Genomic DNA, 57,671 nt, shown 5'->3' on the forward strand with positions numbered 1-57,671 from the left:
GCCGAACCAACCGATGTAAATCCGGTTGTTGGTGCTGGTGATCCACTCACAGAATCGATCCCATACGTTGGCGCTTGAGCGCTGTTGTAAGGTTGTTGTCATTGTTTTATAAATGCGATTATTTGTGAATAAATTAGGTAGGTTTCACTACCTGTTACATATCTTAAATAGTTTATTGCGTTTTGTAAAGTACTTTCAGAAAAAAATTTTCTCTTGGGATTTACGCACCCAAAGTGGAAAATCCCCAACTCACTGAAAAAAGGGAGGATCTGCGTAATCAACAGTAGCGATGAGAGCGATATCTACGACTACCCACTTTTATCATCTAGGTGCTTTGTTGCGAAAACTCCCATACTTGCTCTAGTAGAACATTTTTCTACTTGCAAACTTTCTTAGGTAAGATACTAGTACACAACTTTTTTATCTACACTGATTGTTTATATAATTTGCTCCAAAAATAATTGCATAGCAATGACTCCAATAACTAAACACCAATCAAGACTCGGAGTTGAAGTCCTACGGGGTTGCAATCTTAGCTACCTCACAGATATAGAGTCGCGTCAATTAAAGGAATCACTTTGGAAACACGGCGTTGTGGTAGTTAGACAGCAACACCTCACTGCAAAGCAGTTGGAAGAATTTTCCAGGAAGACCTTTGGTGATTTCATGTTTGGCTATTCCAAAACCAAAACATTAGATCCCGATATTAGTCCAGACTTGCAAAGCCAAGGTGTGTATGTCTTGGGTAATCCCAAGGGACTGAATCAAACACCAGTAGAGAAGTTTGCTTGGGAATGGCATCATGATAAGGATGGCGTCCCTCGCACAGAGGGACTGGATATGAATGCATTATATGTTGTCATGCTTTATGGTGTGGAAGTGCCTCCCGAAGGTGTAAATGGGCAGCCCCATACTACAGAGTTTCTGGACATGATAGAGGCTTATAATAACCTAGATCATCAACATCAGCAGCAGTTGGAGCAGATGTCGATGTATCACTCACCACCAATGTTTTCTAAGAGTACCGATGATGTACCAAAGAAAGTGCATCCGATTGTGTCTACTCACAAAGTCACTGGTAAAAAGGGATTATATCTAGGTTCGGACACTGCGATCGCAGTTGGTATGGAAGATAGACCAGAGGAAGCAAAACGTTTCTGGCAGGATTTGTTTGCGACTGTTCTAGACTGTACACCAGTCTATTCACATGTTTGGCAGCCAGGAGATATTATTTTTTGGGACAACTCCCAGGTGATGCACAGGGGTACACCCTATGATGCAACGAAATACAAGCGAATTGCGTTGCGTTTAGGGGTCGTGGACAAGGGATAATTTGAGGCAGGGGGAGAATTTTGGAAGTTGCTAAATCATCCTGCAACTATGCAACGCCCTTTACTGAGGTGCTGTCTGTGGCGTTGGTGTCGATGTAGGAGTAGGGGTTTCTGTGGGAGTTGGTGTTGGTGTTGGCGTTGGTGTTGGCGTTGGCGTGGGCGCTGGTGTTTCCGTGGGCGCTAGTTTTACTGTGGGCGTTGGTGTTGGCGATGGGGGAGGGGTGGGATTTTCTGCTGTAATGCTGAGTTGATAATCTACTGGTTTCGATGCTTTGGAAACGACGACAAACTCGTAAAATCCGTTTTCTGGTAATTTAGTTGACAAACTTCGCTCTTTAGAATCTTCTAAAAATTTAATTTTGCCAGAGGGTGAATAGACTGATAACAAAACTTGGGAATTTGCTTGTAGCTTCAATTCCAAAGATTGCTCTTTGGCAAGTCCAGCAATAAATACTTTACCACCACCAGGTTGAAGACTACCGTTGACTGTTTTGCTGATAGCGCCCGGATCAAAAACAAGTTTCTGGAAAGCGCTACCGTCGAGGATAGCACTGAGTCGATCGCTAACAAATCCGTACCAAACTTGTCCAATGGGCTGATCTCGAAAATCTTTACCGCGCTGTTCAGGGAATACACTTAAGAAAGCTGCATCTCCCAAATCATACAAAGAACGACTACCAACGTTTATTTTGTTGACTTCTACTTTCCAACGATCGCGTTCAGCACTTGTATAAGTTCCCAGTTGTTGGCGGGCATTGGAACTCAGTAGCGCTAATTTTTCCAGCAATTCTGAGGCTGTTTTATCCCATTCTGCCCGTAAACTCTCATCTTCTTGTCCATCGCTGAGAGTGCGTCCTCGTAAACTGGGATTTCTGTCCCAAAAAACTTGATTCACTAATTTCACGTAAAAATTAGAGTTAATGCCCAACTGTTGACGGCGATCGCTTAATCTTTCTTTACGTTCCCGTTCGGCTGGTGAATATTGCGCTAAAGGATCGGTTGGGGTCGGGCTGGCTGTAGGATTAGGTTTGTCCCCTATATTGTGGTTGCTATTGAGTCCCCACCAAAGTAATCCAACAGTAGCGGCTACTACCACCGCCACTAGGAAGGTTTTTGTTGGTGTCCACCAGGAGGGAGGAGGCGATGAGGGGAATGAGGGGGATGGGGGAGGGGGGGAGACCGCGACGGTGGCGGCTGTGGGTTGGGGTGGGGTGGGGTATTGAGTTGGGGGATTAGCTCTTGGCGGGTTGAGGGCTTGGAGTACTTGACGGACTGATTGATAGCGATCGCTTGGTCTGGCAGATAACATTTTATCTAATACCTGTGCCAAAGTTTGACTCACGCTTACTTCCCGTCGCCACTCCCAGGTAAGGTTGTAGGTATCAATTAATTCTTGGGGTTGTTTGCCTGTCAGTAAAACCAACATTGTTGCGGCCATTGCATACAAGTCGCTGTGGGGAGATACTAACCCAGTTTGCATTTGTTCTGGGGGCGCAAATCCTATTTTACCTAATAGGGTTGGTGATGGAGAAGATGCAACTACGCCGGGTTGATAATATTGGGAAGCTACAGTTGCTACTACTTGTTTGACACCGCCAAAATCAATTAACATTGGCAGTTTGTCAACAGTCCGAAGCATTAAGTTATCTGGAGATATATCTCGATGAATAACGCCTATGGAGTGGATATATTCCAATACTGGCAAAATTGAAAGCAACAATTGGCGCACTTCTACTTCTGTAAAGCGTAAACCTTGCTGTAGTCGGGTATTTAACAACGAGTTATAAGTTTCCCCTTCCACATAATCTTGCACCAAAAACAAATATTCTTTCCCCCCTAAGTTCATGCGAAGCAGTTCCCGGAAGCGGGGAATTTGGGGATGTTGCAGTTTATAAAGAACACTAGCTTCTCTCTCAAACAGTTCTTCAGCTTTTTGAACTACGTAAGCAGTTTGAACTTGGGGGGAAAATTCTTTTAAGACACAAAGTTCGCGGAAACGGTTGACATCTTCAGCTAAATAAGTCCGTCCAAAGCCACCCTGGCCAATTTGACGCACAATCACATAGCGATCGCCTAAAGTGAGTCCCGGTTGGATACTATAACTTATGGGCGTATCCAACAACTTTTCACCACACTGGAGACAAAAGCGACTACCTGGGGAATTTTCATGTCCTTGAGAACAATATATTTTAGTCATTTGTTATTTGTCATTTGTCATTTGTTATTAGTGACTCTTCCCCAGTCCCCAGTCCCTTTACTTGTCAGATTGTACTTTACTGACTTGATCGGCTGCGATCGCATACCAAATTTGACCGAAAGTCTGTTGATTGAGTTTCCCACGATCCTGATCGGGAAACAACCGATCAAATTTTTCATTTGTGTCTTTGGTCAGTTGATCAATTGTATAGTTCCCAAACTGCCCTGATCGCGCAAGTCGTCTCCATGTTGTATAATCTTTTTGACTATATTTACCCAATTTCCGACGAACTGCTGTACTGAGGTCAGCCTGTTCTATTTTATTCAATAAATCGTCAGCGATACCAGACCATTCATCTCGTAAACCAGCGTCTTCAGATTTAGATGTTAGGCTACGTCCCTTTAATTCTGGTTTTTTTGTATAAAATAAATCATCTACAAAGGGAGTAAAAAATCCTTCAGTAATTTCTAGCTGTTGACGACGATTGATAATTTCCTGAAGATTGCGATTTTTTCCTTTGTCGCTGGCTGGTTTACCGATTGGATTTGGGAATTGTGGAATTTGCGGTAATGAGATTGAGGGAATAGTAATTGAAGATACGCTGCGAATGACTGCATTTCCCACCGCCACAGTTAATCCAACTAAAGCTGTTCCCCCTAAACTCATCACAAAAGGGCGAATCCAAACAGGCCAAGATATCGGTTTCGCTATCGCTTGCGTCTTATTCTGGAATCTACTCACAACAGCAGCAGCGTGTTGTCTTCCCGGAGCAACTACCATCGTCTTAATCTTGGTGGTAATATAATTACCTGTGGATTTAGTCGCAGTTGGTGATGGTAAATCTTTGAGGATTTGCTCGGCTCGTTGATAGCGATCGCTCGGTTTATAAGCCAGCATCTTTTTTAACACCGCTTCTAGTTGCTGACTCACTCTAATTTCCTTTCCCCATGCCCAAATTCCCTGATAGCTATCGTATAATTTCTGCGGCTCTTTCCCGGTGAGCAACACCAGTAATGTCACCGCTAAAGAATATAAATCACTACTAAAAAATGCTTTTCCCTGCCGTAACTGTTCTTCTGGTGCGTAGCCCTTTTTACCCAGCAAAGTGTTATTTCCAACCAACTTAGTCCGCCAAAAACCTTGAGAAGCTGGCAATTGCTTGACACCACCAAAATCAATCAGCACTGGGAGATTATCAGAACGCCGCCAAATTAAATTATCAGGAGAGATATCACGGTGAACTACATCTCGTGAGTGGATGTAGGATAACACGGGTAAAATATGTTGCAGTAAGGTGATTACTTCCTCTTCACTAAAGGTTTTTCCTTGACTCTGGCGCTGTTCTAATAATTGGTAATAATTATCACCATCCACATAATCTTGCACTAGAAAGAAAAAATCTTTAGTGCCTATTTTCACTTGTAGGGAGGCGTGAAAACGCGGTATCTGTGGATGCTGGAGTGTTTTCAGGACATTTGCTTCTCGTTCAAATAACTCTTTAGCTTTTTGTAAATCTTGTTTTTCTTCTACTTGGGGTGCAAATTCCTTCAGCACACAACTTTGATGGGATTTAGTTATATCCTCCGCTAAATAGGTGCGTCCAAAGCCACCCTGTCCTAAATGACGGATAATTTGATAGCGATTATCCACCATCTGTCCCACAGCAAGAGGTAATGGTTCACCACAATGGGTGCAAAAGCGGTTCCCACCATTATTTGTGTGTTGTTTACTGCAATAGAGCTGCATGGTGCCCAAGGATAAATTAAGGTTTTATTGAATGACTACAACGCGCATACCCTCATTTTCGGATATCCTACGAATTACGAATTACGAATTACGAATTACGAATTACGAATTACGAATTACGAATTACGAATTACGAATTACGAATTACGAATTATTTTAACGGTGTTGGTTCTACTTTAGGATAAATAACAAGTGTCATGAACTGCAAATCAAGACAGCAGCAAGTAATTAAAGCATTTGAAGATTTTTTATCTACCCCCCTAGAAACGGTATTGCAACGGCATCTCAACACTCAAACTTCGGCAGCTTTGAGTTTATTTCACGATGTGGCGGCGAATGTACCAGCCTATAAGGCGTTTTTAGCAGAAAGGGAAATTAATCCCGCGACTATTCAAACATTAGAGGAGTTTCAAAAATTACCAGCGATCGCTAAACAAAATTATATACTGCGTTATCCTTTAGCTGACTTGTGCCGCAACGGACAACTCCAAGAGTGTGATATGATAGCTGCTTCTTCGGGTTCCAGTGGGAAACCGACATTTTGGCCTCGTTTTTTCACAGATGAACTCCAAATCGCCACACGTTTTGAACAGATTTTTCACGATAGTTTTTATTCAGATACCAGACGTACCCTAGCAGTGATTTGTTTCACTTTAGGCAGTTGGGTAGGTGGAATATTTACTACTAATTGCTGTCGTTATCTTGCTAGCAAAGGTTATCTCATCACTGTAATTACTCCTGGTAACAACAAAGAAGAAATCTTGCGAGTTGTCCAAGAACTAGGTTCAGCATTTGAACAAGTGGTGTTATTGGGATACCCGCCATTTTTAAAAGATGTGATTGATACTGGTATCGCTCGTGGTGTGGAGTGGCAGCAATATCAGATTAAGTTAGTTATGGCAGGAGAAGTATTTAGTGAAGAATGGCGGAGTTTAGTTGGCGAAAGAGTTGGTTCACAAAATCCTTGCTATGATTTTGCATCACTTTACGGAACTGCGGATGCAGGAGTTTTGGGCAATGAAACACCGCTAAGTATCTGTATTCGCCGTTTTTTGGCAAAAAATCCTGATGCCGCTAGAGCTTTATTTGGGGAATCGCGTTTACCCACATTAGTACAGTATGATCCTTGCAGTCGCTTTTTTGAAGTTCAAGATGGCGGATTGCTGTTTTCTGGAGATAACGGTATTCCCTTATTACGTTATGACATCTTGGATACTGGCGGAATAATTAGTTATGATGCCATGCTGCAATTTTTAGCAAAATGGGGATTTAACCCGCTTGAAAATCTCTGTTCTGAGACTCAACAATCACTTAGAGGTATTCATCAGCTACCTTTCGTTTATGTCTTCGGGCGTTCTAACTTTACAGTTTCTTACTTTGGCGCAAATATCTATCCAGAAAATGTGACGGTGGGATTAGAGCAACCAGTAATTCAAGAATGGGTGACAGGTAAATTCGTGTTGCAGGTGCAGGAAGATGCAGACAAAAACCGATTTTTATCTGTAGTTGTGGAATTAGCACCAGGGGTAGAGGGTAGTGAAGATCAAAGACTTGCGATCGCATCTTCTATTCTTTCACAATTGCTACGCCTCAATAGCGAGTTTTCTAATTATGTTCCCCCAGAATATCAAACATTACAAGTTACATTAGCCCCAATGGGTGATTTTGAATATTTCCCCATTGGGGTGAAACATCGTTATACCCGTCAACATAATTCGTAATTGATAATCACGCTCTCTATGAGACGCTGTACCTAGCTTGCTTCTCCGTAGGAGTATGCAAACTCGCTAACTTAATTCGTAGTTGTAATCAGTGTGGACTTGAAATAAAGAAGCTGATTGTTAACGACTGAATCAAATATCTCACTGGAGGCTTGTACCCATTTAATTACTAATTCGTAACCACGCTCCTGCATCGTTACGAATTAGTAATTATTTGGTTATACCAAGTTTGGCTGATTACTTAGGGACTTCCAAGAAATAAATTATCCAAATAAACGTAGACGCTGCATCGGCCGCACTCTAGCACTCCAGACACAGAGAACACACACACAGGAAAAACACAGAACACACACACAGGAGAAACAGAGAGTTCTTGCGTCAGTTTTGGAACATTTTTTTATTTGGAAGTCCCTTACAGCAGATTTGAAGTTGGGTGTTGTATACAAGCTAAGTCTCAAAGCCAGATATAAAGCCTGTTTTACTTTCCAATTCTGACCAGAGAAGACAGGAAACGTCTCCAGCTTTGTATAATAACTATCAATGTAGGTTGGGTTGAACGGCAGTCAAAGCCAACATGAACAGGGATAAAATGTTGGGTTTCGTTTCTCAAGCCAACCTACAGATGTTATAAGTGTTTAACCAAAGCTGATATTATACCACCAGTGATTTCTTAGAAGCATTGCGCTTTTTCAAAGTAACTAATCCTAGACCAGCTAACACGATTCCGGTAATTGCACTTGGTTCTGGAACAGCTGTTACCAACTTCACATCATCAATATAAGCACCGTAAGTATCTAATGGTCCATTATAGTTAAATTGCACGCGTGATAGTCCACTAGTAGCCTTGAAAGTCTTAGTAAAGATTGACCAAGCAGTATCTGATCCACCAGCACCATCAGAAATAGTCTGCTTGAAGATGTTACCAGGATTGCTGACATCACCAACTAAGATATCAAAAATATTCTGTTCTGCGGCTGTATTTGGACGAGCAGAATAGGCAAAAGATAAAGTATAATTTTGCCCTGCTACAGTTGTAACATCTTGGTAGAAACCCAAGGGGTTTTGTGCAGAAAATTTATTTGGATCGTAATTATGACTATCCAACTCAGCTAGGTTTGAACCAGCATAAGGAGTGCCAGCTATACCATGTTGAACTTCAATTTGACCGTTTGGTGTTGCACTCCAACCGTTGATTTTAGAGTAGGTTTGCCAACCACTAGTCAGTTGAGCTTGAGAAGTACCAGACAAAGTTGTATCTTCAAAACTACCATTAACGAGTAGGTTAACTGGGGAAGCTACTATTGAAGCGGCAGAAGCTGGTGCTTGGCTGATACCTACGCATGAAAAAATAACTAATGCTGCACGAATTGATAAAGATTGGAGAGATAATTTCATAATGAATTGTTAGATGGTTGAAAGATGATGTTAATACTTAGACCAAAAAGATTAAATTAAAAACGCTAGGTTTTTATTTTTTTCTGTCACTTCTAAACTTTAGTTTCTTCCGTATAAACAAGCAAGGATAAACCGAATGTGTTTACCAATTTTTATTGTAAAAACGGGTTTTATTAATTTGTTTATGAACTTCAATGTCAAATCCCAAAGACTCGTATAAATACTGAGGTCGGTAGGCTTACTTAAAGTGTAATTACTCACACGAGAATCAAACGCAAGAAACTTTCAAAGAATCAAGGCAACCATCATACTGAAGCTGAAGAGTTATTTAAAAGGATTTTCAAATTAAAAAACATCTAAAAATCTCATAGAACGGGAGCATCCCGTCAGGTGCAAAAACTTTGTGTTTGCCCTCATCCCCTAACCCCGAATCCCTTCATATGGGATTCGGGGAACTAGAATTATGTCTCCCCTCTGCCAAACATGGGATTCGGGGAACTAGAATTATGTCTCCCCTCTTCCAAACATGGGAGAGGGGCTGGGGGTGAGGGAAAAGATTTAAGCCAAAATTGGGATGCTCCCATAGAACAATCCTGTCTCTTCTTCATCTCTTTGTCTTCTCTGCGTCTGGAGTGGTTTGAATAAAATATTAAAAAGACGGTTGCAGACAATGTAACAATAGCGATCGCAAGCCAATACTTTTAGCCATACCCACCAGTGAACGCCCCTACCAACATCTCTGCACAAACTCAGAATCGCAAAGCCGATCACATTCGGATCTGTTTAGAGGAAGATGTTCAGTCTCATCAAATCACCAATGGACTGGAACGTTATCGCTTCATCCATTCTTGCTTACCCGAACTAAACTACAACGATATTGATATCAGTACAACTTTCCTGGGGAAACCCCTTGGCGCACCCTTGTTAATTTCTTCCATGACTGGCGGAACAGAACAAGCTGCCATCATTAATCAACGTTTAGCCCAAGTCGCGCAACACTACAAAATTGCAATGGGTGTCGGTTCCCAGCGCGTAGCAGTAGAAAAACCTCAAGTAGCTGATACTTTTGCTGTCCGCAAGTATGCGCCCGATGTTCTGCTATTTGCGAACTTGGGCGCTGTGCAACTTAACTATAAGTACGGCTTAGATGAATGTTTGCGGGTAGTTGATATCCTAGAAGCTGATGCCCTGATTTTACATATTAACCCTCTACAAGAGTGCATTCAACCCAAAGGTGATACTAATTTTAGAGGTTTGCTTGACAAAATATCTGATTTATGCAATAAACTGCCAGTACCAGTGATTGCGAAGGAAGTAGGTAACGGCATTTCAGCAGCGATCGCCAACAAACTAATCGCCGCCGGAGTAGCAGCAATTGATGTCGCTGGTGCGGGTGGTACTTCTTGGGCAAAAGTAGAAAGCGAACGGGCAGAAAACCCATTGCAACGTCGCTTAGGGAGGACTTTTGCCGATTGGGGTTTACCGACAGCAGAGTGTATTACAACTATTAGAGCGAACGCTCAAGATGTGCCTTTAATTGCTTCGGGAGGTTTGCGTCATGGATTGGATATTGCAGCTGCGATCGCCTTGGGAGCAGATATAGCTGGTTTAGCAATGCCTTTTTTGCAAGCAGCAGCAACATCAGAGACAGCAGTTGCAGAACTCGCTGAAGTATTAATTGCCGAAATCACCACTGTATTATTCTGCACTGGCAACGCCAACTTGTATCAGTTAAAGCATTCTGATAGTTTACAGCGCATAGAATAAGTAAATAGGTCATTTGTCATTTGTAAATGTCCAATTACCAATTCCCAATTCCCAATAACTAATAACTAATGCGTAATTTTATCAAACAAACTTTTGCTAGTTTAATTGGCACCTTACTAGGACTAATTATTTTCGGTGGTCTAGGAACCACTGGATTGTTCTTGTTGATATTGGCTGCTACCTCCTCTAAAGATATTGGGCCGAATGTGAAAGATAAGTCAATGCTGGTTTTTGACTTGTCAATGAAAATTACTGATAGCGAACCTAGTTCAGACGAACTGTTTCAAAACACAATATCAGGTGTGGATGACGATAGGATGGCACTCCGCAAAGTTGTGGAAACTTTGGAAAAGGCGCGGCGCGATCCGCGAATTGTCGGGATCTATTTAGATGCAACAAGCACAAGCGAAGCTGGTAATGTCGGTTATGCCTCCCTAAAAGAAATTCGGAAAGCGTTGGAGGAGTTTCGCGCTTCTGGGAAAAAGATTGTTGCTTATGGCAGCGATTGGAGTAAAAAAGAATATTACCTTAGTTCAGTGGCAGATTCCATTGTACTTAATCCTTTGGGAATGATGGAAATCAACGGCTTGAGTTCGCAACCGATGTTCTTAGCGGGTGCATTGCAGAAATATGGCATTGGTGTTCAAGTCGTGCGGGTGGGGAAATTTAAGGGGGCTGTAGAACCGTTTATCCTCAAAAAGTTGAGTCCCGAAAACCGCGAACAAACTCAGAAATTGTTGGATGATGTTTGGGGAGAGTGGCGCACTACTGTAGGTGCAAGTCGAAAAATTGAACCTAACCAGTTGCAAGCGATCGCAGATAGTCAGGCGCTACTAGAAGCTACAGAAGCCAAAACTAGCGGTTTAGTCGATCAAATACAATACCCCGATGAAGTGGTAGCTGACTTGAAAAAGTTGACAGATAGCGATAAAAACGACAAAACATTCCGACAAATTAGCCTGAATAGCTATGCAGAAGTTTCTGGCAAATCTTTGGGCGTAGAACGTAGTTCAAAAAATGAAATTGCCGTTGTTTATGCTGAGGGCGAGATTGTCGATGGTAAAGGAGAAGATGGGCAAGTAGGAGGCGATCGCTTTGCCAAAATCTTCAAGAAAATCCGACAAGATAAGGATGTAAAAGCTGTTGTATTACGAATTAATAGTCCTGGTGGTAGCGCTACCGCAGCCGAAGTCATGCAGCGAGAGGTGAAATTAACTCGTGAAGTAAAACCGGTTGTAGTGTCAATGGGTGATGTAGCCGCCTCTGGTGGTTATTGGATTGCTAGCGACTCTAACCGCATTTTTGCCGAACCAAATACTATTACAGGTTCAATAGGTGTATTTGGGCTGCTGTTCAATGGTGCAAAGCTAGCGAGTGATAACGGCATCACCTGGGATTCGGTAAAAACTGCAACTTATGCTGATAGTCAAACAGTTTCGCGTCCGAAATCGCCTCAAGAGTTGGCACTTTATCAACGTAGTGTGAACCGAATTTATGATATGTTTTTGAATAAAGTTTCTCAAGGTCGGAAACTCCCAGAACAAAAAGTTGCAGAAATTGCTCAAGGAAGGGTTTGGTCTGGTGTGGCCGCAAAAGAAATTGGTTTGGTGGATGAAATTGGTGGTTTGAATAGTGCGATCGCATACACTGCCAAACAGGCGAAACTAGGAGAAGACTGGGAAGTGCAAGAATATCCTCGCACTAACAGTTTCGGCGAACGCTTTTTTGGACGTGGAACACAAGAGGTGCGGACTGCTTTAGGAATTGAGGGGGCGCAACTCAAACAATCCAATCCCCTCACCAATGAATTCCAAAAGTTGCAACAGGAAATCGGACTTCTGCAAAAAATGAACGATCCACAGGGGGTTTACGCCCGTTTGCCTTTCAACTTGAAGATTGAGTAAATGCTTTTTTGAGCATCGAATTACCCAAAACAAAAACCTCACCCTGTGCCAATACGGTTCGGTTAAGGTTTAAGCAGTGTTGTATAGAGAGATATGGAGCGTCTCAATTTTTGCTCCAACTTTTTTGTGTATCGGTTTTTTGGAGGGAAATTTAGCTCTAGTTTTTTTAACAACTCGCGGGTTACTTCTTCCTTCGCGTGGTATCTGTTGGTCAATAATTTCTGTCACTAGCCAGGTTAAAAAAAAGGTATTTCTTTTGGCTCAATACGTTGAAACTTCGGGATAGCACGGCGCACCACATTCTTTCTTTCCTAGTAAAAGTTAATCGTAAAGGAGAAATTTGAGCGATGGCTTCGCCAAAGCCAAGGGCGAACGCACAGCCCAATGGCCTAGAAGCCAACGATGACTTATCACTTCAGACCCTATTTTTTGCCGTGCTTCGGTAATTGATGATTTGTATGGTACTGGCCAGTACTGCCCGACTCTCACCCAAACTTCGCTTAACCCATCCACTAGGTTTTTCAGCACGCGGATGAACATAATATCAGTTTTCTCAAAAATTTTCGCCTGCACTGCTATAGTGTGATGGCGTTTTTCTGGAAAATCATCCAGCCACAATTAAAAAATTTGTATGTGCGACGCCGAATAGCCCAACCCAGGCATCGCACCTTTAAAATAACTATATCCAGCTTGAGGCTGGACAATAGCTAGAGATATTTTTGAGATTCAATGTTTACTTGATTTTTAACTTACTAAATCAACCAAGGCATTGCTCTGAAAGCGGACTATAGATGAAACTGAGCAACCGCGATAATTCTCAGAGGTGAATACTGATAGTGTGATATTAGCTTGACCGGGATCTAATATGCGTTTTACCTTGCAGGTTTGCATTTTATTATTGCAGTAAGCAATAATGCGATCGCCAGCCTTTACTTCCAACGCTTGAATTTTCAATTAATACCAACCTTGCCAGGAATTTGCTTCGTTAAAGGAAAAATATATTGCTATATTTCAGTTTCTTCAACAATAGCAATGTTTATTTAAATATAACACAAAAATTAAAGTATTTCATCGTATCAATTTAATCTTGATAATGTCAAGTTTATTTATGCTCAAAACGCTATATAAATGCTGGATTTTCAGAAAATAAGCATAAAATCCCGACCTTCGCGCAGCCTCTAGGCCGGAAGCCTTATTTAAAAAATCCAGATAGTGGGAAACCTCCCATGCAATTTCTCTGGAGCTAAATTTTTTCGAGTCCAGATTTTTTACTTCTATGTTTTTGTTACAATTAATGAAATTTTTACCTAAAAATACCATTATGTCTTTATATGCTGAATTACATAGACATCTGGGCGGCTCGGTCGTACCAAGAGTTCTATGGCGATATTTCGAGCGACATTCTTCGGAGTTGATTTCTGGCTTTGCTGACTATTCACAATTTGAAGATTTTTACACCCGTCCACGCAATACCCTGGATGAGTATCTAGAATTACACACCTTGGTAGAAAGTGTGCAAACTGTTGAAACTTTACCTTACTTTATCTATCGCTTGGTGCGGGGTGCTTACATCTTTGAAAATTTGGCTTATCTGGAACTGCGCTATACTCCCTATTTGCGGACACCTGAGCATCTAAGTCAATCCGAAAGAATTGACAAGATGGCAGAAATTGTCCAAGTAGTAGGGCTTGCTAGCAACCAGCCAGAATATCCGATTGTTACTAGCCAAATTCTCTGTATGCACACGCGCCTACCTTATGAGGTGAACAAGGCGATTGTTGATTTAGCGGCGCAAAATAAGCAGTATGTCTGTGCAGTAGATGTAGCCGGGGGTGATAGCTATTATGCCGATCGCTTAGAAGAATGGATTAGCTTATATGATTATGCGCGATCGCAGGGCGTTAACACCACTGGACATCTATATGAAACCACTGCTGGCTGTTACCCCGAACTGTTACCCTATCTCATGCGAATCGGTCACGGCATCCAAATTCCCCTACTATATCCAGAGTTACTTAATGATGTAGCTAGACGCGGACAGTGTTTAGAAGTTTGCCCCACAACTTACCTGAAAACTGGTACTTTACAGGATATACGTCAACTCAAATTAGTTTTTGACCGTTGTTTTGATGCTGGGGTAGATATCGCTATCTGTACTGATAATGCTGGATTGCACAATGTGCGTCTGCCATTTGAATATGAAAATCTCTTGACTTACGACATTATTAATTTTGCACAATTACAAGCTTGTCAGGATGCAGCTTTCCGTCATGCTTTTGCTTGGCCTTACACTCAACGTCCTGCATCCCTGTTGAATGGGTTACTGAAACCGGAACCACCTAAAATTTTGGCGACAAGGGATAGTAATTAACCACCATCTAGAGGTAAGCAGAAAATCAGATGATTTAATGTTAATTAATGTTGCAATCAGTAAGTTTTTTTGATGCTCTAAAGTTGTACTAAATTGTCAAAATCCTCTAAACTTCACCAAAACAAGTAAGATTTTCTTGTAAAATCTAATTAATGTCGAAAACCAAGGCTTAAATATAAAACCTCACCCTGCCTCCGGCTTCCCTCTGCGAACTCACGGAGAGGGATTGAGTGTGAGGTTTTATCTTGTGTTTAATTACGCCTACTTACTTTATATTTTGTTAATATTGTTTGTAAATGCCATAATTCACCCACTAGCTAAAAGGTAACGTCTACGTAAGATAAAACCAATCCCAATTACACATATACCGAATAGTGTTGCGTTAGTTCTTGGTTCTGGAGTTTTTTGCCGTGTCTGGAAGGAACCACTCAAAAAAGCTTGACCAATCAATGGAGCAGTTGGAGCTTGATCGAGTGGCTCAATTTCACTAAAGTTTAATATGCCTGTAGCACCCGTAAACCTGCCTGCACCACCAGTAATTGTTATAGTACCAGAACCTACTAATTTGCGGTTGATAAAGTCGAATGAAGCAGTAGCGCTACTGCTGCCAAATAGTTTATCATCGCCACTGCCAAAAAACTCATCTCTGCCGATTGGCAAGCCTTGTAAACCAAATTTTGCTGGGTCTTGCAAGAATACCAGATTACCAGTATTGGGATCAGTTCGGCTGTAGTTATTTATGCTTGAAAAGTTACTCAGACCGTAAGGAGCATCAGAATTAAAGCCGGAGACAAATGCTTTTGATACGTCGGTCGATGCGATAGGTGTAAGAGTGACTTCCGTGTTGTATACTACATCAAATGGATAAATAGTCTGGGCGATCGCTTTTGTCGGACTCGCACCCACACTAATTAAAGACAAAACTAGCCCAACAAGACATATACCATACGATCGCAGTGTCATTTCAAGACCTCTACTATAATGACAACGAGCAGAATCTTTGTGCTATGAGCTAGAGAATCAATTTTCTAGCTAATAAGCCTAGAATACCAATTTGTAATTCTTAGTTCGCCATAAATGCTACCACGTCAGCGAGAAAAATTTCTTCTAAATTCGCTTCCTCATCTCGCTCAACTTCCCCACTTACCATGCACCCAGAAGCTATAAACTATAATTTATGGCATCTACTATTCAAGCTCTACCAACAGAAGTCGTATATCTCATTACAGCTGGTGAGGTAATCGACTCTTTAGCTTCTGTGGTGCGGGAATTGGTAGAAAATTCCTTAGACGCAGGTGCGACGCGAATTGTGGTTTCTTTATGGCCGCAACAATGGCGAATTCGTGTTGCAGACAATGGTTGTGGAATGAACCTAGATGATTTGCAACAAGCAGCCACAGCCCACAGCACCAGTAAAATTCGCTCTAGTGCCGATTTATGGAAAATTAACAGTTTGGGGTTTCGTGGTGAGGCGTTACATAGCTTAACGACTTTGGCAGATTTAGAAATTTTGAGTCGTCCTGTGGGTGGAAAATTAGGATGGCGGATTAGCTATGGCGATGGCGGGGAAGTTGGGCAAGTTGAAGTAACTGCGATCGCACCTGGTACAGTAGTGACAGTTTCTCATCTTTTCGGTAATTGCTCATCTCGTCGTCAGGGATTGCCCACAGCAGCACAGCAAATGAAAGCTGTGCAAGCGACAATTCACCAAATCGCCCTGTGTCATCCCCACATCACCTGGAAAGTTTGCCAAAATGACCGTCAATGGTTCACCATATCTCCAGCAGCCACAACTGGGCAACTACTATCGCAGATTTTACCCCAAGTCCGACAAGGTGACTTGCAAGAAATCAAACTCGAAATACCCAACCCTCTAAACTCCTCACCCCTAACTCCTAACTCCGCACTAAATTTAGTGGTAGGATTACCCGATCGCACTCATCGTCATCGTCCAGATTGGGTACGTGTAGCCATTAACGGACGCATGGTTAAAACACTAGAACTAGAGCAAACAATATTATCAGCATTTCACAGAACATTACCACGCGATCGCTATCCAATTTGTTTCTTACATCTTGCCATTTCCCCCGGTCAAATTAACTGGAATCGCAATCCAGCAAAAACAGAAATTTACCTCAACGAAATCATTTATTGGCAAGAGCAAATTACCCAAGCAATTAACCAAGCACTCAGCATTTCTTCTAACAATCTCAAAGAAGCTGTCCACACAACACGAGTGAGTAAATTACTCAAAGCCGCAGAAGCCAAAGGCGGCTACAATTTCAATCCTCAAAATCCTAACAAAAATCTCAAAACTCCTAACTCCTTAAAAGCTGTCGCTCAAGTTAGCAACACCTATATTGTGGCGGAACATCCAAATGGTATGTGGTTAGTCGAACAGCACATTGCCCATGAGCGAGTTTTGTATGAGCAATTGTTTGATAATTGGCAACTTGTCCCCATCGAACCGCCAATCATTCTTTATCAATTGTCGCCAGCGCAAGTATCGCAACTGCAACGCATCAGTTTAGAAATAGAACCCTTTGGCGAACAACTTTGGGCTGTGCGAAACATCCCCGCACCTTTGCAGCAGCGAGACGACTGTGCAGAAGCAATTTTAGAACTTAGTTGGGGAGGCGATTTACAAACAGCCCAAGTCGCTGTCGCCTGTCGCAGTGCCATTCGTAATGGTACACCCATGAATCAACAAGAAATGCAGACACTTTTAGATAATTGGCAACGCACTCGCAACCCTCGCACCTGTCCCCACGGACGCCCAATTTATCTATCTTTAGAAGAATCAGCTTTAGCGCGGTTTTTCCGGCGTAATTGGGTAATTGGTAAAAGTCACGGAATTTGATATTTTTATTTTAACTAGTTCCGTGGGTTTAAGTCCCCCGGTTCTAAAATCGGTAAGTAATGCGATTGGGGTTAAATCCCCATTACAAAACAAAATTGACGTACAGCCCAAAAGCCCATGAAAACCGCGCAGCGTGCCGGAGGCTCTATTACGAATTACGAATTACGAATTACGAATTATTTTAATTATCTTAACTGTTAATAATCTGTTCCACCGCAACAGAAATATCTGGAAATGCTAGCGGTTGAATTGTTCCCGCAGTCAATGTTAGTTTTGTCGCGTACTCTCCGTCTAAGATTTCTCGAAACACCACTAAGTGTAGCTTTTTGAGATTGACAACCCAATACTCTAAAATACCTGCTTCTGCGTAGATTTTGCTTTTTCTCTCTAAATCTTTTTCTAAACTGGAGTTAGCATACTCAATCAACCAGAAAATATTTTCTGGATAGGGATGATGCTCTCGATACTCGCGTCCTAAACGTTGGACAATGGCAATATCTGGTTCTGGTTCCGAGTCGTTGGGTAATGTGATAGGCTTGGCATGACGAATTTTGGCGCGTTCAGCCAATAACTCTGCTAGATACTCACCAGATTCATCACTACAATAAGCGTGGGGTTCCCCTTCCGGCGACATTTCGACAATTTCTCCCTTAAGTAATTCTACTTTGCGATCGCTCAAAATCCCAGCATCAATCATGCGGTGATATTCGTCAATCGTCCACTTTGCAACAATAACAGTCATGACGATTGATTCCTCCCAATGATTATTGATATTTTCTCATCTTAAACGTATTTCAAAAGAAGCCGACACAAAAACTCCACTTTCTCAAAGTAAGTGGAGTAATTAATGTTAGACTATGAGTAGTGAATCATCACTAGTCTAGTATTTCTATTTACACTGCAAAATCTAAATTAATCTAAAGCCTTCTTAAGTTCGTCTTTAATGTTTTCTACAGTGTGAGCAACTTGTGCTTCCGCTTGCTTTGTTTGTCCTTCAGTTTTATCTTGTGGATTCCCGGTTATTTCGCCCACAACCTCTTGAATTTTGCCTTCAATATTTTTTGCAGTAGCTTCTACTCTTTTTTCGACACTCATGGTTTTTATTTCCAGCTTGTAGTTGATTAAGCTATTACAAAAACTAACAGTAGTGTATTATTTTCGACTTCCATCAACAGATACAACAATTTAGTAGATTATGTATCTTAAGATAGATACGGGGTACGACAGAATACCCAACTTAAAAAATATGAAAATATTATAAATTCGCAGTGTCTAGATCCCCGATTTCTTTGAAAAATCGGGGATCTAACTTTTCACGAAGAATTTAAGGCCGCTATATGCAGCTTCATAGAGAATTAGTATAAGTGACAACAAAACGCCAAAAAAATGTATGGATAAGTGAGATTAATCACATCATTCGAGCTACTTGCAAAGGTATATTATCTTGTTTTTGTTAGGACTTACGCAAAATATTTCTCAAACTCTTATTTTTCCGTGTCGCGCCAGTTGCTTCTCCCAAGGGGAGACGCTGCGCGAACAAGTCTCTTAACCCGCAAGGGCGCACTGGCTTCTCTGCGCCTAATAAGGTTCGTTATTCCGTAACTTTTGCGTAAGTCCTATTTGTAATGAATATGGTAAATAGGTAGATGCAGACAGATTAATTTTTTCACACCAGTTAGAAGGAGAAATCAATCCTCCTTCTAACTGGTTTCATAGACAACTATCTCTACTCAGACGTTATGAGCTACACACCTACAGGAGTTTTAGCCCCTTCTGCTGGCTGTCTACCATCTGGGCCTAGTGCTTCGCCTTCAATGAATGAGCGTAGCATCCAAGCCATTTCTTCATGCTGTTCCATCAGCCCAGTCAGAAAGTCAGCAGTTCCCTGATCGTGGAACTGTTCACCAGACTGATCTACATGGTCTCTTAAGTTACGAATAACCTGCTCGTGATCGTTGACTAGATTAGATACCATCCCCGTTGCTGTGGGAACATTACCAGCATGTTCCTTGAGGCTAGCAATCTTGAGAAATCCTTCCATTGTGCCAACAGGATAACCACCCAAAGCACGCGTCCGCTCTGCCAAAGCATCAATATTTAGAGTCAGGGTTTGGTAGTGTTCTTCCCAAAGCTGGTGCAAAGAGCGGAACTGAGGCCCAACGACATCCCAGTGATACTTTTTGGTTTTCACCAACAGTAGATAAGCATCTGCCAAATCTTGGTTTAACAGATTAATTACACCTTGACGCTGTTCTTCAGTCAAACCAATGTTTATCGAACGCATTGTTTTCCATCCCTAAGCAAACTTATTTATTAACTTCTCAAATTTTAGACAGATTCCACATCAACCAAAGGTAACATTTTCGGTTGAAATTAATTACTATATTTATAATTATGCCTATGTCTTAATAGGTAGTAGTAAGCCAAGATTCTAGTAATTAGCGAACTTTATTGATTTTTTCGATTACAACAATAAAATATACTAAATATAATTATTAATTAAGATATCTTTAACCAAAACTATGCAACGCGTATTTTACCATAAATGCTTAGGGTGAACATATTTTTATAATTAAATTCTAGTCCTCTTAAGAGTACTAATTAGTAATGGGTGATTGCGTAAATGCAATCACCCATTACTAACGAAAAATTACCAGAACTATTAATTGAGTTACTTACCTGTAACTTTCTCTAACACCTTCTTTATATTTTCTTCGACAGATGTTGAAGCCTGTGAATTTTCTGGACGCTTCTGCTTGTCAATATCAGCAGCTCCCTGAACCTCATTAAGTCCTTCGTTAGTCTCTTTTTGAGTCTTTTTCAATCCTATTGGTGGCTCTTGACCAGCTTTGTCAGTTTTGGCCTGAATGTCAAGCAGTTGTGTAGTACCTTCAGTTGGTTCACTTTGGTAGCTATCGATCGCAAAAGCAGGAAAAGCACTAGATAACAATAGTAAGGCGCAAGTAAAAGCCACAACTAGGAAGCGTACTGGACTTAAGACAGAAGCAATAAATTTCATTTGAAATCCTCGATAACAGCTTTAACAATGCAGAACTTTGACTGAAATAGCGGCATATCGCACCTTACTTGGTAAAGAGCAATAATAAAAATAGCCAGCTAGGCTTCAATCAGAAAGTCCTTTATAAACGAACCTGACGAAGAAATTGTCAAAGAATTTCTGCATCGAACTAGTTAAGGGATAAAAAGCAAATACCACCTTAATTCTTTAGCAAAATCATTAGGTTTTTTATTGACAATCTTCTGTCAAGGTTCCCTGTTTTTACTTGTACTTTGAAAATACTAACCCCTGCATCAATCTCTAGTATGAAATTTACTATATCTTTAGTTGTAAATAAAATCAGTCTCTAGGTATATCGACTTAATATAGTTTTACCAAGTTAATGGCTCTACTATTATCTTAAGTTAGCTCGACTTTATCCAATCACTAGAAGGGAACATCTCACTATAACTGGAGTTGCCAGCGATGGAGCCTGCCAAATGTGCCATTTCGTAAAAAAGTGCGGTGAGGAAGTTGTACTGACCGTAGGTGTCTGAGTTTGTTGGGTACCGGGAAGCGGTGCTGCTGACGGTTTGGCTGAATTCGGTGGGGTTGATGAACCAAAAAAGAGAAAACCGCAATTTCTTCTAAACTTGATAAGTCTGCCTTATTACTTCTTCTATTGAACTTAGGCGATGGAACATTTCTATTAATTCATGGGTTCTTGTTTTTCGCTTCGCCAGCATTACTTTTAACGGCGTTAAATAATCAACATCTGGGTCATCTCCCAAAGCAACTTCGGCTGCTTGCAAGACTTTTGTCGCATTTCCAAAAATATCCTCGTTGTCAAACCCGGATTTTGCCGAAAGTTGGTGTAATGCTGCATCGGGTACAGTTTCTCTACCCAGCAAGGTTTCATCTAACACCAAACCTTTTAATAATGTCAGTAAAGCTGCATAGATTAAAAAGTTATCACAACTATCACAAGCCTTAAATTCAATGCGTCCCACTTCAGCTGGAATCCGAGCGATTTTTGTTAAGGAAGGTGTGCTATCAATTAGTTGTTCTTGTTTTTGAACAAAAACTAGGGCTGCTGGTCTTTTCCCTGTTCTCACAAATGTCCTTACTGATAGCCCATCCCACAAACCTCCTTTATAAAAAGGAGAACTATAACTAAAAGGGACGATATAAGGGCTATAATAAGTTAATTTTCTGCCAATATCAATCACATCTTCAGTAGACAAATTTGCCACTGAAATATTTAAATCAGGCCCATAAGACACCATGTGAATATTAGCAGTTTGTTCGTCAGGATAAGCCTGTAGCTCTTTAGTTTCGTAATCGTTTAATGGGGGATGAGGTTCAAAAACCGGATTATAGGGATTAAAACTGACTAAAACTGGTGAGAAACCAAAGTTAGCAGCAACCTCACGTAGTAAGTGAAAACTTTCTGATAATTCAGTAATAGCGCCTTGAATATCAGAATGTATAGTCGTTCTAATTTCAATACCTTTAACATGACAGTCTATCACCTTGTCGGAATCTGCAAATCTTTCAAATCCCTCAATGTACCATCTCTTCATCTTAATACCCGCATTCCCTATGCGTAGTTGGGGATAGTCGCTGGGGTATGTAGGTAGCTTTTCAATAATTTGATTTAAATCAGCAAAATGGGTGTGGGAAAAATCAGCAAATTTTCCTTCTTTGTTTAGAAAAGCGACTTCATGCTCAATGCCAAATAAAAACATTATGTATACCTTTATTGTGTAGGTGCGTAACCAGTTGTAGACGATAGTTCCTCATAAACAACAGTCTATCTAAGAAAAATTTGCAGTAATAATTTAATCAAATTGGTAAGCGATGTCTACGGTAGCCTGAAGCGGAAATGCTGTAATAATCTCAAATGATTTCGGGTCTAGTATGAATGATGCCGAGGTGAAATTTGGTTTTATTTATGAATACCTCCACACCACAGATTAAATCTCCCTTTTCAGTTTAAGTATAAAAAATTCTCAAGATTCCTCTCAGAGGGATTTTACCCCAAGACCGACTGTTGCGATTTGAAAATTTTTCTGGTTTATGTTTTGAGGTAGCGAAGCCTACGCGGTTTCTTGATTATTCTCTGCTGTCCCACTATCTTCATAATCACTGGGTAGTATAGCTTAGTAGTGACTCAGGAAAGCTTGAGACGTGATGTTTATGACAAGTACCGTTCAATCCCCCTACAGCAGCGAACAGATTGCCGCTTGGTTGCGTGGACTACTCACCATTGCTTGGGCAGATGGTAATTTTGACGAGCAAGAACAGGAATTAATTGCTACCATCACCAAAGATGAATTAGACCCCAAGATTCAATGCGACTCACTAGAGGTAATTACGCCACAAGAATTAGCCGCAGTTTTGGGTAAAGGTACACCAGCTGCGGAAAATTTTTTAAGGACAGGGATAATGGTAGCGATCGCAGATGGCACTTATTCTCCCAGCGAAGATCAGGTTTTGCATCAGTTCTGCCAAGCCTTAGAACAACCAGAGAATTTACTAGAAGCCCTTCGCCACACCCTAGAACACCCACAGCTTCCCCCCACTATCGCCAGCCCTGAGCTTACAAAGCGTCAAATTGATGCACTACGCCCCCTGCGCGACTGGCTGGATAGGCTAGATATCCAAGACCCAAGAGTAGCCCGTTTTTTGTGTAAAATGATTCCCTCTCAGTGTCCCTTTGAGCGGGATGTTACCCTATTTGGACACAAGATTGTCCACATACCGCCGATGTGTAAAATCAACCCGTTGTATGAGCAACTGGTGAGCTTACGTTTCCGCGCCCTCTGCTATCTGGTAGATAAATGCGGTGAAGATATTTCACCATATATTTAGTTAAAGTGAAGAGTGAGGAGTTATAATTTTTAACTCCTAATTCCTAACTCCTCACTTTTCACTATTATTTAAGTATGCAATTTATCGACCAAGCAAAAATTGAAGTTGAAGCTGGTAAAGGTGGCGATGGTATTGTCGCCTTCCGGCGGGAGAAATATGTGCCGACTGGTGGCCCCTCTGGTGGTAATGGGGGAAGAGGCGGTTCGGTATTTTTCGTTGCCGACGAAAACCTGCAAACCTTGCTGGACTTCAGATATAACCATCGCTTTCAGGCAGAAAAAGGCACTCGTGGTGGGCCAAATAACTGCACTGGAGCAGCAGGAAAGGATTTAATCATCGAAGTTCCCTGTGGTACGATTATTTATGATGCTGAAACTGCCGAATTGTTGGGTGATTTAACTGAGCCTAAGCAGAGTTTGCTGATTGCCCAAGGTGGTAAAGGCGGACTAGGAAATCAGCATTTCTTGAGTAACCGTAACCGCGCCCCAGAATACGCCCTCCCAGGATTACCAGGGGAAATAAAGCAGCTGCGCCTAGAGTTGAAACTTTTGGCAGAAGTAGGGATTATTGGCTTACCAAATGCTGGTAAATCTACTCTAATTTCATCTTTATCAGCAGCACGTCCAAAAATCGCAGACTACCCTTTTACTACCCTCATCCCAAATTTGGGTGTAGTACGGAAACCTACTGGCGATGGTACTGTTTTCGCCGACATTCCCGGATTAATTGAGGGAGCGGCTCACGGTGCAGGGTTGGGACACGATTTTTTACGTCATATCGAGCGCACGCGAGTGCTACTTCACCTAATTGATGCCACTAGCGATGATGTAGTTAGAGATTATAACACAATTAAGGAAGAATTGCAAGCTTATGGACGGGGTTTAGCAGAACGTCCGCAAATTTTGGCGCTGAACAAAATTGATGCAGTTGATCGGGAAACTGTCGATTTGGAGGCGTTAGCTATTCAACTAAATCATCTCTCATACGCGCCGGTTTTTGTGATTTCAGCAGTTACCCGCACCGGGTTAGAGCCGATGTTACAAGAAATTTGGGGAATTCTCGACCAAATGAAGGTTCCTCAAGAAATGGAGGTATTGAGATAATTCGTAATTCGTAATAGAGCCTCCGGCACGCTCCGCGGTTTTCATGCCCAAAGGGCTGTACGTAATTCGTAATTGCTACTTTCAAAAGGGAAGTAACTTTTAGCAGCAGAAATACTTTGTTAGGACTTACGCATTAGGAATGTAGGGGCAATTCATGAATTGCCCCTACGGGAAAGCAGGGCTTTCACTGGCTTGAAAGCGTAAGTCCTGTTTGTTTTGACTCACGGGATGAAAGCTGCCTCCCCTGCTCCCCCTTGCTTGCTGTATCGTCAAATTCCTAGACTAGACTAGAACCACAGGGCAACAATCATAGGAATATTATGATGAGCGATCGCGACTACACATTAATCATTGACAAAAGTGGTAGTATGTCCACACCCGATCAAGTGGGTGGTAGAAGTAGATGGGAGATAGCCCAAGAGTCTACTCTGGCTTTGGCAAGAAAGGCCGAACAGTTTGACCCCGATGGCATTACCGTGTACGTGTTTTCCGGTAGATTTAAACGCTATGATGATGTCACTTCTGCTAAAGTCGCACAAATATTTCTTGAAAATGACCCTTCTGGGACAACAAACTTAGCAGGTGTACTTCAGGATGCACTCAATAACTACTTTCAACGCAAAGCTGGCGGTAAAAGCAAGCCAAACGGAGAGACAATTTTAGTGATCACCGATGGTGAACCAGACGATCGCAAAGCTGTGTTTGAAGTGATAATTCATGCGACTCGCCAGATGGAACGTGATGAAGAATTAGGAATTTCGCTCGTTCAAGTGGGTTCAGATGCCCAAGCAACTAAGTTCCTCAAAGCTTTAGACGATCAGTTGCAAAGTGTCGGTGCTAAATTTGATATTTGTGACACGGTTACTTTAGACGACTTAGAAGAAATGAGCCTTGTAGATGTCTTGACGAACGCAATAACTGACTAATGTGTTGATCGCCCATAGTCCAGTAACCAATTTTAGATTTTAGATTTTAAATTTTGGATTGAAGGATTCAAAATTTAAATTTGGTTTCAGAGCGACTAATCTCAACTATGAAAAAATCTCAAATCGCAAATTTATTTCCCAATAGCCTATTTTTAGATTAAGTAAGTGGGCGCAAATAATCATCACTCGCTCGTAGTTGTGCTTTAGCGCTAAAGCGCAACTACGAGCCAAATATAGAGATTTTACTTTTCGTTACATAGTTTGGTTTTATCTTGCCTAGCTACTTAACGGTTAATCTAAAATCTAAAATCCAAAATTGATTGCCTTTTTATTGGAGAATTGAATAATGTTAGAAAATCGTGATTATACGTTGATTATCGACAAAAGCGGCAGCATGGCGACCAAAGACCAAAAGGGTGGTAGAACTAGATGGGTTGCAGCCCAGGAATCTACTTTAGCTTTAGCTAGTAAGTGTGAGCAATTTGACCCAGATGGCATCACTATTTATGTATTTTCTGGTAAATTTAAACGATACGAAAATGTAACATCTACTAAAGTAGTGCAAATTTTCCAAGAAAATGATCCTTCTGGTACAACTGACTTAGCGGGTGTGTTAAAACATGCAACTGATGATTACCTTCAACGCAAAGCAGCCGGTCAAACCAAGCCGAATGGTGAAACAATTTTAGTGGTGACTGATGGTGAACCGGACGATCGCAAAGCAGTAATGAAGGTAATTATTGAAGCTTCTCGCCGCATCGATCGAGATGAAGAACTAGCTATTTCCTTTATTCAAGTTGGTACAGATCAGCAAGCTACCCGCTTTCTCAAAGTCTTAGACGATGAACTCCAAAGTGCTGGTGCTAAGTTTGATATCTGCGACACCATTACTATGGAAGATATGGAAGATATGAGTCTATCGGAAGTGCTACTTAATGCCATTAATGACTAACTATACTATTTATTAGGAATTGCCAAAATGGATTCCATTGATAAGCTATTAGCTGAACTCCAAACTGAATACAAAGAAGTACAACCTCAACAGCAGTCAAAATCAGCCACAGCTAAATCGTTCATTCCATCATTGCCAAAGTCGTCATCTTTGATAGATAATATTTTGGCAGAAATTAAGGCTGATTTTGCCCAAGAGGATGCTGTTATTGAGTTAAAAAGACAGCAAGAATTAGAACAGGAAAGAATTCGACAAGAACAACTTAAAACCAAACAACTAGAGGCTTTGAAAGTGCAAGCAAAAAAATGGTTAGCCAAAGTAGATCCACTTTCTTCCGAAGGACTTTGGTTTGAAAGGTTTGCAGAAAGTTACCCCTCAAAATTAGAGGCTGCGATTGAATATTTAAGAAGTAATGATTGAAGAAGAATTCAGGATAGCTGAATTCACGAGCAAAGCCAAAGGCGCTCCGCCTCCGGTCAGAATCAATACTTCGGCTACGCTTTGAGGGCAATGTTTAGCAGGAAATTAACACTTTTTACCTGTAGATGGACTCACAAAATCATGTAGATTTTCATCCCAAATGCTAATGTAAATAAAATCACATTCTTGGCGGATAATCTGACCCTTGACGGAGCCATTATCAAAACTAAAATTATCAGATTGACGCTGTTGTACTTGTTTGAGTCCCTGCTGAATTTTTTCAGTGGCTTGCCCATTTAACATTCCATTTAAAGTAGTCTCCATTACCTGCGGGTCTACCGATTGGGCAAAAGATACCTCAGTTTGACGCAAAACTTTAGAATTACGATCAAATAAGTAGCCAAGGTCAATTTTATCTGGCACTAGTTTGTAAACGACAGCACGAGTCTTGCCCCATGAGCCTCTTAAATCTTGATTTGGTTTGCCGAGGGTGGCTTCTACAATGTTTCTTGGTGTACCTGTAGGGAATGCGGGAACGCTTTGGTTGCTGCTAGTGGCAGCTAATTTGCTGCGCGGCTTCTTCTGTGGCGTGGAAGGCATTTCTGGTGTGGGAACTGGGCTGGGATTGACCAAAGTAGGGATCGCCTCATTCTTTGGTTCTGGCTGTGGTGTGGATACTGCTACTGGTGCTGGAGTATCTGAAGTTACAGGCTCTTTTTCTGGCTGTGGTATCGATACAACTGGGGGATTAAAGGTGGGCAAAGGATTGGGAATTACTCGCCGTTTTGGTCGTGTGGTTGGTATAACTGGGACTGGAGAAGTTTGGGAAGAAACAGGCGGTTCGGTAGATGCAGGAGTGGGTAAAGATTCTGGCGATGGGGTGGAACTTGTGGCAATGGTTGTTTCTGGTTGTGGCTGACGAGTGAAGTTAGAAATTGCAACTGCACCAAGCAAGCCGCCTATCAGCAAACTACCAACAATCACAGCAGGTTTTTGCCAGTTTCCACCAGAAGACGGTGCGATTGCAGAATTTTTTGGCGGAGAATATAATGTCTGGGTTTGTCGAGTTAATGTAGTGGGAGGAAAACTAACTGTAGAAGTATTTGCCGCTAACTCAGGAGGTATATTACTAACAGACTGCAAAGCCTGTAGCATTTTACTAGCAGTGGTGTAGCGATCGCTTGTCATAGGTTTAATTGCTTGATTGACTACTGCTGCCAATTGAGAAGAGACATGAGGGGCGCGATCTTGCCAAAGTATTTCCCCAGTTTTAAGATCAGTTGGTAGTTCTTGCGGGTGTTTGCCAGTCAGCAGATAAACCGCCGTTAAGCCTAAACTATAGATATCAGTGGCGTAAACTGGACGGCCAACGGCTTGTTCGCTAGGCATATAACCAGGCGTACCAATGACAAGCGATCGCGTGGGGTATCCTGGAGAATTCACCACAGAACGGATTGTTTCTTTGACTGCACCAAAATCAATTAAAACTGGCTTGCCATCAACAGAACGGAGAATAATATTATCAGGCTTGATATCCCGGTGAATAATGCCTTTGCTGTGGACATAATCTAAAACCCAAAGCAGACTCAAGAGAATTTGCCGAACAGCTGTTTCACTCTCAAATCCTTTGGCTTCGACAATTTTTTTTAGGGTTTGGCCGTGAATCCATTCTTGGACAAGGTAAAATTGCCCGTTCTCAGAAAAGTAGGCGTAGAGTTTCGGAATTTGGTTACTACTTTCACCCAAATACTCTAAGGTTGCTGCTTCCCGTTCAAACCTTTGTTGGATAAGTTGGTAAGCTTGTGGATCATTATTAGTTATCGGCTTTAGTTGCTTGATTACACAGCGACGGCGAGAAGGCATGTGGACATCTTCTGCTAGAAAGGTTTCGCCAAACCCACCAGCGCCGATTACTTGGATAATTTGATAGCGATTGTTTAGCAGGGTTAAAGTCATGAAAAATCACAAGCGTAAACACCGGAGACATTTTGCCTCTGGGCTTGTCGTCAGACATCGCCCTTTCCAAATGTACATCAGATAAGTTCATGACTGAAATTTTGAACGCCATCCGTTCCTAATCGTAATTTAGGAAAATCTTCATTTAGATAGATTTATGTCGGGAACATTGCCCATTAGTGTAAGCTTCAGGCAAAAGTGATGTCTCGTAAGGAACTTCAGTTTTTTAGTAATAGCAAAAGTCTTCTGTTGATGACTAAACCTCATCTAAGTTGAGAACCGTAGTTTTTGCCCTCACCCTAAATCCCTCTCCCATATCTGGGAGAGGGACTTTGAAATTCTGGCTCCCCGAATCCCAATTTTGGGGGATAGGTTGGGGGATGAGGGCAAATCCTTTTCATCACCGAAGAACTACAGGTTTCAGGATAGACGCGGTTTAAATATACCAAAAATCTTTAGGAACGCGGATTTAATAAACTACAAAACCTCACCCCCAACCCCTCTTTGAACTCACAAAGAGGGGAGACTTTGACTTTTGTCAAAGGCGGAGTGAGGCAGGGCTATTTCATTCTCATCTAGCCCGCCTCAGAATAAATTCTGAGTCTAATAGCGAAAGTCGTCTAAAGACGACTGAAAAAAGGTTATAGTCCGTTTTAACGGACTTTAGCTAAAAGCCAAAGAACTTCAGTTCTGGGCGGTTTATATCTAGAATGAAATAGCCCTGGGGGTGAGGTTAAACATCATATTTGGATGTTATTTAATTCACATTACTTAATCTACTGAAGTAGACTTGAGCCAACATTTTCTAACCCTTTATGCGCTAACTAAACTCTATAGTCTCAACAAACTCTAAAATACTCTCCTTGATATCTTCAGCTTCTTCTTCAAGAGAATCGGGAATTTCGCCGTTAATAAAGCTGTGCTGACTACTAACTATATACAAAAATTCACCCTTGATAAAGGTAAGCAGCCCCCGGTAAGCGTCTAATCTGATCGCAGTTCCATTATTTTCTTGCTTAGAAATCGTCGAACCTTTGGGCATATCGATTAATACATAGTAAGCGCCTCGCAAAGTGTCTGCCAGATATTCGGTATACTCCACAGAAGCATCTGGTACATTGACAAAAATCGCTTGGGGTACATACTTATCTACTAAAATTGTCTGCAAATATTCTTCTTGTCCAACAGACTCCAGTTCCTCTAACTGTTCCAGGGGGAAAGGATAATAATCGATTCTCAGCAGAGTACCCATGTCATCGGAAAAGCCAACGACTCCTTCTTGACTTTGAATTCTACCGCCCTGCTGGGGATCAACCGGAATCGGCACAGAAAAATTACTTAAAGGAGATTGATATGTCTGTTCACTAAAATCTTCGATGACTACTGTCTCATCTTCATCTTCATCTTCATCGTCTGTATATTCTTCTTCTGCTTCTTTAAAGGCTGCAATTACCTCCTTGATGATTTCCTCTGCTTCTTCATCCTCAAGTTCTAAGGCTGCTTGTAGCTTTTTGAGGTAGGGTTGTTTCGATTTTGGGATGGCGAGTTCATCGTCTAAAAGCACTATCACCCCAGCAGCAAAACCATCCAGCACTAATTCATCTGAGAGAGATACCTTGGCGACATTAAACAAAGGCCCAATTCCCTCTTCTTCTGCAATCGAGATCAGCCTATCAACAATTTCTGTGATTTCATCTTCCGAATATTCCTCGAAAACCTCGAATTCCCAGAGGATACCCGCTAAACTTTCTGCATCGACATCTTCAATCAATGAATCAGCGATCGCAGTCACAGTTGCGATCGCCGCCACCGCTTCCTCTGGACTTAGCGATTCCTCTGATGTCTTTGGTGAGTTAAAAACCTTGTCATATTTGGTCATAAATGCTACCTAAATTAATTCTTTGATAGTAATAACAGATTGAAAGTGACAATGGTCAGTTTACCAATAGAGCGAATTTTCTAGAGAAAAAGTTGGCTAATAGGTGGTTTACTCAGTATCGATAAGGTGTAAAAAAATATTGTTGGCAGCTAATCTCCAAGGAGTTAAGGTTTTCTAAAATCTGTTGTCGAATATACACTTAAATACTATTTAGGCTCAATATTTACCACAACTCAACTTAATTAAATATTGTAAATTTTTGTTATCAGGTAATTACCGTTAATAAGTGCTATAGTTGTTAATTTTTATCCTCTAGCAGATGAATTATATCTATCGATAGAATTATAAACTAGCTAACGATAGATACCTACACCGTGGGCAGGATGTCACAATACAAAAGTTTGTAGCGACAGACAATACTCGAAACGTTGTAGTGTTGGTCTACAAGTATGAATTACATTAAATTTTGAGTTCTTTTATGGTACAAACTCCTCCATCTCAGTTTTCACCAGATCAATATAAGGTTGATTCTGCACAAGAAAAAGTACAAGCTATTATAGAAACACCACCATCAGATACTGAGATTGACTTAGAGTTTCTTTACACCAGAGATATTGAATTTCGTCAGGAAACAATTTACTTTCTTGTGGTCGATCGCTTTTATGATGGCGATCCAGATAACAGCGAAGGTGCAAACTCAGAACTGTACGATCCAAATAGACAAGATTGGGGTAAGTACTGGGGTGGCGACTTGCAAGGTGTCATCGATAAATTAGATTATCTCAAAAACATGGGAGTGACAGCCCTTTGGTTAACTCCACTGTTTGAGCAGGTTGAAGAGTTATTTGTTGGCAATGCAGCCCTACATGGCTATTGGACAAAAGACTTTAAGCGGCTCAATCCTCGCTACATTGCTGATGGAGAAAATCCTTCTTTAAACGCTACCCAAGAAGAAAAAAATACGACCTTTGATCGGTTAGTTACAGAACTGCACAAGCGCAATATGAAGCTGGTGCTAGATATTGTCTGCAACCATAGCAGCCCTGACACTAGCGGTAGTAAAGGTGAATTGTATGACGATGGAGTAAAAATTGCTGACTTCAATGATGATGTCAATAATTGGTATCACCACTACGGCGAAGTGCAAAACTGGGAAGACGATTGGCAAGTACAGAACTGTGAATTATCTGGTCTAGCAACCTTCAATGAAAACAATACCGAATATCGTCAATATATCAAATCAGCCATTAAACAATGGCTAGACCGGGGTGTAGATGCACTGCGGGTGGATACTGTCAAGCACATGCCGATCTGGTTTTGGCAAGAATTCACTGGCGATATGAGCAATCATAAACCAGATGTATTCATATTTGGTGAATGGATTTACAGTAATCCTACTGACGATCGCTCAGTGGAATTTGTTAACCACTCAGGCATGACACTGCTAGACTTTGGGTTGTGCGTGGCAATTCGAGCCGCACTGGGACAAGGTTCAGAAATGGGCTTCCAGACAATTCAATACATTTTTGACCAAGATTATCGCTATAACGGGGCAGCAGAGCTAGTTACCTTCATCGATAATCATGATATGTGCCGCTTTCAATCGCTGAACCCCGATCCAGCTATGTTGAAGGTTGCGATCGCCTTAATTATGACCTGTCGCGGTATTCCCTGCATCTATTACGGCACAGAACAATATCTGCATGACGACACCGATGGCGGTAACGATCCGTATAACCGCCCAATGATGCAAAATTGGGATACTGAGAGTGAGGTTTATCGTTGCGTCAGGCTGCTATCTGGCTTACGGCGACTGAATCCAGCCGTGTCAATGGGTAGCCACTGGCAAAAATACTTAACAGCAGATATATACTGTTATGTACGCCGTTATCGTGACTCTCTGTGTTTTGTAGCTTTAAACCGGGGAGCAGAAGTTACTCTAGCAGAAGTAGAAACAGAATTGCCCGATGGAGAACATACTTGCGTGGTGACTCGCAATAAGTATGAGGTGAAAGACGGCAAGATTTATGATCTGGTACTACAAGAACGGGGAGTCCTGGTTTTTAGCCACGTTGGCGAACGAATAAAAGCACAGACAATTGTCCGCGTGCAACTCAATGGCGTGGATACCCAACCCGGTGAAATCATTGTGGTGACAGGAGATTGCCCAGAGTTGGGTAACTGGGATATCAGCAAAGCCTATCCTTTAGAGTACATCAACTCGAATACTTGGTCTGCTGAGATTCCCTTTGACGAGAGTACTGGTAAGCTAATTGCTTATAAATATGCCATGTGGCGGGAAGGGCGATCGCCTCTGCGCGAAAATCTCGTTAACCGCCGCTGGGTAATTGCCAAAGAAGGCACTGTAAAATGGCGTGATACCTGGGCATCAGGAAGAGAATCGTAGAAAGGATGAAGGATGAAAAGGCAAAATTTTCATCCTTCACTCTTTTTCACTCGGGAAGAGAATCGGAGAAATTTCAGATACTCAGCCGCTACACTTCTATCTATGCAATACTCTGATTTCTATTTCTAAATATTTTAGGACTTACGCAAAAAGCAGTGAAAGCCTTGATTTCCCGTAGGGGCAATTCATGAATTGCCCCTACATTTCGTACTTGATGCGTAATTCCTATACTTCTTCAATATATTTTAGTTTACAGTGATCTGGATCACACCACTTTGTGAGTAAAAATAGCTAATATCAAGCAGATAATCACCCAAAAGCTGTTAAAAACAGGGGTAAAAGGCTCTACCTTTTATAAGATAAAAGAATAGATGATAGCTTTGCGATCGCTAAACTCACAAGTTTTTAATACTTACCAACCAAGTCATCTAAAAAAATGAGAAAAAGGTAAATGGTAATGTTCGACCTATTACTGAAAAATCAATTAAGTGCTCCAAAAAAAAGAAAATTTAAAAAGGAAATTTTGGCACGGGTTCAAGGTCGAAATCCCGAAGCTTTAAATGACGAAATAGAATTTTATAAAACAGAATTGCTTCCCTATTTTATCAAGTTGAGCCAACAAAATCCTGTTTTTAGTGTTACGGAGCAATTACGGCTTTTAGTGGGTGTTTGGACACCAATCTGGTCTACCATCTCGTTTCATGAAAGTTTACCGCAAAGAATACAAGAGCAGTCTTTCCAAATTTTCCAGCATGATGGTTACTGTGCTAGTGTAGCTCGCTATATAATGGGAAAAGAGCCGTCTGGATCACCGGATTTTAAATCAAGATTACCAGCTTATGATTTCATGGTAATCCAAAAATATGGCGTTCAAAATGGTAAATGGTATCTTCACAACATTGATAGATTTCAGGCTTTTACAAATAGAGAAATTCCTCTAACTTTAGAATCAGTCTACAACTGGTTTACTCATGTAGTTAACACTAAAGTTAACCTAAATGGCTCAACAAGGGTTTTACCTAAAGCTCTCAATTTAGAAAATATACAGATAAATCATGCTAATGGATTTCAAAAAACATCCTTAGCAACTTCTCAAGTGTTTGAGCATTTATATATAGATAATGACTGGCGACTTGTGAAAACTCAAACAGATGCCTCACATCTACCTAGTTACACAATTGCTTTGAGGAGGCAATAAGGTTTAACCTCGTTGATTGCTTGCTCTTGCCAATAAAACACCGATTTGGATACCAATCATTCCGGCGATCGCACTGCCAACAAAATAAATTAACAGCATTATAATATCGCCCTTATCTAAGAAATTTTTTGATTCCAAGCAATAAGTTGAAAAAGTAGTGTATGCACCGCAAAAACCTGTTGTCGTCATCAAGCGAAGTTCAGGCGAAATGATGCGAATATTCTCGGTTACTAGAGTCAAAATATAAGCAATCACTAAACAGCCAGTCACGTTAATAAAGAATGTGCCATAAAAGCCAAAATCTTTTCCAAAAATAGCTTTTGCAAATTCGGTTAGATAAAAACGACTCAACGCTCCAAAAATTGCCCCGATCGCAATAGCTAGGGGATAACGTCCTCTCAAAAGATTCATTGTTGTTTACCTAATAAATGTGTATGATTTTTCCCTCTGCGTCTGGAGCGGTTTTTTAATCATTCAAATGCTACCGGATTTGATATTACTTCACAAAAAGCTTGGCGATCGCTACTCCTAAAATCACCGCTCCCAAACCGAGAATTGCACTCCCTCCCCAATAAAAGACTGTCGCAGTCTTTTGTTTGCTACGCCATAGGGTTAGAGTATCAAAGCCATAGGTTGAAAATGTGGTGTAAGAACCTAAAAATCCCGTTCTAATCAGTAAATCCAATTCCTTGGGATAGCCTGTAATTCCTTTAGAAATTGTGAAAAAGAAACCCATCGCTAAACATCCAGTCAAATTAATCATAAATGTTCCATAGGGAAATTTTGTCCCTAATTTAGCTTTTGTCCATTCTGTGATGTAAAACCGAGATAACGCTCCAGGAACTGCACCTATCGCAATTGAGAGAATATTAGTTAAGTCTGCCACAAGTTTTAAACCTTATCTAAGTTGAGAACCGTAGTTTTTGCCCTCACCCTAAATCCCTCTCCCACATCTTTGAGAGGGACTTTGAAAACGTCACATTTTAGAATGAAATAGCCCTGCCTAAATCCCTCTCCCAAATCTGGGAGAGGGACTTTGAAATTCTGGCTCTCTGCGATCGCTTTTGGAATTGTCTTGCATATAATTTTTGGAAAGTCTCAGTTAAAAAATGTTGGAGTAGATTATACAACACAAGATATGAATTTGGCAATAAATATATGTAACAATTGCCAGTCAAACCAATACATAAAACCCAAAAATTTAGGAGGTTAGCGTAAATATTTGTGTTGGGATAAAGCAGGAGGCAGAAAGCACAATGGAAGAGAGTTTTAGCCTAGTGCATCAATATTTTACCTAGTTTAGTTTCATTGTGCCGACTTATTTAGAAGCGATCGCTATTTCGGTTTGGCAATACGCGCTTCAATATCTTCCAATGTTTGTAACAATAGACGACTTGCCTGCAATTGCCAACCCCATTTCTGAATTCTAAAAGCTGATACAGTTCCTACTATAGCTGCTAACAAACATACAGGTTGATTTAAAGAAATTCCGAATAACAAACCTAATCCAGCAATTCCCCAAAATGGTAAGGCTGCTGCTTGTCTTTGTTCTTCCACAATTTGAGTAATCATATTAGAAGATTGCTTAGTAGCGAGTAATGCCTCTTTGACTTGTCGCTGTTCGGGTGCGGATACTGACAAACCTATTTTGCGCCGTAGTTTTTCAATTTTGCGGGCATCAGTGCTGTACTCAGTTAGCTCATCTTCAGCCATTTTTAACAGTCGTTCTAGTTGCGCCATTGTGCATTGCATCCAATATTACAATACAGCCATTATCTCGAATAATTGTTATTTATAGACTATATGGTATTTAATTGCACAATCCCAAATCAAGCCAGTGCAAAATATAAAATTGAATATAGGAAAAATATACTAGCGGTTACGCACTAACAAACTGAGTATAAACTTAAAAGGTAATTATGGTTACAGTATCTAAAAGCACATTATCTCAATCTTCCCAAGAGCGATCGCTCATTTTGTGGTTTGATGAAGTTGGTATTGCTGATATCCCGGTAGTTGGTGGTAAAAATGCCTCACTGGGGGAAATGATTCAACAGCTAACGCCCAAAGGTATTAACGTTCCCACAGGATTCGCCACTACAGCTTACGCTTATCGTTATTTTATTGAATCAGCCGATTTAGAAGCAAAGCTACGCAAACTCTTTGCTGACTTGGATGTTGAAGATGTGAAAAATTTACGAGAACGGGGAAAAAAAGCGCGATCGCTATTAATCCACACCCCATTTCCTGTAGAATTGCGAGAGGCGATCGCTATAGCATACCAGAATCTTTGTGAACAATACAACGCAGAGACAGATGTTGCAGTCCGTTCTAGCGCCACCGCCGAAGACCTTCCAGATGCTAGTTTTGCTGGACAACAGGAAACTTACCTCAACGTTGTCGGCGTTGAAGGAGTTTTAGCAGCTTGTCATAAATGCTTTGCTTCCATATTTACCGATCGCGCTATTTCTTATCGCCACACCAAGGGATTTGATCACTTTAGCATTGCTCTGGCTGTGGGTGTACAAAAAATGGTGCGCTCTGACTTAGCAACCTCTGGGGTGATGTTCTCGATTGATACAGAAACCGGATTTAAGGATGCTGCACTGATTACAGCCGCCTACGGTTTAGGTGAAAATGTTGTTCAAGGGTCTGTAAATCCTGATGAATATTATGTTTTTAAACCAACTTTAAAAGCTGGTTTCCGCCCAATTATTGATAAAAAATTGGGCAGTAAAGAACTGAAAATGATTTATGATGACGGCTCCAAATTTACGAAAAATGTATCTGTTTCGCCCAGCGAAAGAGGTAAATTTGCCCTGAGCGATCAAGAGATTTTACAACTAGCAACTTGGGCGTGTTTAATTGAAGACCATTATTCCCAAATCCACGGTAGTTTTACTCCAATGGATATCGAGTGGGCAAAAGATGGAATTACAAATCAACTTTTTATTGTGCAAGCGCGTCCTGAAACTGTGCAGTCGCAGAAGACGGGAAATGTGTTACGGAGTTATCGGTTGGTATTGGGGAATAGGGAATGGGGAATAGGGAATGGGGAAAATTCCCAATCTTCACTCCCTTCAGCGCAATCTCCAATTCCTCTTGTTACGGGAAGTGCGATTGGAGAAGCTATTAGTCAAGGGAAAGCACGCCTAATTTTAGATGTTCAGAAACTCGAACAGTTTCAAGTTGGGGAAGTTTTGGTGACAGAGAGAACTGACCCCGATTGGGAACCAATTATGAAACGCGCCAGTGCAATTGTCACCAATTCTGGGGGTAGGACATGTCATGCAGCAATTATTGCGCGAGAATTAGGTGTACCTGCGATCGTCGGATGCGGCAATGCTACAAAAATTTTAAAGCCTGGTCAAGAGGTAACAATTTCTTGTGCTGAAGGGGAAGAGGGAAAAGTTTATCCAGGCTTATTACCTTTTGAAGTCGAAGAAGTTCCTTTAGAGAATTTACCCCAGACCCGGACTCAAATTTTAATGAATGTGGGTAATCCCCAAGAGGCATTGAGTTTATCAGCAATTCCCAACGATGGAGTCGGTTTAGCACGAACAGAATTTATTATTGCTAACAAAATTCAAATTCATCCAATGGCATTGATTCACTATGAATTGTTAAAAGATGAATTTGTCAAAGCTAAAATTGCTGAAATTACTGCATTTTACGCCGATAAAACCCAGTATTTTGTAGATAAATTAGCCCAAGGCATAGGTAGAATTGCGGCGGCATTTTATCCCAAACCAGTGATTGTGCGAATGTCAGATTTCAAAAGTAATGAATATGCCAATTTGTTAGGTGGGCGACAGTTTGAACCCCATGAAGAAAACCCCATGCTGGGTTGGCGGGGGGCGGCACGTTATTATGATGAAGGCTACAGAGAAGCTTTTGCCCTAGAATGTCATGCCATCAGGCGGGTACGAGAAGAAATGGGTTTGACAAATGTGATTCCGATGATTCCCTTTTGTCGTACTCCCGATGAAGGGCGATTGGTTTTAGCAGAGATGGCAAAAAATGGTTTAAAGCAGGGTGTTAACGACTTGCAGGTTTATGTAATGTGCGAGTTACCCAGTAATGTTATTCTGGCTGAGGAATTTGCTGAGGTATTTGATGGCTTCTCGATTGGTTCTAATGATTTAACTCAGCTGACATTGGGGATAGATAGGGATTCAGCGTTAGTAGCGAGGTTGTTTGATGAACGCAGTCCAGCTGTAAAACGAATGGTAAAAATGGCCATAGAAGCGGCGAAAAAATGCGATCGCAAAATCGGCATTTGTGGTCAAGCACCCAGTGACTATCCAGAATTTGCTCAGTTTTTAGTTGAACAAGGAATTGACTCAATTAGTCTCAATCCAGATTCGGTTTTAAAGACAATGCTGGAAGTAGCAAAAGTCGAGAGTGCTAATTCGTAATTCGTAATACTCGCCTCTCAGGGCTATTTCATTCTATTTTTACGGCAGTTTTTACGAATCTTTTTCAGAAAAATAAGAGGATATAAGTTGAGAACCGTAGTTTTTGCCCTCACCCTAAATCCCTCTCCCATATATGGGAGAGGGACTTTGAAATTCTCGATAGGAGTGTGGTAACACGAAAAAGCAGGAGAGGAAAAAGAGTTATTGAGCAATAATTCTCTCCCCCCCTGCTGAATAACCTAAAAAACATCTAATTTGCATAACCCTTATTAAACAGAACTCTTGTGGCGTGGGCCAAAAAGCCCGCCCAGCTTATGCAATTTAAATGTGGAACAGCTTATCTGTTCACCTCAACTGTTAACTTTCTTATACCAATTCTGTATGAAGATGCGCTAAACCATATTTAAGTACAAGAAAGAAAAACGAACCGCAAAGTCCGCAAAGAACACAAAGAAAGAAAGAAGAAGTTAAGAGGGTTTGGCGCAGCCTCACAAATAAATGGTATTAACTAAACCATATTGGAACTGGTAGGAGAAAAATTTTTTGACCTGTGAGTTGGGTGTCTCTAGATTTATAGCAAAAGCCTTGGTGATTAGGACATCAACAGATGATAAAACTTAGACACAAAAAGACTTTTCACCCAGTAAAGAGTCCCTTGCTATACATCGGTTTTAATGAGCGGTAAAAACCCACTTGCTCAGTTCCCGACGGTTAGTCCTGCGAACCTGAGAAGGTTAGCGAAGATGACTTCTCCATTACCTCCTAGTATCGGTTCCCAGTATTCAGGGGCTGCATTGAAGTAAGACTCCCTATCCGAATCCAATAGACCATAAAACACCTCGGCTACAATCCGACCGCCCACCCAGCCTAGCTGAGTTTTCGCTCCATCTTCTTTGAGTAGTTGTTCGTCACTAAACGTCCCATCTGGATCTAATTTGATTGCATCCAGAATCGAGGCTTGGGCTTCGGCCAAGATATAAAACCACAGAGGAGTATCTTTTTGAAGACTTGAATCAATTGGGTTAAATTTGAAAACTCCATCCTTAAGTTTACCATCCTTATCCTTAACCCCTTGTCTCGTAGAAAGGTACTTTGGTTCGAGTATTTCAACGGGTAAATCATTTCTTTGAAGTGCATGTGCGATCGCTTGTCCACCTTGCACTTTATATGTGTTACCACGAAGTAAGTTGAGCAGGGCTAACGAGGGGCGCGGGGGATGAGCCACTTTGTCTGGTAAGGTATCAGGGCGTATTGTGTCCTCAACTTCCTTAACCAGTCCGCCAACTGTCGCGCTAGTCGGTAGCACATTGGCCGGTAAAACACCAAGTGGATCTACCAACGTAGTATCAATTTTGTAAGCGAATTGTAGCCGAACTTCAGTGTGTACTGTTCCATCTGCGGCTTTGTCCCGATTTTCGCTGGGGAAAACTCCAGGTTGGGTATTTGGAAAAAAACGACCCCAGTCATCAATCACATGGGCTTTTGGGAGCGGGTCAAACCCCAGTAAACTGTCGTCATCTGGTTTTGAATCTTTTGGATTGGTGTCGCTGGCTGGGAAAATAGTCAAGCTAGTCTCTTTGTTGAGCCGATAACCTGTCCTCACTCCTGAGTGTCCAAAGCGGTAAGCCGCAACCACAAACTCGCGGGGTAAATTTTTACGTTTATGATGAGTATAAAGGGCGTAGAGGTTTTCCCGTTCTTCAGGTGTTGTGGCTTCCTGAAGGTCAGCAAGCACTTCAGCTTTGACAATGCGCGGTAAAAAGTCTTCAATCACCAGCTTTTGATAAGTCCAGCAGACTCGTAAATGCTTGTTCTCGTGTGCCGACCGAACCGTGACCAAATCCACTCATATAATGCTCCTTAATGAAGATTGAGTAAGAGTAAAGATAATTGTAACGGTTCGCCGGAGGTCAAAAAAATGTCCGATATAAAATTATACATAATCAGTAGGAAATCAATTTAGATTTGATTTTTTCTGATTAATTTTGACTAGTGGGGTGAAATGAGTAATAAATCCGAAAAGTATCTTATTATTTTGTAAAATGGCGATTTAGTTTAACCAAAAGTAAAATGACAAATCTTTTGGAAACCGAACGTTTGATCATTCGCACTTGGATACCTGAACGCGATGCCGAGCAAGCGTTTGTAATTTACAGTGACCCCGAAGTTACCCACTTTCTTGGTAAAGCTTCTCTGGTCACAAGTGTTGAGTCACAGCGTCAGCGTTTGATTGGCAACATCGAGCGATCGCACCAACGCAACAATCGTACTGAATTTTGGGCAATTGTCGAAAAGGAAACTACAACAGGGGAGTGGGGAGTACGGGGAGATGGGGGAGATGAGGGAGCAGGGGGAGCAGGGGAAGAATAACTATTTATTGACAAATGACAAATGACTAATGAATAAAAAGTGGTTCCGAATTGGGATGGTGAGTGTATTTCTTTTCTCAGTTGCCTTGAGGTTTTGGGGGCTGGAGCGATTTAACACTCTGGTATTTGATGAAGTTTACTTTGCAAAATTTGGTAATAATTATCTCACGCATACGCCATTTTTTAATGCTCATCCGCCGCTAAGTCAATATATGATCGGCATCGGGATTTGGATTGGCAGTCACATTCCTTTTTGGCACGATACTGTGAATGGGCTGACAGGTTCATTGCGATCGCCTTGGACTTATCGGTGGTTAAATGCCCTCACTGGCTCATTTATCCCTTTAGTTGTAGGTGCGATCGCTTATCAATTGAGTTATCGTCGTAGCTTTGCTCTGCTTGCAGGTTTGTTCACAGCTTGTGATGGCATCTTTCTAGTTGAGTCTCGCTATGCTTTAAGTAATATTTATATCGTCATCTTTGGTTTGTTAGCACATTGGTTTTTATTATTAGCATTAGATAACCAAAATCGGCGACGTTCTTTTTGGTTAGTTTTTGCTGGTATTGCTTTTGGTGCTTCAGTCGGTACTAAGTGGAACGGTTTATGGTTCCTCTCAGGTGCCTATCTCATTTGGATAGCAGCTTGGATAATCCATTTAATACATTATTTTCCTAACCCCAAACTCTTTTTTACATCCTTCTCATTGAAGCATCCACAAAGTATAAGTCAGGACTTAGAAGCTAGTACTTATTCCCCTTCATCCCCTTCATCCCCCTCATCCCTCTCATCTCAAACACCACTACAAAACCTAACTCAGCTAAATATTTTCCACATGCTGTTTTATCTAGGAATTATCCCAGCTTTGATTTACAGCATTATCTGGATTCCTCACCTTCAACTAGATAAAACTTATGGATTTATTGCAGTACATCAGCAAATTTTAAAGTTTCATTTACATTTAGGTGGCAATAGTCCTAACGTGCATCCTTATTGCGCTGCCTGGTACAAATGGCCGTTGATGACTCGACCAATGGCATATTATTATGAAACGGCTAAAAGTATCACCGAACCCTTACCAGTGATGGGTCCGCCTTTACCTGCCGGTGCTGGACAAGTTATTTATGATGTCCATGCAATGGGCAATCCCTTTTTGTGGTGGTTTGGTCTTGCTGCCATGTTATTTTTAGTAGGGATGCTGGTGTCACAACCCGTAATTCTTTGGGTAAAAGAAAGCCGTTTTTCTGTACCTAAAACTCTTAGTGTTGATACTTGGATTGCCTTGTATTTAGTTATAAATTATGCTGCTAACTTATTACCTTGGGTGGAAGTGACAAGGTGCGTTTTTATCTACCACTATATGTGTGCAGTGGTGTTTGTATTTTTAGCGATCGCTTGGTTTGTCGATCAGTGTCTTCGCAGTTATTATCAACAACTCCGGGCGCTAGGTGTCACCATTACTTTTATCATTCTGGCTGCTTTTATTTTCTGGATGCCCATTTATTTGGGTTTACCCCTCTCACCCCACGATTATAAGCTGCGAATGTGGTTCAACTCTTGGATTTGATTTCTACAAGCCCCACACTCTCAGAGAATAATACGTCCAAGTTTTCAGCAGCCCTAAATTTATGTATGGGGTTCTCTCCCCAGCAAGAACTGCCCCCTGCCCCTTTTCCTCTTCTTTTTTCTCTGCTCACCAGAAATTTATCTTTACAAAAACGTTACTAAAATTTAGCAACTATTTTCGGAATTTATAAATTGGATTTGTAGCCTAATCTATATCTACAAAAGCAATATTCAAAAAAAATTGTCAGAAATATCGCTTAAGTAAATTATTTTTTGCATAAAACTAAAACTAAATGGTGATAAGTCTTACAGTTGCAAGAAAAATTATTTTTTGCAATATTTCTACTTAACCTTAGAGATAATTGCCAAATTATGAATCGTTCATAAGATATTCGTGTGTCCACAAACCAAGTTAATAATATGTATATGTCCGACTGCAATGCAAAAATTGAAACAAGATATATAAAAGTAACTAACGGTAAGTACTTAACACCATTTCAGCGTAAATTACTACTAATAAGTTTAGAAAGAAGTTTACCTGAATCGTACCGACAACGGATTGAAATCATGTTGTTGGCAGATGAGGGAAAAACCCAAAGGTCAATTTGTCAAATTTTGGGGTGTTGTCCAGCAACAGCAAGGCATTGGATGCACATAGCCCGGACAGGGATGGCGCACCAATGGCAAGATTGCCCCATTGGTCGCCCGAAAGCAGTAAATGAGGAGTATTTAGAACGTTTAAAAGAACTGATTAAAGGTAGTCCCCGCGATTATGGCTATGCTTTTCGGCGGTGGACAACAAACTGGCTAGGGAAACATCTAGCGAAAGAGTTTGGGATTGAGGTGAGCGATCGCCATATCAAGCGACTGCTCAAACAGATGGGATTATCCACACTACCAAAACCCAGCAATTCTGAAGCAAACAACAATGAGCAGGCTAAGAGTTCCAAAATCTTCATTAGTGACCTGAAATCGGCAGCTATTCCAGATGATTCCGAATTTATGTCTCTGAACTTCGCAACATTAGGAAAGGATTCAGACATTTATGGCGCAAGATATATCTGCTCAGTTGGTTTCTCTGGAACAGTTCAACAATACTCTGGGTTATTCTCTTTCGACAGAGGAATTTCAACATTGTCTTCAACAAGTTAAATTTATCAACCCGAAAGTCGGCAAATTCTGGCAAGGAACTGATGCTCAACCAGGAATTTATATTGCGATCGCTGGTAAGGTCAGGTTGCTAGATAACGCCGATGAGTTAATCGCCACTTTAGAGCGCGGTGACTCATTTGGAGAATTTACTTTGTTGAAGGAGGTTGACTTTAGACCTTACGCTGCAAGGGCTTCAGTCAACTTACAATTATGCTTTATTCCGGGTGAAGTGTTATGGCCATTGATGGCTAAATATCCCCAAATTCGGGAGCATTTGTGGGCTAAGGCGCGATCGCGTAATCGCCAAGAGGTGGACTTGGATAACACTCCAGTAATGCCATCTGACTCAAAACTGCTGCATGAAACGAAGATTTTGTCAACGCCAGCAGTCAAGCCACGCGAGCCAAAAATAAGCAAAGCCTATTTTCCCAACTCCACGCAGCGAGTAGGGCATTTATTACAGCGTGTGATTCGGCGCTATCCGTTTTTTGCCCAACAGAGTGGATCAGATTGCGGTGCAGCTTGTTTAGTGATGGTGTCTCGCTATTGGGGGAAAAACTTTAGTGTAAATCGCCTGCGGGATATCGCCAATGTTGACCGCAATGGCTCATCACTGCGGGGGTTATCGGCGGCGGCGGAAAGTATTGGGTTTTCCACGCGACCTGTGAAAGCGAGTCTTGACCAATTAGCGAAGCAAAAATTACCTGCGATCGCTCACTGGGAGGGCAAGCATTACATCGTTGTCTACGAAATTACGCCCAAACACGTCATTGTCGCCGACCCCGCCATTGGTCAATGCAGCCTCAGCCACGCCCAATTTAAAGCCAACTGGACTGGGTATACACTACTGCTACAACCCACAGCCTGGTTGAAGGATACCAAAGAGACTACAACTCCTTTTTGGCAATTCTTTGAGTTAATAAAGCCTCACTCTTTGGTAATGCTAGAAGTGTTTGTTGCTTCCTTATTTATCCAGATTTTTGGACTCGTTACTCCCTTATTTACCCAGTTAATTTTAGACCGCGTAGTAGTGCAACGTTCTGAACTAACCTTAACCGCGGTGGGGTTAGGGTTACTAATTTTTAGTTTATTCCGTGTGGCGATGACAGGGTTGCGGCAATATCTGTTAGACCACACAGCGAATAAGCTTGATTTAGCACTAATTGTAGGATTTATTCGCCATACCCTGCGGCTACCTTTGAGTTACTTTGAGTCGCGTTATGTGGGGGATATTATCTCTCGTGTCCAGGAAAACCGGAAAATTCAACGCTTCCTCTCCGGTGAAGCGTTGTCCATCGTGCTAGATTTAGTCACTGTCTTTATCTATTTAGGATTGATGTTTTGGTACAGTTGGAAAATGGCGTTGCTAGTATTGGTGATTGTACCGCCTTTTTTCCTGCTGGCATTGATTGCTACACCTTTTTTACAAAAGATTTCTAGAGAAATATTTAATGCTGTTACTAATGAAAGCAGCTATCTGATTGAAGCCCTTTCTGGTGTAAGAACAGTTAAATCTACAGCAGTAGAACAGACAGTGCGTTGGCATTGGGAAGAGTTATTAAGTAAAGAAGTAAAAACTACCTTTTCTGGGCAAGTTATCAGCAATCGCCTGCAAATATTCAGCAACACAATTGAAGCAGTGGTAACTACTATGTTACTGTGGTTTGGGGCGTACCAGGTTATTCACAACGAGTTAACAATTGGGCAATTAGTGGCATTTAATATGTTGCTGGGAAATATTATTAGACCCTTCCAACGATTAACAGTTTTGTGGAATCAATTGCAAGAAGTGGTGATTGCGGTGGAACGAATTAATGATGTGTTGGATGCGGAACCAGAAGAGGATTTGCAGCACCAGGCGCGGCAATCTTTACCACCGATTCAAGGTAACATTCGCTTTGACAACGTGACATTTCGCTATCACCCTGAAGGCGATATCAATATTTTAGAAAATCTCAGTTTTGAAATACATAGTGGGCAAATGGTTGCCCTGGTGGGACGGAGTGGTTCGGGTAAAACCACAATTTCTAAGTTGGTTTTGGGGTTATATCCCCCCACAGATGGCAAAGTGTTGATTGATGACCACGATATTACCAGTCTTTCCTTGCGTTCTCTACGTGAGCAAGTTGGGGTAGTTGACCAAGATACCTTTTTGTTTGGCGGAACGATTCGGGAAAATATTAGCTTGGCACATCCTGGGGCAACTTTGGCAGAGATTATTGAGGCGGCGCGATTGGCGGGTGCTGATGAGTTTATTAAAAAGTTACCTATGGGTTATGAAACCCAGATTGGTGAAGGAGGGGGGATGTTGTCTGGAGGACAGCGACAAAGAATTGCGATCGCTAAGGCGTTGTTAGGTAATCCCAAGCTGTTGGTTTTGGATGAGGCGACTTCCCATCTGGATGCAGAGTCAGAAAGGATTATTCAGACGAATTTAAACACAATTCTCAAAGGCAGAACCACCTTAATAATTGCCCATCGCCTTTCAACTGTGCGGAATGCAGATTTGATTTTGGTACTAGATCGCGGCGTGTTGATTGAGAGTGGAACTCACAAAGAGTTGATGGACAAGCGGGGACATTATTTTTATCTCAATCATCAGCAGTTGGACGTTGCGGGGTGAAACAATAGGACAAGGAGCAAGCTTTTCTTGTCTCCCCACTCCCAACACGGTTTGGATAAGACTTGATCCCCCCGCCTGCGGCGACCCCCGATAAATTGGGGGTAATAAGAATAAAAAGCCCCCCAATTTATCGGGGGGTTGGGGGGATCTCCGAGAGCCAAACATATTAACCGAACCGTATTGTCCCCACTCTCAAAATCCAAATTTGATATCAGAAAAATCATGCCAAACACATTAAATGGAAAGGTTCAAACCCAAATCTATGAGGTAGAACAGCACGAGGAAATTTTCAGGGAGCAAACACCAGCTAGATCAACTGATGATTGGGCTTACGCAACCAAGGATTTACTTGATAGCTTGCCCCAGGTTTGGACAAGGGGATTGCTGTATTTTTTGGTGGTGTTTGTGTCGATTATTTTACCTTGGGCAATGCTATCTAAGGTGGATGAAACGGGTACAGCAACAGGGCGACTTGAGCCAAAGGGAAAGACGGTTAGGCTGGATGCTGCTGTGGCGGGTACTGTTGCCGAAATTCGGGTAAAGGAAGGTGATTCGGTTAAAGTTGGGCAGACTTTATTGGTGTTGGAATCGGAGTTAGTTAAGGCGGAATTGCGGCAAGCAGAGGAGAAATTGGAGGGACAATTAAATCGACTTTCTCAGTTAAATTCATCTAAGAGTCAGTTAGTTGTATCTTTGACAACACAACAGCAACAAAATCAATCTCAACAGTTAGAAAAGCAGGCTCAAATTGATCAAGTGCGACAGAATATAAATGCTCTAAAGAATTCTTATGACTTACAAAAAGACGAAAAATTAGCTCAAGTCAATCAGGCGCGGCAAACTCTTGAGCATAGTCAAACTGCTAATAAGTTAGTAAACAGTAGTTTGGCAAGTACCGAGCGGGAAGTTCAACGCTATAGCAGTCTTTGGCAGTCAGGAGTTGTTCCAGAAATCAATGTTGTAGAGAAGCAAGATATAGCTAAAGATAAGCAACAGTTATACGAACAAAATCAGTCAGATATTCAGCAGGCTAAACTACATTTGATAGAACAACAGAGTAGTTATGAGCGGACTATTCGGCAAGCAAATGCAGATATTGAGCAGGCACTATTGCGATTGAAAGAACAGGAAAGGAGTTATCAGACTTTAACTCGTTCAAACAAACTTGCTTTGCTAAAAATCGACGAACAACAGAAGGATTTGGAGACAGAAATTACTACGCTTCAGGCAGAAATTGCTCAAAGCAAGAGCCAGATTGTCTCGTTAAAATTTCAGTTAGGACAACGAGAGTTAAAAGCCACTGTAAATGGTAGAGTGTTTCAGTTACCAATACAACAGGCTGGATCTGTAGTGCAGCCTGGAACAATGATTGCGGAGATTGCACCGCAAGGTTCGCCTTTAATAATTCGGGCGCAAATGGCGACAACTGAGAGTGGTTCTTTGCGAAGAGGATTGCCAGTAAAGCTAAAGTTTGATGCTTATCCGTTTCAAGATTATGGCGTGCTGGAAGGAGAATTGTTAGAGATTTCTCCTACTACTATAGAGGTGGATACACCTAATGGAAAAGTGGCAGCTTATGACTTGAAAATTGCCCTAAAACAAAATTGTATTCCCTCAGCTAATAAATGTATTGCCTTGCATCCTGGGGATACGGCCACAGCTGAGGTAATTGTGCGTCAGCGTCGGATTATTGATTTTCTGCTTGATCCATTTAAGAAGTTGCAGCAGGGTGGAGTGAAATTATAGAAAACCTAACCTCTTCCCTGTGCGTTCGCAAAGCGTGTCTGAATGACACGGGAATCGGCAATGTAGAGACGTTATATATAACGTCTCTATATCCAGGGAATAAGTCATTATCTCATTTTTAATTGTGTTAACCAAATTTAGGGGAAATATAATGTTACAAGCTATCACTATTACCAACGAAGATATTCTTCAACAAGTCAAACTATCCTGCAAAATGCCTGAGATAGTTGAGCAGATTGTTAGCCGCAAAGTGATTACATCTACTGCTGAAGAAACTGGTATAAAAGTAGAGACAGAAGAATTACAAAAAGCAGCAGACTTATTCCGCTTAATGAATAAACTAACTAATGCTGAAGAGACATGGACTTGGCTGGAAAAATATAGTTTGTCTTTAGATGATTTTGAAGAAATTATTTACAGTGGTGTTATTTTTGGAAAGTTAAGCCAGCATCTGTTCACGGATAAAATCGAACCATACTTCTTTGAAAATCAATTAGACTACGCTGGTGTGGTTATGTATGAGGTTGTTTTAGATGATGAAGACTTAGCGCTGGAACTTTTCTATTCTATTCAAGAAGGTGAAATGAGTTTTTATGATGTAGCTCACAAATATATACAGGATACTGAGTTACGTAGAAAAGGGGGATATTTGGGGATAGTGCGTCGCCAAGATTTAAAGCCGGAGATTTCTGCTGCTGTGTTTGCTGCTACACCGCCTCAAATCCTCAAACCAATAGTGACCTCTAAGGGATTACATCTAATTTTTGTGGAAGAAATTATCCAATCGGAATTGGATAACAAACTGCGTAATCAAATTATCACTGATTTGTTTTATGAGTGGATTAAACAACAAATTGAGCCAGTTAAATTAGAGAACTTGCTTTAAAAGCATAAATACATAATTTTTTTGACTTTACCTAAAAATCCCTCAAGTTAGTTGAGGGATTTACTATTATTTAAGCTCTATTTCTCAGGTAGAAGTAAAGCCTTTTGTTTTCGTTACTCCATTGCTCTTACATGAACAATAATTATTACGACACATGTTCCTCCTTTTATGCTGAGAGCATCATTTTCTGACAATTCTGTTAACTGATCCAAATAGCTTTCGGAATCAGAAAAAAATTGGCTTCCAGTCACGGACAGATTATCAATTTTGATTGTAGCCATTGCTGCGTCTCCTTTGGAGTTTTTTATGAGCTTTAAGCAAGGATTAATTGATGTATTTATTAATCCTTACAATTACATTGTCTTATTGAAAAACTATTATGAAAAGTAGTTATAAGGAATTTTTAAGGACTTAAATATTTCATTATTTACATATTAAAATATATCAAAAATGTCTCATAATAGTTGAGAGTTTTGTTGTAGCAGTGAGCTTAAGTTAGATGTGGGTTTTTTAAGGACATAATTGTTTTAATATTGGACTAATAAAATTGATATATAAAATGTTGCTAAAAAAATAAAAAATCTGGCATTTCCTCCAGATTTACGAAATTCGTTTATGTCAAAAGATATTCTAACAATCACTCGATATAGTTTTTGATAGGACTACTTATTTTTTGTTTGCGTGACAATCGCATAACCATAATGAAAATACCAAAAGCTAACATACTTGCTGTGTAACTAGGTTCAGGAACGGCAATACGAACAACCTCACCTTGTCCTGAAAGATAACCTTGGTTTGAAACATAGATGTCACCGTCAGAGCCAAGCGCTAAAGCAGTAGGCAACAATAACCCATCACTGGCGATCGTTTTGCGAGTACCATCAGGAGCTACATAGATTAAAGCACCAGAAGGAATAGCATCTGGAGAGTTTAATGAAGTAGAGGCAAAGTGTTTGCTGCTACACCGCCTCAAATCCTCAAACCAATAGTGACCTCTGAGGGATTAAATCTAATTTTTGTGGAAGAAATTATCCAATCGCAATTGGATAACAAACTGCGTAATCAAATTATCACTAATTTGTTTTATGAGTGGATTAAACAACAAATTGAACCAGTTAAATTGATGAAAAATTTTAATTTAGTTACTTAGAAAACTTGCTTTAAAAGCATAAATACATAATTTTTTTGAGCTTATCTAAAAACCCCTCAATTAACTTGAGGGGTTTACTATTATTTAAGCTCTATTTCTAAGGTAGAAGTAAAGCCTTTTGTCTTAGTTAGATTGCATAAACAACGGACGGGTGCGGTGTTGGCTTAGGATGAACAATAATTATTACGACATTTGTTCCTCCTTTGATGCTGAGAGCATCATTTTCTGACAATTCTGTTAACTGATCCAAATAGCTTTCGGAATCAGAAAAAAATTGGCTTCCAGTCACGGACAGATTATCAATTTTGATTGTAGCCATTGCTGCGTCTCCTTTGGAGTTTTTTATGAGCTTTAAGCAAGGATTAATTGATGTATTTATTAATCCTTACAATTACATTGTCTTATTGAAAAACTATTATGAAAAGTAGTTATAAGGAATTTTTAAGGACTTAAATATTTCATTATTTACATATTAAAATATATCAAAAATGTCTCATAATAGTTGAGAGTTTTGTTGTAGCAGTGAGCTTAAGTTAGATGTGGGTTTTTTAAGGACATAATTGTTTTAATATTGGACTAATAAAATTGATATATAAAATGTTGCTAAAAAAATAAAAAATCTGGCATTTCCTCCAGATTTACGAAATTCGTTTATGTCAAAAGATATTCTAACAATCACTCGATATAGTTTTTGATAGGACTACTTATTTTTTGTTTGCGTGACAATCGCATAACCATAATGAAAATACCAAAAGCTAACATACTTGCTGTGTAACTAGGTTCAGGAACGGCAATACGAACAACCTCACCTTGTCCTGAAAGATAACCTTGGTTTGAAACATAGATGTCACCGTCAGAGCCAAGCGCTAAAGCAGTAGGGAACAATAACCCATCACTGGCGATCGTTTTGCGAGTACCATCAGGAGCTACATAGATTAAAGCACCAGAAGGAATCGTGTTTCCAGAATTTAATGGACTAGAGGCAAATTCTAAAACATATAGTCCACCTTGTTTATCAAAAGCAAGATCAACTATTTGTGTAAAACCATCAGCGTAAACCACAGGCTTATTATTGGGGCCAATTTTAAAGATCCGCGCTGCGTTATCTGGATTAGGATAGCCCGTGTATTCTCCTACATATAAAGCATCATCAGGGCCAGCTGCGATCGCAGTGGGAACTGATTGCATTCCAATAGTTTTACCTGTAGCTGGGTCGGTCACAGCCCGCTCAGGAAATATAGACACAGCCGCCAAATCACTCCCATCAGTTTTGACTTTGAAAAGGTCGTTTGCAGCTGCATCAACTATATAAGCAGTGTCTCCCTGAATTAAAAAAGAATAGGGGTTGCTATCAATGCTATTCTGATAGGGATTATATAAATTTGAACCTGTATTATCAGGATTATATAAGCCCTCATAAGCTGCTAAATCAGCCAACTTTGTCCACGAAGACCCTCCGTTGAGCTGATCAATTTTAATGAGTTGTCCAAAGTCAGGAATTTTCAGTACATTATCGCGTTCTTCTGGAGTTGAACCCAAACCAACAACTACATAAGCCTTGCCAGCTGAATCAAACTGTATATCATGAGGGCCAGTGGCATCAAAACTAACAGGTAATTGTGGAACGGATATTGCTAAGGATGGCAGACCTGTAACCACACGCTCTTGTGTGCCATCCTGAATCCGTGTCACAGCACCTGTTGCGCCATAACACATTGTTAGTCCACTGCCTCCTGGTGCTGGAATGCAAGCTCCTGTACCTCCTGTACCCGCTTCCGTAACATAGAGAGATCCGTCAGGAGCAAAGGTCAGCCCCCGTGGCCCATCAAGACCACTGGCAATGACACTTAAGCTGGCTGCGTATGAAGCTTCTCCAACTCCAAGAGTAATCAATACTGCTCCTGTAGCAGCTATTAACAACTTTTTCAACATTTTTTTTAGTCTCCTTTGGAATGAAAATTTTATAGTTCTAAAAGTGTATAAATATCTTCTGAATTCGCATTAAGATATGAACGATGTAATTCGATTCCCAAAGAAGAAAATTGTTTACAGATAGCCTGCATTCGCCCTTCAGTTGAGTTGTCTTCTTGATACCAAGCTGTTAACAATCCATTTGCTACAATCTGACAGCGATTCATGCCAAAACTTTCTTGAACAGCAAATTTTTGGTCTGGTTCTTCTGCCAACCCCAACCCTAGTGCTAGTTGTTTGGTAAATAAAGGAATTTTTGACTTAAAATGCAATTGGTGTTCTTGAGAAATAGTTTTTAAGACTTGTTTAACAACTTCATAGTCTCTCTTGTCAAAGTAAAGCACCCCTGAATCGTAGCGTTGGTATTCCTTAGGATTATACAAAACTTTAAAGCTGAAGGAAATTGCTAACTCATTCAGTTTTTGTGTCAAACTCCCCATCACGGCAACAGCACCTTCAGGAGTTACATTGATATAAATTCGTACAGTTACAGGCTGAATTTTCATATCTTCAATACGACTGAAGCCTGCATTGCTAACTGCCATGTAAAAGCCATTTTGTACTCGATTCTTAGGCATCCGAATAGCCACATAATCACCTACCACAGCTGCCACTTCAGTAGATTGAAGATGCTTATTCCGTTCAATATGCAGCCTCAAACCGCCTTTAGTCACGGCTAAACTACCATCAGTTTCTTCTCTCAAAACAGACCAACCATCGTCAAAATAGCCCTTTCCAAAATTACTTTCATGCACTCGCTTATAAAACCCCATATCTACCCCTAAAACAGTATTATTCTCCAAATCTAGGGGCAAACCATTTTCCTCCCCATCTAGTGCCAACGTACTTTGCATAGAACCGTTGTAATAGATACCGTAAAGAAAACTCCGCAATTGCAGACTCAGATATTTCTGTTGCATCTGGGTTGGCATTTTTTGAAAACGTTCAACTGCCTCAGATGGTAATTCCAAAGCTTTGTAATCTGGATGGTGGATGGAGAAATCAGATTTTATCTCAATTTTCTCAACAATATCTTGCAGAACATCTAGTAATTGTCCAGTTAAAGCAGTCTCTAGCTGAGTTTGAGGAGAATTTAATAATTGCATAACTACTTTAGTAATAACAAAATGATTTAAACAGCAGAACTACTCAGGTGAGTTAATTCAACAGCCGCAGCACCAAAAATTGTTGGCATCGATTGTACCGGACGGCTTAATAACGTCTTAGCAACCTGAAGCATAGCAATCCCCATATTCCCAAAAGATTTTTGATATTGAATCATCGCTTGAATCTGTTGAATCAAAGCAAAACCAGTAAATTGCACCACCCTCTGCAAGAAATCAGGGCGGTGTTCTAGAATTTCTGGAAAAGTGTTTAAATAAGCTTGGGTTAATCTACCAATTGAAGGCTGAAGTAGTTCTAAAGGTGTTATTGCCAAACGTAAAGACTCTTCAATACTTAATGAATTACTGATAACCAAGCTACCTAGCCAGATTTGTACATAGCTACCAATAAGTGTTCCCAAATCAAAAGCTGGATCTCCCCAAGCAGAGCGTTCCCAATCAATTAGCCGTATAATATTATTAGTTGAATTCTGCCAATCCTTTTGTAAAAGAATATTATTTAGCTTGAGGTCATTGTGGGTGAGACAACAGGGAATTACAGCATTACCTAATTGGGCGATCGCCTGCCCCAAGCTATCATAACGTTGATATAAAGCAAAAAACTTTAACCCATCCCCAGGAACTAGACCAAAAATTTCTGGTTCAACCCGTTCTAATCTCCGAACTAAATGTGATACTTGATCAGCCATTAAATTCTCGGCATTTTTAGAAAAGAATTCCTGATATTCTTGGCGGTTGAAAGTATCACGATGGATACTCCCTAAAATATTACCAATTGTCGTAGCTATTTCTGTAGGAAAGCTATTTTCTTTGGTGTAGAAATCCATCAAATCCCGATAATCATCCAGATATCTAAAGACAATAATGGAATTCTCCGCATCAAAATGCAGCACCTCTGGTAAAAATGAGCGGTAGTTATCAAGGTTTGGAAATCGTTGTAAAAACTCTTGAATTCGCCACTCACTTAAAAATTCACCAGCCGCTTTCCCTTCCTGATTGTGTCGTTCTTGTTTAACTAGAAGCTGGCGATCGCCTGACCAACTCAGTAATAAATTAAAGTTTTTGGCTGCAAGTGGTTCTACTTTACTGGGAGGTTGTTCAGACTGATTACACAGCCCTTGCTCAATTAAATAATCGAAAACATTATGAGAATTTAATAAAAATGTCATAAGCTGTGAATGGATGAACTATCTATTATTTGTCAGATAATTTAGGTCATGTGGAAAAGCTAACGATTGACCTAACCCCCTAACCCCCTTCCCGACACGGGAAGGGGGAAAATTCAAAGTCTCTTTCCTTAAAGGAAGAAAGAAATAGAAGTGAGGTTTTCTAGATGACCTGAATTCTCAGATAATCTAACTAGTTTTCAATTCTCAAAATTCCTGCTTCTTTCTCAATTCGGTCTAAAGCTTTCTTCGCCCGAAAAAGCACTCTTAAATAAGCTATTTTACTATTCCAAGGTGAACGAGGTAATAAGGTTGATTCAGAGTCATCAACAGTCGTATTTTCTGAAGGGATATCAGTAGAGATATTATTCATAATTAATGGTATTTTGCAGTTTTTAATTACTAGAATTAACTAAAGATGATGCTAGATTAGGTTCTTGTTCCCAACCTTCTGGCCATTGAATGCGATCGCTAGTAAAATGAAGCGGATCGTTTTCAGGCCAAGGGGCATTAATCGGTTCTTCAATTAGCCCAAACTCCCCATTGTCAAAGGGGTTTCCGTCCGCCCGACGCTGAAGAAAAACTCGCTCTCGAATACCGCCTTTTTCCTGAGTCAGGGCGCGATGATGACAATAAGGATTATTGCCTCTCTTATCAAAGAAAACGTGAGCAGTCCAACTGCAACCACCTCGACAGAGTTCAGCAAATTCACAAGTTTTGCAAAAACCCCATAAATGTGATGTTCCTTTAGGAGTATCCGCTCCGAGATTAAACCGTAATTCTTCGGTTTCTTCAATAATTGTCTGTAGTGAATAATCGCGGATGTTACCGCCAGTGTATGCTGTGGTAGGTAGTGAGGGACAACCTTTGATAGCACCATCGGCTTCGATGCCTATAGCAGACAGTCCAGCACTACATCCTTGCCAAAAAGACCAAGCATCTCCTCCTCGCAATAATCGCTCATAAGGCCCGTAATAGCCAATATTATTTCCTGGCTGTACTTGCACTCCTTCTGGCTTTGCGCGTTCGGCAACACGAGCAATCATCGGATATACATCTAGTAGTTCATAAGGTTGCAGCAGAATTTCGTTATTATCTGCGGCATTCCCCATCGGTACAGTCAATTGAATTTGCCAAGCGGAGATGCCGACGTCGCGCAGATGCTCGTAAATACGAGGAAATTCTGGTGCAGATAGACGATTGATTTGAGTGTTGCAACCGAAGCGAATACCTGCTTCTTTGAGATTGCTCATAGTCTTAAACGCCCATTGCCAAGAGCCTTGTTTACCACGGAGGCGATCGTGAGTTGCTTCTAAGCCATCAACTGAGACAGATACCACTCTAATACCAGCTTCTTTCATCCGGTGTGCTGTGTCGAGAGTGATACCATAACCTCCAGTGGTCATACCGCAAAGCATCCCAGAAGAAGTAATTGCTTGGGCAATCTCCAGCCAATCAGGACGCAGAAATGCTTCACCACCTATTATGGTTACTTCAGTGATTCCGACTTTTGCCATTTGCTTGACTAAATCAAGAGCTTCTGCTGTAGAAAGTTCATTCGCTCTTGTATGACCTGCGCGAGAACCGCAGTGCTGACAAGCTAGATTACACTTTAATGTAATTTCCCAAACTGCATAACTAATTCGGCGATAAGTCATTAGAATAGCCTCAATTAATTTCTTGAGAAAAGGACGAATATATCTCTATCCGTCCCCATAAACCTAACTAGAGCGGCGTGAATAATTCAAGGTTTGTAATCAGGACTAAAGTCCTATCTTCTCTTCGAGAGGCTACGCCAACGAGACGCGATCGCGTTTACTACGAACTACTCTCAAAAATTTTTACATTACTTAATCTAGTTTTATTTTTTCTCGCCGACTTACTTAAACTGTTATCTAAGCAATATTATCTAACCGAATAACTCCATAAGCAAGCTGATGACCAGGTGGCTTATGCGGACAATCAATAGGTTCCGAAATAACGCCATATAGCGGCCGTATAATAGGCTTGTTAGTCATTGATGAAACCCCACCAAAAACAGCTTCTAGTTCTTGTTCATTTAAATCCTTGAGTTCATCATCACCAGCAGTTGACTCCAACAATTGAGCCGTATATTCTTCAAACTCATCTTGGGTGAAATCGTAGCCAGCGGCTTTGACTCTTTGGCTACATTCTTCCTTACTTTTAACGCCTTGAATTTGAGCGCGAAAAGCTTCATCATTTGCTAGCTTTGCATAAAAGGCTTGAACATTTTCTATGGACATGATTTCCTCCTAAAATTATTTAACTACAGACTAAAATCGGTGTTGCCACTTCAACTGCTAGTTCAGAGCGATTGTAATTATCTGTAATAACTTGCGGGCAACGTATACAAGCTGCCTTGCTTTCTTGCTGCCTCTACCGACAATCTAGACGTATGGAACAATTATGTAATTTCCCAAACGGTATAATTAATTCGGCGATAAGTCATTAGAATACCCTCAATTAATTTCTTCAGAAAAGGACAAATATATCCCTATCCGTCCCCATAAAGCTAAACTGTTATCTAAATATTTGACTGAATAACTCCATACAGAGGCTGCACAACAGGTGACTTATGCGGACAATCATCAATAGGTAGCGAAATAACTCCATATAGTGGTCGTGCTACTATAGTATGCTTCGCAGCAATTGATGAAGCCCCACCAAAAACGGCTTCTAGTTCTTGTTCATTTAAATCTTTGAGTTCATCGTCGCCAGCAGTTGACTCCAACAATTGAGCCGTATATTCTTCAAACTCATCTTGGGTGAAATCGTAGCCAGCGGCTTTGACTCTTTGGCTACATTCTTCCTTACTTTTCACTCCTTGAATTTGAGTGCGAAAAGCTTCATCATTTGCTAGCTTTGCATAAAAGGCTTGAACATTTTCTATGGACATTATTTTCTCCTTAGGAAGATTTTTATTACAATAAGTTTGTTGAAAAAGATTGATGTTTGATTTGTTCTAATCAGATATTGGTTTCGCCACACTAACTGCTAGCTTAGATGCGTTGTAATTATCTGTAATAACTTGCGGACAACGCATACAAGCTGCCTTGCCTTCTTGCTGCCACCACCGACAATCTCGGCGTATGGAACAAGGGGGTAATTCTTCTGCTACTGGCGGGAACTTTTCTACAATTCGCATTGCTAGACGGCAATCTTGTCCATCAAAATGCTGACAACCTTTAGTAGCACAAGCTGCCGCCGTCCGAAAAATTTCAGCAGGTGTTATTGGACTAGCTTTTGCTATCAGTTCATCAGTGATAGGTAAGGGCTGTTTAAGATAAGTTACACGGGGTTCTGCAACTGTTCCACTGATGATTCCGAAAACCACACTATCCTCAGATTCTGGTCTAGCACTGGGGCAAAGTGTAGTTTTATCCACAGCAATATCTTTCATCAATTGAGCCTCCAGTGGAGAGAATCTTTATCAAGATAAAATCTCAGTAGGATTAGGCTCTGCTATGATTCCTATA

The 57,671-nt window shown here is 40.9% G+C and carries 50 protein-coding genes (1 of these 50 running past the window's edge); 20 read left to right on the plus strand and 30 right to left on the minus strand.

Features of this window, described 5'->3' with window-relative positions:
- Window positions 1–471: 471 nt before the first annotated feature.
- The gene (locus tag V7K73_RS14905; protein WP_334881191.1) at window positions 472–1,332 is read left to right on the plus strand and encodes a TauD/TfdA dioxygenase family protein; all 861 of its coding nucleotides are present in this window, start codon (window positions 472–474) and stop codon (window positions 1,330–1,332) included.
- Between the two features lie 60 nt (window positions 1,333–1,392).
- Here the strand turns inward: V7K73_RS14905 and V7K73_RS14910 are convergent, their stop codons facing one another.
- Together V7K73_RS14910 and V7K73_RS14915 are read right to left on the minus strand one after the other, a co-directional pair.
- On the minus strand, window positions 1,393–3,528 hold the full coding sequence (locus V7K73_RS14910; protein ID WP_334881193.1) for a serine/threonine-protein kinase: 2,136 nt from the start codon (window positions 3,526–3,528) through the stop codon (window positions 1,393–1,395).
- A gap of 57 nt (window positions 3,529–3,585) precedes the next feature.
- Entirely contained in the window at window positions 3,586–5,274 is a 1,689-nt protein-coding gene (locus V7K73_RS14915) for a serine/threonine-protein kinase (protein WP_334881195.1), read from the minus strand.
- A 197-nt stretch (window positions 5,275–5,471) separates the two neighbouring features.
- Between V7K73_RS14915 and V7K73_RS14920 the strand changes: the two genes are divergently transcribed.
- A complete protein-coding gene (locus tag V7K73_RS14920) occupies window positions 5,472–6,995 on the plus strand; it encodes a phenylacetate--CoA ligase family protein (RefSeq protein ID WP_334881197.1) in 1,524 nt (507 codons plus the stop codon).
- Between the two features lie 651 nt (window positions 6,996–7,646).
- On the opposite strand, the gene V7K73_RS14925 is transcribed toward V7K73_RS14920, so the two are convergent.
- A complete protein-coding gene (locus V7K73_RS14925) occupies window positions 7,647–8,390 on the minus strand; it encodes a PEP-CTERM sorting domain-containing protein (RefSeq protein ID WP_334881199.1) in 744 nt (247 codons plus the stop codon).
- Between the two features lie 717 nt (window positions 8,391–9,107).
- Here V7K73_RS14925 and fni point away from each other — a divergent pair.
- Window positions 9,108–10,157: a type 2 isopentenyl-diphosphate Delta-isomerase gene (gene fni, locus V7K73_RS14930; protein ID WP_334881201.1), complete on the plus strand. Its 1,050-nt coding sequence runs from the start codon at window positions 9,108–9,110 to the stop codon at window positions 10,155–10,157.
- A gap of 68 nt (window positions 10,158–10,225) precedes the next feature.
- Window positions 10,226–12,061, plus strand: coding sequence for a signal peptide peptidase SppA (gene sppA / locus V7K73_RS14935; protein ID WP_334881203.1), 1,836 nt, complete (start codon window positions 10,226–10,228; stop codon window positions 12,059–12,061).
- A gap of 321 nt (window positions 12,062–12,382) precedes the next feature.
- Here the strand turns inward: sppA and V7K73_RS29880 are convergent, their stop codons facing one another.
- Together V7K73_RS29880 and V7K73_RS14945 are read right to left on the minus strand one after the other, a co-directional pair.
- Window positions 12,383–12,679: a hypothetical protein gene (locus tag V7K73_RS29880; protein WP_442936765.1), complete on the minus strand. Its 297-nt coding sequence runs from the start codon at window positions 12,677–12,679 to the stop codon at window positions 12,383–12,385.
- Between the two features lie 126 nt (window positions 12,680–12,805).
- A complete protein-coding gene (locus V7K73_RS14945; RefSeq protein WP_094352741.1) occupies window positions 12,806–13,015 on the minus strand; it encodes a hypothetical protein in 210 nt (69 codons plus the stop codon).
- Between the two features lie 367 nt (window positions 13,016–13,382).
- On the opposite strand from V7K73_RS14945, the gene V7K73_RS14950 reads away from it, so the two are divergent.
- Window positions 13,383–14,432 carry an adenosine deaminase gene (locus tag V7K73_RS14950; protein ID WP_334881205.1) on the plus strand — a complete coding sequence of 350 codons (1,050 nt, stop codon included), beginning with the start codon at window positions 13,383–13,385 and terminating at the stop codon, window positions 14,430–14,432.
- Between the two features lie 306 nt (window positions 14,433–14,738).
- On the opposite strand, the gene V7K73_RS14955 is transcribed toward V7K73_RS14950, so the two are convergent.
- Window positions 14,739–15,395: a hypothetical protein gene (locus V7K73_RS14955; RefSeq protein ID WP_334881207.1), complete on the minus strand. Its 657-nt coding sequence runs from the start codon at window positions 15,393–15,395 to the stop codon at window positions 14,739–14,741.
- A gap of 214 nt (window positions 15,396–15,609) precedes the next feature.
- Here V7K73_RS14955 and mutL point away from each other — a divergent pair, with 214 nt between their 5' ends.
- Window positions 15,610–17,292 carry a DNA mismatch repair endonuclease MutL gene (mutL, locus tag V7K73_RS14960; protein WP_334881209.1) on the plus strand — a complete coding sequence of 561 codons (1,683 nt, stop codon included), beginning with the start codon at window positions 15,610–15,612 and terminating at the stop codon, window positions 17,290–17,292.
- 190 nt (window positions 17,293–17,482) lie between these two features.
- On the opposite strand, the gene V7K73_RS14965 is transcribed toward mutL, so the two are convergent.
- The 6 genes from V7K73_RS14965 to V7K73_RS14990 all read right to left on the minus strand — a co-directional run bounded on the left by V7K73_RS14965 (window position 17,483) and on the right by V7K73_RS14990 (window position 22,038).
- Window positions 17,483–18,034, minus strand: coding sequence for a Uma2 family endonuclease (locus tag V7K73_RS14965; protein WP_334881211.1), 552 nt, complete (start codon window positions 18,032–18,034; stop codon window positions 17,483–17,485).
- A 170-nt stretch (window positions 18,035–18,204) separates the two neighbouring features.
- Window positions 18,205–18,387, minus strand: coding sequence for a CsbD family protein (locus tag V7K73_RS14970; protein WP_334881213.1), 183 nt, complete (start codon window positions 18,385–18,387; stop codon window positions 18,205–18,207).
- Window positions 18,388–19,036: 649 nt separating this feature from the next.
- Window positions 19,037–19,576 carry a Dps family protein gene (locus tag V7K73_RS14975; RefSeq protein WP_334881215.1) on the minus strand — a complete coding sequence of 180 codons (540 nt, stop codon included), beginning with the start codon at window positions 19,574–19,576 and terminating at the stop codon, window positions 19,037–19,039.
- A gap of 387 nt (window positions 19,577–19,963) precedes the next feature.
- Entirely contained in the window at window positions 19,964–20,311 is a 348-nt protein-coding gene (locus tag V7K73_RS14980) for a hypothetical protein (RefSeq protein ID WP_334881217.1), read from the minus strand.
- 444 nt (window positions 20,312–20,755) lie between these two features.
- The gene (locus tag V7K73_RS14985; protein WP_334881219.1) at window positions 20,756–20,914 is read right to left on the minus strand and encodes a hypothetical protein; all 159 of its coding nucleotides are present in this window, start codon (window positions 20,912–20,914) and stop codon (window positions 20,756–20,758) included.
- Between the two features lie 23 nt (window positions 20,915–20,937).
- Window positions 20,938–22,038, minus strand: a complete 1,101-nt coding sequence (locus V7K73_RS14990; protein ID WP_334881221.1) for a glutamate--cysteine ligase — start codon at window positions 22,036–22,038, stop codon at window positions 20,938–20,940.
- 451 nt (window positions 22,039–22,489) lie between these two features.
- On the opposite strand from V7K73_RS14990, the gene V7K73_RS14995 reads away from it, so the two are divergent.
- The 5 genes from V7K73_RS14995 (at window position 22,490) to V7K73_RS15015 (ending at window position 26,565) form a co-directional block, all read left to right on the plus strand.
- Complete coding sequence (locus tag V7K73_RS14995; protein ID WP_334881223.1) at window positions 22,490–23,164, plus strand: Mo-dependent nitrogenase C-terminal domain-containing protein; 675 nt, start codon at window positions 22,490–22,492, stop codon at window positions 23,162–23,164.
- 74 nt (window positions 23,165–23,238) lie between these two features.
- Window positions 23,239–24,267 carry a GTPase ObgE gene (obgE, locus tag V7K73_RS15000; RefSeq protein ID WP_334881225.1) on the plus strand — a complete coding sequence of 343 codons (1,029 nt, stop codon included), beginning with the start codon at window positions 23,239–23,241 and terminating at the stop codon, window positions 24,265–24,267.
- A 320-nt stretch (window positions 24,268–24,587) separates the two neighbouring features.
- Window positions 24,588–25,193, plus strand: a complete 606-nt coding sequence (locus V7K73_RS15005) for a vWA domain-containing protein (RefSeq protein WP_334881227.1) — start codon at window positions 24,588–24,590, stop codon at window positions 25,191–25,193.
- 346 nt (window positions 25,194–25,539) lie between these two features.
- Window positions 25,540–26,145, plus strand: a complete 606-nt coding sequence (locus V7K73_RS15010) for a vWA domain-containing protein (protein WP_334881229.1) — start codon at window positions 25,540–25,542, stop codon at window positions 26,143–26,145.
- Window positions 26,146–26,172: 27 nt separating this feature from the next.
- A complete protein-coding gene (locus tag V7K73_RS15015) occupies window positions 26,173–26,565 on the plus strand; it encodes a salt stress protein, Slr1339 family (protein WP_334881231.1) in 393 nt (130 codons plus the stop codon).
- Between the two features lie 105 nt (window positions 26,566–26,670).
- Here the strand turns inward: V7K73_RS15015 and V7K73_RS15020 are convergent, their stop codons facing one another.
- Window positions 26,671–28,521, minus strand: coding sequence for a protein kinase domain-containing protein (locus V7K73_RS15020; RefSeq protein ID WP_334881233.1), 1,851 nt, complete (start codon window positions 28,519–28,521; stop codon window positions 26,671–26,673).
- Window positions 28,522–29,341: 820 nt separating this feature from the next.
- The gene (locus V7K73_RS15025) at window positions 29,342–30,400 is read right to left on the minus strand and encodes a hypothetical protein (protein WP_334881235.1); all 1,059 of its coding nucleotides are present in this window, start codon (window positions 30,398–30,400) and stop codon (window positions 29,342–29,344) included.
- 478 nt (window positions 30,401–30,878) lie between these two features.
- Here V7K73_RS15025 and V7K73_RS15030 point away from each other — a divergent pair, with 478 nt between their 5' ends.
- Window positions 30,879–32,807, plus strand: a complete 1,929-nt coding sequence (locus V7K73_RS15030) for an alpha-amylase family glycosyl hydrolase (protein WP_334881237.1) — start codon at window positions 30,879–30,881, stop codon at window positions 32,805–32,807.
- Between the two features lie 523 nt (window positions 32,808–33,330).
- Window positions 33,331–34,005, plus strand: coding sequence for a hypothetical protein (locus tag V7K73_RS15035; protein WP_334881239.1), 675 nt, complete (start codon window positions 33,331–33,333; stop codon window positions 34,003–34,005).
- A 3-nt stretch (window positions 34,006–34,008) separates the two neighbouring features.
- Here the strand turns inward: V7K73_RS15035 and crcB (V7K73_RS15040) are convergent, their stop codons facing one another.
- The 3 genes from crcB (V7K73_RS15040) to V7K73_RS15050 all read right to left on the minus strand — a co-directional run bounded on the left by crcB (V7K73_RS15040) (window position 34,009) and on the right by V7K73_RS15050 (window position 35,745).
- On the minus strand, window positions 34,009–34,416 hold the full coding sequence (gene crcB / locus V7K73_RS15040; protein WP_334881241.1) for a fluoride efflux transporter CrcB: 408 nt from the start codon (window positions 34,414–34,416) through the stop codon (window positions 34,009–34,011).
- Between the two features lie 85 nt (window positions 34,417–34,501).
- A complete protein-coding gene (crcB, locus tag V7K73_RS15045) occupies window positions 34,502–34,891 on the minus strand; it encodes a fluoride efflux transporter CrcB (protein ID WP_334881243.1) in 390 nt (129 codons plus the stop codon).
- Window positions 34,892–35,340: 449 nt separating this feature from the next.
- Window positions 35,341–35,745, minus strand: a complete 405-nt coding sequence (locus V7K73_RS15050; protein ID WP_334881245.1) for a hypothetical protein — start codon at window positions 35,743–35,745, stop codon at window positions 35,341–35,343.
- 179 nt (window positions 35,746–35,924) lie between these two features.
- Here V7K73_RS15050 and ppsA point away from each other — a divergent pair, with 179 nt between their 5' ends.
- The gene (gene ppsA / locus V7K73_RS15055; RefSeq protein ID WP_334881247.1) at window positions 35,925–38,423 is read left to right on the plus strand and encodes a phosphoenolpyruvate synthase; all 2,499 of its coding nucleotides are present in this window, start codon (window positions 35,925–35,927) and stop codon (window positions 38,421–38,423) included.
- A 697-nt stretch (window positions 38,424–39,120) separates the two neighbouring features.
- Here the strand turns inward: ppsA and V7K73_RS15060 are convergent.
- Window positions 39,121–40,269, minus strand: a complete 1,149-nt coding sequence (locus V7K73_RS15060; RefSeq protein WP_334881249.1) for a peroxidase family protein — start codon at window positions 40,267–40,269, stop codon at window positions 39,121–39,123.
- A 224-nt stretch (window positions 40,270–40,493) separates the two neighbouring features.
- On the opposite strand from V7K73_RS15060, the gene V7K73_RS15065 reads away from it, so the two are divergent.
- The 6 genes from V7K73_RS15065 (at window position 40,494) to V7K73_RS15090 (ending at window position 48,763) form a co-directional block, all read left to right on the plus strand.
- On the plus strand, window positions 40,494–40,793 hold the full coding sequence (locus V7K73_RS15065; RefSeq protein ID WP_334881251.1) for a GNAT family N-acetyltransferase: 300 nt from the start codon (window positions 40,494–40,496) through the stop codon (window positions 40,791–40,793).
- 28 nt (window positions 40,794–40,821) lie between these two features.
- Complete coding sequence (locus V7K73_RS15070) at window positions 40,822–42,357, plus strand: dolichyl-phosphate-mannose--protein mannosyltransferase (protein WP_334881253.1); 1,536 nt, start codon at window positions 40,822–40,824, stop codon at window positions 42,355–42,357.
- Between the two features lie 425 nt (window positions 42,358–42,782).
- On the plus strand, window positions 42,783–43,508 hold the full coding sequence (locus V7K73_RS15075; RefSeq protein WP_334881255.1) for a helix-turn-helix domain-containing protein: 726 nt from the start codon (window positions 42,783–42,785) through the stop codon (window positions 43,506–43,508).
- Window positions 43,402–46,131 (plus strand): peptidase domain-containing ABC transporter, encoded by a 2,730-nt coding sequence (locus tag V7K73_RS15080; RefSeq protein WP_334881257.1) that lies wholly within the window; start codon window positions 43,402–43,404, stop codon window positions 46,129–46,131. The genes V7K73_RS15075 and V7K73_RS15080 overlap by 107 nt, the downstream gene beginning before the upstream one ends.
- Window positions 46,132–46,353: 222 nt before the next feature.
- Window positions 46,354–47,877 (plus strand): HlyD family efflux transporter periplasmic adaptor subunit, encoded by a 1,524-nt coding sequence (locus V7K73_RS15085; RefSeq protein ID WP_334881258.1) that lies wholly within the window; start codon window positions 46,354–46,356, stop codon window positions 47,875–47,877.
- 151 nt (window positions 47,878–48,028) lie between these two features.
- Window positions 48,029–48,763, plus strand: coding sequence for a peptidylprolyl isomerase (locus V7K73_RS15090; protein ID WP_334881260.1), 735 nt, complete (start codon window positions 48,029–48,031; stop codon window positions 48,761–48,763).
- A 113-nt stretch (window positions 48,764–48,876) separates the two neighbouring features.
- On the opposite strand, the gene V7K73_RS15095 is transcribed toward V7K73_RS15090, so the two are convergent.
- From V7K73_RS15095 to V7K73_RS15155, 12 genes are all read right to left on the minus strand, one after another.
- On the minus strand, window positions 48,877–49,044 hold the full coding sequence (locus V7K73_RS15095) for a hypothetical protein (protein ID WP_334881262.1): 168 nt from the start codon (window positions 49,042–49,044) through the stop codon (window positions 48,877–48,879).
- 356 nt (window positions 49,045–49,400) lie between these two features.
- On the minus strand, window positions 49,401–49,736 hold the full coding sequence (locus V7K73_RS15100) for a hypothetical protein (protein WP_334881264.1): 336 nt from the start codon (window positions 49,734–49,736) through the stop codon (window positions 49,401–49,403).
- A gap of 304 nt (window positions 49,737–50,040) precedes the next feature.
- A complete protein-coding gene (locus tag V7K73_RS15110; protein WP_334881266.1) occupies window positions 50,041–50,232 on the minus strand; it encodes a hypothetical protein in 192 nt (63 codons plus the stop codon).
- Window positions 50,233–50,588: 356 nt separating this feature from the next.
- The gene (locus V7K73_RS15115; protein WP_334881268.1) at window positions 50,589–51,845 is read right to left on the minus strand and encodes a ScyD/ScyE family protein; all 1,257 of its coding nucleotides are present in this window, start codon (window positions 51,843–51,845) and stop codon (window positions 50,589–50,591) included.
- Window positions 51,846–51,874: 29 nt separating this feature from the next.
- Complete coding sequence (locus tag V7K73_RS15120) at window positions 51,875–52,990, minus strand: T3SS effector HopA1 family protein (RefSeq protein ID WP_334881270.1); 1,116 nt, start codon at window positions 52,988–52,990, stop codon at window positions 51,875–51,877.
- A gap of 26 nt (window positions 52,991–53,016) precedes the next feature.
- Window positions 53,017–54,177, minus strand: a complete 1,161-nt coding sequence (locus tag V7K73_RS15125; protein WP_334881272.1) for an aminoglycoside phosphotransferase family protein — start codon at window positions 54,175–54,177, stop codon at window positions 53,017–53,019.
- A gap of 190 nt (window positions 54,178–54,367) precedes the next feature.
- A complete protein-coding gene (locus V7K73_RS15130; RefSeq protein ID WP_334881274.1) occupies window positions 54,368–54,547 on the minus strand; it encodes a hypothetical protein in 180 nt (59 codons plus the stop codon).
- Between the two features lie 22 nt (window positions 54,548–54,569).
- A complete protein-coding gene (locus tag V7K73_RS15135) occupies window positions 54,570–55,832 on the minus strand; it encodes a nif11-class peptide radical SAM maturase 3 (RefSeq protein ID WP_334881276.1) in 1,263 nt (420 codons plus the stop codon).
- A gap of 237 nt (window positions 55,833–56,069) precedes the next feature.
- On the minus strand, window positions 56,070–56,438 hold the full coding sequence (locus V7K73_RS15140) for a Nif11-like leader peptide family RiPP precursor (protein ID WP_334881278.1): 369 nt from the start codon (window positions 56,436–56,438) through the stop codon (window positions 56,070–56,072).
- A 281-nt stretch (window positions 56,439–56,719) separates the two neighbouring features.
- Window positions 56,720–57,091, minus strand: coding sequence for a Nif11-like leader peptide family natural product precursor (locus V7K73_RS15145; protein ID WP_334881279.1), 372 nt, complete (start codon window positions 57,089–57,091; stop codon window positions 56,720–56,722).
- A gap of 66 nt (window positions 57,092–57,157) precedes the next feature.
- Entirely contained in the window at window positions 57,158–57,595 is a 438-nt protein-coding gene (locus V7K73_RS15150) for a nitrogen fixation protein (RefSeq protein ID WP_334881281.1), read from the minus strand.
- A gap of 30 nt (window positions 57,596–57,625) precedes the next feature.
- Window positions 57,626–57,671, minus strand: partial view of a hypothetical protein gene (locus tag V7K73_RS15155; protein ID WP_334881283.1) — the end only. Its footprint extends 200 nt past the window's final position; the window shows 46 of its 246 coding nt (coding positions 201–246); its start codon lies off the right edge, out of view; its stop codon occupies window positions 57,626–57,628.

Source organism: Nostoc sp. (genome assembly GCF_036916975.1).
Classification (GTDB): Bacteria; Cyanobacteriota; Cyanobacteriia; order Cyanobacteriales; family Nostocaceae; genus Nostoc.

Excerpts from the sequence above, each read along its gene's own strand:
- V7K73_RS15010 (WP_334881229.1), top strand. The coding sequence starts at position 25,540 with ATGTTAGAAAATCGTGATTATACGTTGATTATCGACAAAAGCGGCAGC.
- sppA (WP_334881203.1), top strand. The coding sequence starts at position 10,226 with ATGCGTAATTTTATCAAACAAACTTTTGCTAGTTTAATTGGCACCTTA.
- V7K73_RS14905 (WP_334881191.1), top strand. The coding sequence starts at position 472 with ATGACTCCAATAACTAAACACCAATCAAGACTCGGAGTTGAAGTCCTA.
- mutL (WP_334881209.1), top strand. The coding sequence starts at position 15,610 with ATGGCATCTACTATTCAAGCTCTACCAACAGAAGTCGTATATCTCATT.
- V7K73_RS15095 (WP_334881262.1), bottom strand. The coding sequence starts at position 49,044 with ATGGCTACAATCAAAATTGATAATCTGTCCGTGACTGGAAGCCAATTT.
- V7K73_RS15065 (WP_334881251.1), top strand. The coding sequence starts at position 40,494 with ATGACAAATCTTTTGGAAACCGAACGTTTGATCATTCGCACTTGGATA.
- V7K73_RS15115 (WP_334881268.1), bottom strand. The coding sequence starts at position 51,845 with ATGTTGAAAAAGTTGTTAATAGCTGCTACAGGAGCAGTATTGATTACT.
- V7K73_RS14980 (WP_334881217.1), bottom strand. The coding sequence starts at position 20,311 with ATGAAATTTATTGCTTCTGTCTTAAGTCCAGTACGCTTCCTAGTTGTG.
- V7K73_RS14955 (WP_334881207.1), bottom strand. The coding sequence starts at position 15,395 with ATGACACTGCGATCGTATGGTATATGTCTTGTTGGGCTAGTTTTGTCT.
- V7K73_RS15085 (WP_334881258.1), top strand. The coding sequence starts at position 46,354 with ATGCCAAACACATTAAATGGAAAGGTTCAAACCCAAATCTATGAGGTA.
- V7K73_RS14970 (WP_334881213.1), bottom strand. The coding sequence starts at position 18,387 with ATGAGTGTCGAAAAAAGAGTAGAAGCTACTGCAAAAAATATTGAAGGC.
- V7K73_RS15030 (WP_334881237.1), top strand. The coding sequence starts at position 30,879 with ATGGTACAAACTCCTCCATCTCAGTTTTCACCAGATCAATATAAGGTT.
- V7K73_RS15130 (WP_334881274.1), bottom strand. The coding sequence starts at position 54,547 with ATGAATAATATCTCTACTGATATCCCTTCAGAAAATACGACTGTTGAT.
- V7K73_RS14950 (WP_334881205.1), top strand. The coding sequence starts at position 13,383 with ATGTCTTTATATGCTGAATTACATAGACATCTGGGCGGCTCGGTCGTA.
- V7K73_RS15135 (WP_334881276.1), bottom strand. The coding sequence starts at position 55,832 with ATGACTTATCGCCGAATTAGTTATGCAGTTTGGGAAATTACATTAAAG.
- V7K73_RS15015 (WP_334881231.1), top strand. The coding sequence starts at position 26,173 with ATGGATTCCATTGATAAGCTATTAGCTGAACTCCAAACTGAATACAAA.
- V7K73_RS14995 (WP_334881223.1), top strand. The coding sequence starts at position 22,490 with ATGACAAGTACCGTTCAATCCCCCTACAGCAGCGAACAGATTGCCGCT.
- V7K73_RS14990 (WP_334881221.1), bottom strand. The coding sequence starts at position 22,038 with ATGTTTTTATTTGGCATTGAGCATGAAGTCGCTTTTCTAAACAAAGAA.
- V7K73_RS14965 (WP_334881211.1), bottom strand. The coding sequence starts at position 18,034 with ATGACTGTTATTGTTGCAAAGTGGACGATTGACGAATATCACCGCATG.
- V7K73_RS14910 (WP_334881193.1), bottom strand. The coding sequence starts at position 3,528 with ATGACTAAAATATATTGTTCTCAAGGACATGAAAATTCCCCAGGTAGT.
- V7K73_RS15025 (WP_334881235.1), bottom strand. The coding sequence starts at position 30,400 with ATGACCAAATATGACAAGGTTTTTAACTCACCAAAGACATCAGAGGAA.
- V7K73_RS15140 (WP_334881278.1), bottom strand. The coding sequence starts at position 56,438 with ATGTCCATAGAAAATGTTCAAGCCTTTTATGCAAAGCTAGCAAATGAT.
- obgE (WP_334881225.1), top strand. The coding sequence starts at position 23,239 with ATGCAATTTATCGACCAAGCAAAAATTGAAGTTGAAGCTGGTAAAGGT.
- V7K73_RS15050 (WP_334881245.1), bottom strand. The coding sequence starts at position 35,745 with ATGGCGCAACTAGAACGACTGTTAAAAATGGCTGAAGATGAGCTAACT.
- V7K73_RS15075 (WP_334881255.1), top strand. The coding sequence starts at position 42,783 with ATGTCCGACTGCAATGCAAAAATTGAAACAAGATATATAAAAGTAACT.
- V7K73_RS15110 (WP_334881266.1), bottom strand. The coding sequence starts at position 50,232 with ATGGCTACAATCAAAATTGATAATCTGTCCGTGACTGGAAGCCAATTT.
- V7K73_RS14925 (WP_334881199.1), bottom strand. The coding sequence starts at position 8,390 with ATGAAATTATCTCTCCAATCTTTATCAATTCGTGCAGCATTAGTTATT.
- ppsA (WP_334881247.1), top strand. The coding sequence starts at position 35,925 with ATGGTTACAGTATCTAAAAGCACATTATCTCAATCTTCCCAAGAGCGA.
- V7K73_RS15145 (WP_334881279.1), bottom strand. The coding sequence starts at position 57,091 with ATGTCCATAGAAAATGTTCAAGCCTTTTATGCAAAGCTAGCAAATGAT.
- V7K73_RS14975 (WP_334881215.1), bottom strand. The coding sequence starts at position 19,576 with ATGCGTTCGATAAACATTGGTTTGACTGAAGAACAGCGTCAAGGTGTA.
- V7K73_RS15125 (WP_334881272.1), bottom strand. The coding sequence starts at position 54,177 with ATGACATTTTTATTAAATTCTCATAATGTTTTCGATTATTTAATTGAG.
- V7K73_RS15070 (WP_334881253.1), top strand. The coding sequence starts at position 40,822 with ATGAATAAAAAGTGGTTCCGAATTGGGATGGTGAGTGTATTTCTTTTC.
- V7K73_RS15080 (WP_334881257.1), top strand. The coding sequence starts at position 43,402 with ATGGCGCAAGATATATCTGCTCAGTTGGTTTCTCTGGAACAGTTCAAC.
- V7K73_RS15005 (WP_334881227.1), top strand. The coding sequence starts at position 24,588 with ATGATGAGCGATCGCGACTACACATTAATCATTGACAAAAGTGGTAGT.
- V7K73_RS14920 (WP_334881197.1), top strand. The coding sequence starts at position 5,472 with ATGAACTGCAAATCAAGACAGCAGCAAGTAATTAAAGCATTTGAAGAT.
- V7K73_RS15150 (WP_334881281.1), bottom strand. The coding sequence starts at position 57,595 with ATGAAAGATATTGCTGTGGATAAAACTACACTTTGCCCCAGTGCTAGA.
- V7K73_RS15090 (WP_334881260.1), top strand. The coding sequence starts at position 48,029 with ATGTTACAAGCTATCACTATTACCAACGAAGATATTCTTCAACAAGTC.
- V7K73_RS15020 (WP_334881233.1), bottom strand. The coding sequence starts at position 28,521 with ATGACTTTAACCCTGCTAAACAATCGCTATCAAATTATCCAAGTAATC.
- V7K73_RS15120 (WP_334881270.1), bottom strand. The coding sequence starts at position 52,990 with ATGCAATTATTAAATTCTCCTCAAACTCAGCTAGAGACTGCTTTAACT.
- crcB (WP_334881241.1), bottom strand. The coding sequence starts at position 34,416 with ATGAATCTTTTGAGAGGACGTTATCCCCTAGCTATTGCGATCGGGGCA.
- V7K73_RS14915 (WP_334881195.1), bottom strand. The coding sequence starts at position 5,274 with ATGCAGCTCTATTGCAGTAAACAACACACAAATAATGGTGGGAACCGC.